This is a genomic window from Paenibacillus sediminis, from assembly GCF_017873765.1.
Taxonomy (GTDB): domain Bacteria; phylum Bacillota; class Bacilli; order Paenibacillales; family Paenibacillaceae; genus Paenibacillus_AG; species Paenibacillus_AG sediminis.
Genome location: NZ_JAGGKP010000010.1, coordinates 1 through 57361 on the forward strand (window position 1 = coordinate 1; position 57361 = coordinate 57361).

58 protein-coding genes, 1 tRNA gene and 1 pseudogene (1 of these 60 cut by a window edge) are annotated in these 57361 nt (G+C 42.4%); 38 read left to right on the forward strand and 22 right to left on the reverse strand.

Going from position 1 to position 57361, the window contains the following annotated elements; all coding sequences use genetic code 11:
* Positions 1-56: 56 nt before the first annotated feature.
* A tRNA-Leu gene (locus J2Z20_RS14570) sits at positions 57-144 on the forward strand.
* 129 nt (positions 145-273) lie between these two features.
* The gene (locus J2Z20_RS14575) at positions 274-1116 is read left to right on the forward strand and encodes a divergent polysaccharide deacetylase family protein (RefSeq protein WP_209851837.1); all 843 of its coding nucleotides are present in this window, start codon (positions 274-276) and stop codon (positions 1114-1116) included.
* On the opposite strand, the gene J2Z20_RS14580 is transcribed toward J2Z20_RS14575, so the two are convergent.
* Entirely contained in the window at positions 1103-1807 is a 705-nt protein-coding gene (locus J2Z20_RS14580) for an N-acetylmuramoyl-L-alanine amidase (protein WP_209851840.1), read from the reverse strand. The genes J2Z20_RS14575 and J2Z20_RS14580 overlap by 14 nt on opposite strands.
* Positions 1808-1971: 164 nt before the next feature.
* Here J2Z20_RS14580 and J2Z20_RS14585 point away from each other — a divergent pair, with 164 nt between their 5' ends.
* The gene (locus J2Z20_RS14585) at positions 1972-2205 is read left to right on the forward strand and encodes a YqzE family protein (RefSeq protein WP_209851842.1); all 234 of its coding nucleotides are present in this window, start codon (positions 1972-1974) and stop codon (positions 2203-2205) included.
* Here J2Z20_RS14585 and J2Z20_RS14590 read toward each other — a convergent pair.
* From J2Z20_RS14590 to J2Z20_RS14600, 3 genes are all read right to left on the reverse strand, one after another.
* Complete coding sequence (locus tag J2Z20_RS14590) at positions 2202-3170, reverse strand: hypothetical protein (RefSeq protein WP_209851846.1); 969 nt, start codon at positions 3168-3170, stop codon at positions 2202-2204. The genes J2Z20_RS14585 and J2Z20_RS14590 overlap by 4 nt on opposite strands.
* A 163-nt stretch (positions 3171-3333) precedes the next feature.
* A complete protein-coding gene (locus tag J2Z20_RS14595) occupies positions 3334-4269 on the reverse strand; it encodes a YqhG family protein (RefSeq protein ID WP_209851849.1) in 936 nt (311 codons plus the stop codon).
* 4 nt (positions 4270-4273) lie between these two features.
* A complete protein-coding gene (locus J2Z20_RS14600) occupies positions 4274-6010 on the reverse strand; it encodes a DEAD/DEAH box helicase (RefSeq protein WP_209851851.1) in 1737 nt (578 codons plus the stop codon).
* A 381-nt stretch (positions 6011-6391) separates the two neighbouring features.
* On the opposite strand from J2Z20_RS14600, the gene J2Z20_RS14605 reads away from it, so the two are divergent.
* On the forward strand, positions 6392-8974 hold the full coding sequence (locus J2Z20_RS14605) for an adenosylcobalamin-dependent ribonucleoside-diphosphate reductase (protein WP_209851854.1): 2583 nt from the start codon (positions 6392-6394) through the stop codon (positions 8972-8974).
* Between the two features lie 234 nt (positions 8975-9208).
* Here the strand turns inward: J2Z20_RS14605 and J2Z20_RS14610 are convergent, their stop codons facing one another.
* Together J2Z20_RS14610 and J2Z20_RS14615 are read right to left on the reverse strand one after the other, a co-directional pair.
* Positions 9209-10282 (reverse strand): pyruvate kinase, encoded by a 1074-nt coding sequence (locus J2Z20_RS14610; protein WP_209851857.1) that lies wholly within the window; start codon positions 10280-10282, stop codon positions 9209-9211.
* An 86-nt stretch (positions 10283-10368) separates the two neighbouring features.
* Positions 10369-10593: a DUF6199 family natural product biosynthesis protein gene (locus J2Z20_RS14615; protein WP_209851860.1), complete on the reverse strand. Its 225-nt coding sequence runs from the start codon at positions 10591-10593 to the stop codon at positions 10369-10371.
* Positions 10594-10749: 156 nt separating this feature from the next.
* Between J2Z20_RS14615 and J2Z20_RS14620 the strand changes: the two genes are divergently transcribed.
* On the forward strand, positions 10750-11022 hold the full coding sequence (locus J2Z20_RS14620; protein WP_209851863.1) for a hypothetical protein: 273 nt from the start codon (positions 10750-10752) through the stop codon (positions 11020-11022).
* 113 nt (positions 11023-11135) lie between these two features.
* On the opposite strand, the gene J2Z20_RS14625 is transcribed toward J2Z20_RS14620, so the two are convergent.
* The 3 genes from J2Z20_RS14625 to J2Z20_RS14635 all read right to left on the reverse strand — a co-directional run bounded on the left by J2Z20_RS14625 (position 11136) and on the right by J2Z20_RS14635 (position 12690).
* On the reverse strand, positions 11136-11450 hold the full coding sequence (locus J2Z20_RS14625; RefSeq protein WP_209851867.1) for a carboxymuconolactone decarboxylase family protein: 315 nt from the start codon (positions 11448-11450) through the stop codon (positions 11136-11138).
* Positions 11450-11863 (reverse strand): tautomerase family protein, encoded by a 414-nt coding sequence (locus J2Z20_RS14630; protein ID WP_209851871.1) that lies wholly within the window; start codon positions 11861-11863, stop codon positions 11450-11452. The genes J2Z20_RS14625 and J2Z20_RS14630 overlap by 1 nt, the downstream gene beginning before the upstream one ends.
* An 86-nt stretch (positions 11864-11949) precedes the next feature.
* On the reverse strand, positions 11950-12690 hold the full coding sequence (locus tag J2Z20_RS14635) for an SDR family NAD(P)-dependent oxidoreductase (protein ID WP_209851874.1): 741 nt from the start codon (positions 12688-12690) through the stop codon (positions 11950-11952).
* Between the two features lie 124 nt (positions 12691-12814).
* On the opposite strand from J2Z20_RS14635, the gene J2Z20_RS14640 reads away from it, so the two are divergent.
* The 4 genes from J2Z20_RS14640 (at position 12815) to J2Z20_RS14655 (ending at position 17243) form a co-directional block, all read left to right on the forward strand.
* Positions 12815-13708 carry a LysR family transcriptional regulator gene (locus tag J2Z20_RS14640; protein WP_209851877.1) on the forward strand — a complete coding sequence of 298 codons (894 nt, stop codon included), beginning with the start codon at positions 12815-12817 and terminating at the stop codon, positions 13706-13708.
* A 312-nt stretch (positions 13709-14020) separates the two neighbouring features.
* A complete protein-coding gene (locus tag J2Z20_RS14645; RefSeq protein ID WP_209851880.1) occupies positions 14021-15301 on the forward strand; it encodes an ArsB/NhaD family transporter in 1281 nt (426 codons plus the stop codon).
* Positions 15302-15850: 549 nt separating this feature from the next.
* Complete coding sequence (locus J2Z20_RS14650; protein WP_209851883.1) at positions 15851-16396, forward strand: NADPH-dependent FMN reductase; 546 nt, start codon at positions 15851-15853, stop codon at positions 16394-16396.
* Positions 16397-16613: 217 nt separating this feature from the next.
* A complete protein-coding gene (locus J2Z20_RS14655) occupies positions 16614-17243 on the forward strand; it encodes a 50S ribosomal protein L25 (RefSeq protein ID WP_209851886.1) in 630 nt (209 codons plus the stop codon).
* A 691-nt stretch (positions 17244-17934) separates the two neighbouring features.
* Here J2Z20_RS14655 and J2Z20_RS14660 read toward each other — a convergent pair.
* Complete coding sequence (locus tag J2Z20_RS14660; RefSeq protein ID WP_245252410.1) at positions 17935-18696, reverse strand: COG4705 family protein; 762 nt, start codon at positions 18694-18696, stop codon at positions 17935-17937.
* Between the two features lie 670 nt (positions 18697-19366).
* Between J2Z20_RS14660 and J2Z20_RS18065 the strand changes: the two are divergent.
* Together J2Z20_RS18065 and J2Z20_RS18070 are read left to right on the forward strand one after the other, a co-directional pair.
* Positions 19367-19672 (forward strand): annotated as a pseudogene (locus tag J2Z20_RS18065) (NucA/NucB deoxyribonuclease domain-containing protein); the annotation flags it as partial.
* Positions 19661-19963 (forward strand): excalibur calcium-binding domain-containing protein, encoded by a 303-nt coding sequence (locus tag J2Z20_RS18070; protein ID WP_245252422.1) that lies wholly within the window; start codon positions 19661-19663, stop codon positions 19961-19963. The pseudogene J2Z20_RS18065 and the gene J2Z20_RS18070, both read left to right, overlap by 12 nt.
* A 147-nt stretch (positions 19964-20110) precedes the next feature.
* Here J2Z20_RS18070 and J2Z20_RS14670 read toward each other — a convergent pair whose 3' ends face one another.
* Genes J2Z20_RS14670 through J2Z20_RS14680 form a run of 3 tightly spaced genes read right to left on the reverse strand, consistent with a single transcriptional unit; the run spans position 20111 to position 22168 of the window.
* Positions 20111-20260, reverse strand: coding sequence for a hypothetical protein (locus tag J2Z20_RS14670; RefSeq protein WP_209851892.1), 150 nt, complete (start codon positions 20258-20260; stop codon positions 20111-20113).
* A 59-nt stretch (positions 20261-20319) separates the two neighbouring features.
* A complete protein-coding gene (locus J2Z20_RS14675; RefSeq protein ID WP_245252412.1) occupies positions 20320-21591 on the reverse strand; it encodes an MFS transporter in 1272 nt (423 codons plus the stop codon).
* 1 nt (position 21592) lies between these two features.
* Positions 21593-22168 (reverse strand): NADPH-dependent FMN reductase, encoded by a 576-nt coding sequence (locus tag J2Z20_RS14680; protein WP_209851895.1) that lies wholly within the window; start codon positions 22166-22168, stop codon positions 21593-21595.
* 250 nt (positions 22169-22418) lie between these two features.
* Between J2Z20_RS14680 and J2Z20_RS14685 the strand changes: the two genes are divergently transcribed.
* The 9 genes from J2Z20_RS14685 to J2Z20_RS14725 all read left to right on the forward strand — a co-directional run bounded on the left by J2Z20_RS14685 (position 22419) and on the right by J2Z20_RS14725 (position 30370).
* Positions 22419-24062 carry a GAF domain-containing sensor histidine kinase gene (locus J2Z20_RS14685; protein ID WP_209851898.1) on the forward strand — a complete coding sequence of 548 codons (1644 nt, stop codon included), beginning with the start codon at positions 22419-22421 and terminating at the stop codon, positions 24060-24062.
* 26 nt (positions 24063-24088) lie between these two features.
* Entirely contained in the window at positions 24089-24745 is a 657-nt protein-coding gene (locus J2Z20_RS14690; RefSeq protein ID WP_209851901.1) for a response regulator, read from the forward strand.
* 142 nt (positions 24746-24887) lie between these two features.
* Complete coding sequence (locus J2Z20_RS14695) at positions 24888-25316, forward strand: MarR family winged helix-turn-helix transcriptional regulator (protein WP_209851904.1); 429 nt, start codon at positions 24888-24890, stop codon at positions 25314-25316.
* A gap of 214 nt (positions 25317-25530) precedes the next feature.
* Positions 25531-25995 (forward strand): VOC family protein, encoded by a 465-nt coding sequence (locus J2Z20_RS14700; protein ID WP_209851907.1) that lies wholly within the window; start codon positions 25531-25533, stop codon positions 25993-25995.
* 69 nt (positions 25996-26064) lie between these two features.
* Positions 26065-27465, forward strand: coding sequence for an MFS transporter (locus J2Z20_RS14705; RefSeq protein WP_209851910.1), 1401 nt, complete (start codon positions 26065-26067; stop codon positions 27463-27465).
* Positions 27432-28205, forward strand: coding sequence for an SDR family NAD(P)-dependent oxidoreductase (locus tag J2Z20_RS14710; RefSeq protein ID WP_209851914.1), 774 nt, complete (start codon positions 27432-27434; stop codon positions 28203-28205). Before J2Z20_RS14705 ends, J2Z20_RS14710 begins: the two co-directional genes overlap by 34 nt.
* Before the next feature lie 33 nt (positions 28206-28238).
* Positions 28239-28865: an NAD(P)H:quinone oxidoreductase gene (gene wrbA, locus J2Z20_RS14715; protein ID WP_209851917.1), complete on the forward strand. Its 627-nt coding sequence runs from the start codon at positions 28239-28241 to the stop codon at positions 28863-28865.
* Positions 28866-28957: 92 nt separating this feature from the next.
* On the forward strand, positions 28958-29143 hold the full coding sequence (locus J2Z20_RS14720) for a hypothetical protein (protein ID WP_209851920.1): 186 nt from the start codon (positions 28958-28960) through the stop codon (positions 29141-29143).
* Positions 29144-29311: 168 nt separating this feature from the next.
* Complete coding sequence (locus J2Z20_RS14725; protein WP_209851923.1) at positions 29312-30370, forward strand: ATP-binding protein; 1059 nt, start codon at positions 29312-29314, stop codon at positions 30368-30370.
* Positions 30371-30429: 59 nt separating this feature from the next.
* Here the strand turns inward: J2Z20_RS14725 and J2Z20_RS14730 are convergent, their stop codons facing one another.
* Positions 30430-31407, reverse strand: a complete 978-nt coding sequence (locus J2Z20_RS14730) for an aldo/keto reductase (protein WP_209851926.1) — start codon at positions 31405-31407, stop codon at positions 30430-30432.
* Positions 31408-31666: 259 nt separating this feature from the next.
* On the opposite strand from J2Z20_RS14730, the gene J2Z20_RS18165 reads away from it, so the two are divergent.
* The 7 genes from J2Z20_RS18165 (at position 31667) to J2Z20_RS14760 (ending at position 39854) form a co-directional block, all read left to right on the forward strand.
* On the forward strand, positions 31667-31801 hold the full coding sequence (locus J2Z20_RS18165) for a hypothetical protein (protein WP_280921770.1): 135 nt from the start codon (positions 31667-31669) through the stop codon (positions 31799-31801).
* A gap of 338 nt (positions 31802-32139) precedes the next feature.
* The gene (locus J2Z20_RS14735; protein ID WP_209852031.1) at positions 32140-32460 is read left to right on the forward strand and encodes an ArsR/SmtB family transcription factor; all 321 of its coding nucleotides are present in this window, start codon (positions 32140-32142) and stop codon (positions 32458-32460) included.
* A 186-nt stretch (positions 32461-32646) separates the two neighbouring features.
* A complete protein-coding gene (locus tag J2Z20_RS14740; protein WP_209851929.1) occupies positions 32647-33666 on the forward strand; it encodes an LLM class flavin-dependent oxidoreductase in 1020 nt (339 codons plus the stop codon).
* Positions 33667-33930: 264 nt separating this feature from the next.
* Positions 33931-34827, forward strand: a complete 897-nt coding sequence (locus J2Z20_RS14745; protein ID WP_209851932.1) for an FxLYD domain-containing protein — start codon at positions 33931-33933, stop codon at positions 34825-34827.
* Entirely contained in the window at positions 34824-35777 is a 954-nt protein-coding gene (locus J2Z20_RS14750) for a hypothetical protein (protein ID WP_209851935.1), read from the forward strand. The genes J2Z20_RS14745 and J2Z20_RS14750 overlap by 4 nt, the downstream gene beginning before the upstream one ends.
* A gap of 25 nt (positions 35778-35802) precedes the next feature.
* Positions 35803-36543 (forward strand): hypothetical protein, encoded by a 741-nt coding sequence (locus J2Z20_RS14755; protein ID WP_209851938.1) that lies wholly within the window; start codon positions 35803-35805, stop codon positions 36541-36543.
* Between the two features lie 302 nt (positions 36544-36845).
* Positions 36846-39854 carry an efflux RND transporter permease subunit gene (locus J2Z20_RS14760; protein WP_209851941.1) on the forward strand — a complete coding sequence of 1003 codons (3009 nt, stop codon included), beginning with the start codon at positions 36846-36848 and terminating at the stop codon, positions 39852-39854.
* A 933-nt stretch (positions 39855-40787) separates the two neighbouring features.
* On the opposite strand, the gene J2Z20_RS14765 is transcribed toward J2Z20_RS14760, so the two are convergent.
* The gene (locus J2Z20_RS14765; protein ID WP_209851943.1) at positions 40788-41447 is read right to left on the reverse strand and encodes an ankyrin repeat domain-containing protein; all 660 of its coding nucleotides are present in this window, start codon (positions 41445-41447) and stop codon (positions 40788-40790) included.
* 154 nt (positions 41448-41601) lie between these two features.
* On the reverse strand, positions 41602-42048 hold the full coding sequence (locus J2Z20_RS14770) for a copper amine oxidase N-terminal domain-containing protein (protein WP_209851946.1): 447 nt from the start codon (positions 42046-42048) through the stop codon (positions 41602-41604).
* Between the two features lie 412 nt (positions 42049-42460).
* Here J2Z20_RS14770 and J2Z20_RS14775 point away from each other — a divergent pair, with 412 nt between their 5' ends.
* From J2Z20_RS14775 to J2Z20_RS14785, 3 genes are all read left to right on the forward strand, one after another.
* Entirely contained in the window at positions 42461-42829 is a 369-nt protein-coding gene (locus J2Z20_RS14775) for an MFS transporter (protein WP_209851950.1), read from the forward strand.
* 51 nt (positions 42830-42880) lie between these two features.
* Positions 42881-43216: a hypothetical protein gene (locus J2Z20_RS14780; RefSeq protein ID WP_209851953.1), complete on the forward strand. Its 336-nt coding sequence runs from the start codon at positions 42881-42883 to the stop codon at positions 43214-43216.
* A gap of 183 nt (positions 43217-43399) precedes the next feature.
* Positions 43400-44014, forward strand: coding sequence for a CPBP family intramembrane glutamic endopeptidase (locus J2Z20_RS14785; RefSeq protein WP_209851956.1), 615 nt, complete (start codon positions 43400-43402; stop codon positions 44012-44014).
* A gap of 69 nt (positions 44015-44083) precedes the next feature.
* Here the strand turns inward: J2Z20_RS14785 and J2Z20_RS18275 are convergent, their stop codons facing one another.
* Together J2Z20_RS18275 and J2Z20_RS18280 are read right to left on the reverse strand one after the other, a co-directional pair.
* Entirely contained in the window at positions 44084-44461 is a 378-nt protein-coding gene (locus J2Z20_RS18275) for a GDP-mannose 4,6-dehydratase (protein ID WP_342454322.1), read from the reverse strand.
* Positions 44446-45045: an NAD-dependent epimerase/dehydratase family protein gene (locus J2Z20_RS18280; protein ID WP_342454320.1), complete on the reverse strand. Its 600-nt coding sequence runs from the start codon at positions 45043-45045 to the stop codon at positions 44446-44448. The genes J2Z20_RS18275 and J2Z20_RS18280 overlap by 16 nt, the downstream gene beginning before the upstream one ends.
* A gap of 473 nt (positions 45046-45518) precedes the next feature.
* On the opposite strand from J2Z20_RS18280, the gene J2Z20_RS14795 reads away from it, so the two are divergent.
* Both J2Z20_RS14795 and J2Z20_RS14800 read left to right on the forward strand, forming a co-directional pair.
* Complete coding sequence (locus J2Z20_RS14795; protein ID WP_209851961.1) at positions 45519-46892, forward strand: UDP-glucose dehydrogenase family protein; 1374 nt, start codon at positions 45519-45521, stop codon at positions 46890-46892.
* Positions 46893-46999: 107 nt separating this feature from the next.
* Positions 47000-47614, forward strand: coding sequence for an NUDIX hydrolase (locus J2Z20_RS14800; RefSeq protein WP_209851964.1), 615 nt, complete (start codon positions 47000-47002; stop codon positions 47612-47614).
* 56 nt (positions 47615-47670) lie between these two features.
* Here the strand turns inward: J2Z20_RS14800 and J2Z20_RS14805 are convergent, their stop codons facing one another.
* Complete coding sequence (locus J2Z20_RS14805; RefSeq protein ID WP_209851967.1) at positions 47671-49155, reverse strand: aldehyde dehydrogenase family protein; 1485 nt, start codon at positions 49153-49155, stop codon at positions 47671-47673.
* 145 nt (positions 49156-49300) lie between these two features.
* On the opposite strand from J2Z20_RS14805, the gene J2Z20_RS14810 reads away from it, so the two are divergent.
* The 3 genes from J2Z20_RS14810 to J2Z20_RS14820 all read left to right on the forward strand — a co-directional run bounded on the left by J2Z20_RS14810 (position 49301) and on the right by J2Z20_RS14820 (position 51492).
* Positions 49301-49684 (forward strand): winged helix-turn-helix transcriptional regulator, encoded by a 384-nt coding sequence (locus J2Z20_RS14810; protein ID WP_415640012.1) that lies wholly within the window; start codon positions 49301-49303, stop codon positions 49682-49684.
* A gap of 37 nt (positions 49685-49721) precedes the next feature.
* The gene (locus J2Z20_RS14815) at positions 49722-50006 is read left to right on the forward strand and encodes a Gfo/Idh/MocA family oxidoreductase (RefSeq protein WP_209851970.1); all 285 of its coding nucleotides are present in this window, start codon (positions 49722-49724) and stop codon (positions 50004-50006) included.
* 415 nt (positions 50007-50421) lie between these two features.
* A complete protein-coding gene (locus tag J2Z20_RS14820; RefSeq protein WP_209851974.1) occupies positions 50422-51492 on the forward strand; it encodes a branched-chain amino acid aminotransferase in 1071 nt (356 codons plus the stop codon).
* 51 nt (positions 51493-51543) lie between these two features.
* Here J2Z20_RS14820 and J2Z20_RS14825 read toward each other — a convergent pair whose 3' ends face one another.
* Together J2Z20_RS14825 and J2Z20_RS14830 are read right to left on the reverse strand one after the other, a co-directional pair.
* A complete protein-coding gene (locus tag J2Z20_RS14825) occupies positions 51544-52629 on the reverse strand; it encodes a Gfo/Idh/MocA family protein (protein ID WP_209851977.1) in 1086 nt (361 codons plus the stop codon).
* 137 nt (positions 52630-52766) lie between these two features.
* Positions 52767-53759, reverse strand: coding sequence for a Gfo/Idh/MocA family protein (locus J2Z20_RS14830; protein ID WP_209851980.1), 993 nt, complete (start codon positions 53757-53759; stop codon positions 52767-52769).
* 144 nt (positions 53760-53903) lie between these two features.
* On the opposite strand from J2Z20_RS14830, the gene J2Z20_RS14835 reads away from it, so the two are divergent.
* From J2Z20_RS14835 to J2Z20_RS14845, 3 genes are all read left to right on the forward strand, one after another.
* Complete coding sequence (locus tag J2Z20_RS14835; protein WP_209851983.1) at positions 53904-54704, forward strand: carbohydrate ABC transporter permease; 801 nt, start codon at positions 53904-53906, stop codon at positions 54702-54704.
* A 259-nt stretch (positions 54705-54963) separates the two neighbouring features.
* Complete coding sequence (locus tag J2Z20_RS14840; RefSeq protein WP_209851986.1) at positions 54964-56001, forward strand: AI-2E family transporter; 1038 nt, start codon at positions 54964-54966, stop codon at positions 55999-56001.
* 116 nt (positions 56002-56117) lie between these two features.
* Positions 56118-57017, forward strand: coding sequence for a Sir2 family NAD-dependent protein deacetylase (locus tag J2Z20_RS14845; protein WP_209851990.1), 900 nt, complete (start codon positions 56118-56120; stop codon positions 57015-57017).
* Between the two features lie 34 nt (positions 57018-57051).
* Here J2Z20_RS14845 and J2Z20_RS14850 read toward each other — a convergent pair whose 3' ends face one another.
* Positions 57052-57361 carry the 3' end of a hypothetical protein gene (locus tag J2Z20_RS14850; protein ID WP_209851993.1) on the reverse strand. The gene runs 515 nt beyond the window's last position, so only the last 310 of its 825 coding nucleotides appear in the window; its start codon lies off the right edge, out of view; the stop codon is at positions 57052-57054.

The window sequence follows — 57361 nt, forward strand, 5'->3', positions numbered from 1 at the left end:
TGCGCGATGTAACGAATAAAACGCGGAGCAAAATCGCGAAAACCCGCGTCATACTTGCGGTCGTGGCGGAATTGGCAGACGCGCACGGTTCAGGTCCGTGTGGGCTAAACCCCCGTGGAGGTTCGAGTCCTCTCGACCGCACCAACGATATACATACAGGCGTTCTATCTGCAAATGATGCAGTAGGACGCCTTTTTTGTGTTCAATACATATTTGGCTCTCGAATCTCAAACAATGTAACAATAAGAGGGATTAAAAAGGAGAGTGCCCCATATGCGTCATACCGGTAACAAATACAAGTTCCCAAAAATAGCAGTACTCATATGTATAGTTGTGTTGATGCTAGCTCTGACGTTAGAAAAGAACAACGCATACAGTGCTGGTGATAATGACCCGTCAAATCACAAAACGAATAAAAGGGTCGCCATCATTATCGATGATTTTGGCAATGGTCAGATGGGGACAGAAGAGATGTTGTCTATGCCGGTAAAGCTGACCATTGCGGTAATGCCGTTTCTGCCCACTACGCAAAGAGACGCCAAGATCGCTCATGAACGAGGACATGACGTGATTGTGCATCTTCCGATGGAACCTAAAGCTGGTAGACCCGAATGGCTCGGTCCTGGTGCAATTACTACAAAATTGTCTGACGCTGAAATTCGTCAAAGAGTTGAGGCGGCGATTGACAATGTTCCGTTTGCGGTCGGAATGAATAACCATATGGGCTCTAAAGTGACAGGAGATGAGCATATCATGTCGATTGTACTGGATGTCTGTAAGGAAAGAGGATTATTTTTTGTAGACAGCCATACGAATTACAGATCAATAGTTGGGAAAGTAGCTGCTCAAAAAGGGATGCCCGTACTTGAAAACAACATATTCCTTGATGATGTTGCGTCGACTATCCATGTCAGCAAACAGCTGCAAAAAATTGGTTTATGGCTCAGGGATCACGATCAATGCGTATCCATTGGTCATGTAGGTCTAAAAGGAAAGTACACTGCAGCTGCGCTAAAACAATCGATACCTAAAATGCAGGAAAATGCTAAGTTCGTAGGCGTTACGGATCTTGTGCAATCGATATGGCAGAAACGTGTTTTTCCTACGTTACCATAAGATATTGAATGATTCCTGCGACAATGGCACTTGCAATGTCTTGTTGAGCACGCGGATTGCAGAGCATGCTTCGATCTTCGCTATTGCTGAGAAATCCTGTTTCTACGATAACAGCTGGAGTATCGACATGGTTCAGAATATAAAATGGTTTGCCTAGTCTGATCGTATTGTTCGTATGGAACAAAGGGTTTAAAGCATTCTGAATACAGCCTGCTAACAGTGCGCTTCTGCCTTCCTCTTGATGGAGGACAATAGAACCTCGTCTGCTCGAATTACGGCCCCAGTTCGCATGAATACTGATTACGACAGCCGTTGGAACCTGTTCGGTAAGCCCTTTGCGCTGGGCGAGGTCACGTCTGTGCCGAGAGCGAATGCTAAGCCACCGATTCTCATCGCTGAGCGCATAATCTCCAGTACGGTTGAGCGCTGATTCATAGCCTTGGCTGCGGAGTATCATGTATACCTTTTGCGAGATCATGAGGTTGATGTTCTTCTCGACAATGTCTTGGAAAGAAGCGCCGCCATCAATTCCTCCATGTCCTGCATCGATGAGAATGATCGGATACGGAAAGGCATATTCCATAGGAGACTTCACTTCTGCCCGATCTTTGCCGCTGTCTGCACTCACACTTGCTTCGTTCAACATAATGGATATAAGGACTAATAATCCGAAAAGAAGGAATCTCTTCATCGTTGTCACCTGCTCTTGTTTTCTGTTGCTTTTATCGTGTTCAAAAAAAGGGAAAAACATGCACTGTTTATAGATTATAACCAAGTGAATGAGCTGGTGATCGTTTAATTTTCGTTCAGATTGCGCATGCTAATGCTATTGAAGAAGTAAGGAGGAGAATAATCATGGCAAGTAAAATAAAAGGTGATGAACTTCTGAAGTACATTACAGAGCAAGTCGTTACCTATATTGATACGCCAAAAGATATTCGCAGGGAAAAAAGATTGCAGACGAGAGAATCTTGGCAATACAGATGGTTTGGAATGATTCCGTTTAGCATTCATTTGTGGGTGGATCGTACTCGCTTACGAAGAGAGCAGAAGAAACATTTGCCACACAAAGTGAAAGAATTTGTCTAATACTTGTAAAATTGGCCGCCTGATAAAAGGGTATTAATCAGTATGAAGCGTGATTGTTCTGTACCGACAGAGACATAGACTGGGCTTCGCGCATTGCCGTTCGCTGCAGTCCACTTCTGATACCCGGATACCGATAAAGGAATTTGATACGTTCGTTTGTCGCCCTTAGTCGTAAAGACGAGCTGCTTATTCTTGATAAGAATTGATTGAAAAGACAGACTGTCCTTAATTTCTAATGGCTTAGCAGCAAGCCACATCATATTGTCATAGGGATCAAAAGCGGACGCTGTAAATACGGCCGAAGATGGCTTATAAGTTACATCCTTGCTTGAGATCGCTGATTCATGAATGGCATAAGGTTGACCATTGGTTTGCTGCTGCCACGTTTCATCTGTCTCCGGAAGCACTTCTCCTGTCAACGCATCCACGTAAATTGCAGCAGCTTGATTGTTATCCTTCTGATGAATTCTCCATTCCGCTAAGAGCGGACCTCCATATAAAAATTGATATTCTAACTGCGCATCGTCAGTCAAATGTAAATTAGTTAACGCCTGACGAAGCATCTGATCACTAAACAGTGAACTGCCTTTCCCCCCGTATTCGACTAATTGATATCCACCGTCTTCTGAAGCTGAGATGACAGCATATCCTGCCTCCTCTCCATTCTGTGCAAAAGAAACCAGCCAGCTATGCGTACCAGGGCCGAGCGGCTTGATGTTCATGTCTGCTTTTTTCCACGAAGCAAACGGAGCTTGGGCGGATAATTGTTGTCTAATTTTCTCCGCAAAAGCTCTTACTTCCGCAGGCTCTGCGGAAGAGGGCAATAATGAAGCGTTAGATGATATGAATAAGGAGGATAACCTTACATCTGCGGATGCGAGATGGTTAGTGATAATGGGGTACAGCGCTATGCTAAGAAGAGCCGACATGGAAATTATACTTTTCATGACGATTGTGTATCTCATGTGGATCACCTGCTTTCATTAAAATACCATTTCATAGCTATATTGTTATTGTAGTGGACAAGCCTGTAAAAAGACTGTTACAACGTGTCGTGTTCATAGTAGATGTTCTCTTCTGTTTTTGCAGTCTTTTAGCGAGAACGGTCAAGTTGTCGCCCCGACCTTGTCAACGCAAATGAAAGATACCGCAGTTTATGACGGAAATGAGCAGACGAGGCTCATACTGCCAAGTAATTTCACTTCGTCTCGCTTCATATTGCTCACGAATAGCCTGCTTCTTCTCCTCATCTGGATCGCTGAGCAGATCTTTATAGTAAGCTTCCAAGATAGACAATTCCTCTTCCAGACGGCTTGTTGCTTGATTAGCCCACGTATAATCTTCTTGGGCTATTTTTTGTGTTAAAAAGTTTTCCAGCATGTCACGAGCCTGTTCCATCGTCACTTCGGTTGGCTGAATGTGTACATTCTCAGGAAGACGCGGAGTAAGTAAGATTTCATTTAAACGACTGCCAAAATGCTCTACAATCCGTCCGCTGACTAATGAAATACCGAGGAAATGCAGCTCTTCCTTCTTCACATCGCACGCATATTCCACTTTGAAGCATACACCGAGCCATGGCTCATATGCAGCGGAGAACAGTGTTGTTCTCTGTAAATTTCCTGCCTCCTGAAATAGATACACGTATGAGCCGCCGCTTCGGACAGCCGCAAAGATTTGATGGAGCCGCCTGCTGCCATAACTCACTTCTTCTTCGATAATTCTCGGTCCGCCAAGCTTCGGGAGCGGCTGAACCGCACCGAAATATCGACCTAGCAAAGGATCTTGCTGAAGTTGATCGGCCTCTTGTTTCGAAGGGGCACTGTCCTCCTTATAGCGCTTATACCTTTCTGGATCGAAAATAAAAGTGAATGACATCGTCTCTGGTTCTACGCCGACACGGTCAACAAAGTTCCAATAGTACGGCCGGTTCGTTAGCTCCCGGTCAGCACGAGGAGACAGCTTAACGGTCACATGCATGGGAGACTTCTCTATAATTTGTGATTCGGTCGCTTCTAGATAAGTCATGACAACGTTCTGAATTTGCTGCGGGGTCATGGTCATCGCGCTATTGATCTCCTTCACTAGGCGGTATTCCTTGTTCTACTTCCGTTTTAATCGAATTGAGCGATTTTCCGAGCGAGTGGACACGGCTGCGTATTTCATCGTCGCTGTGCGATTCAAGCACTATTTTGTATAGACTTTGTTCTAACGAGTTGTTTTTCTCAAAACGTTCCAAAATGACATCAAGCTGCCCGATGACCATTTCGAACATATTTATTTTCTCGTGAAGGAGATTAAGTATATGTTCTTCGATCGTACCGGTTGTGGACAGATTATAAATTTTGACATCGTTCTGCTGCCCTAAGCGGTGAATACGGCCGATTCTTTGTTCGACGCGCATAGGATTCCAAGGTAAATCGAAATTGATCATATGGTGACAAAATTGCAGATTAATGCCCTCACCGCCAGCTTCAGTAGCGATCATTACCTGAGCTCGCCCGCGGAATAGATCCATCATCCAGTCTTTCTTCCCTCGGTTCATTCCGCCTCGATAGGGGACAGCTACTAAATTGTGGTTACGGAAATACTGAAGCAGATACTCTTGTGTTGCGCGATACTCGGTGAACAGAATAACTTTCTCGTTCATTTCACGAATGAGCTCCATCGCTTTTTCTGCTTTCGTATTCGCTTTAATTTCTTTAATCGTGTAGACAAGCTCCCATATTCGATCTCTCAGAGGAGAATCAAGCGGGAGTTTCTTTGACAGATTGACGAGTGTTACGAAGACAGCGTCGCGACTGCTGCATACTTCCCGCTGTAGGGTTAGAAGTGAGAACATACTGCCTAGATCACCGCCTGCCGCGCGATACTGATCTTTCACGAACGCAGTCACGCCGTCATACAGCGCTTTCTCTTCGGGAGACAGCATTAGAGGGACGTTACGAACGACACGCTTTGTAAAGTTGATGTCTCCTTCGCCGCGCCGGTTGCGGATCATAATTTTGGACAGTTCTTCCTTGAGCTGATCTTCATTCTTCGCTAGACGTTTATCTACGACGAAGTTGGCGGAGAAATCACTCTGAGCGCCAAGCTGTCCAGGTTTTAACAATGTAATCAGATTGAACAGCTCGCTAAGATCGTTCTGAATTGGCGTTGCCGTAAGAAGGAGACAATATTTTTTACGCAGCTTTACGATGAATTGGTAGTTCGTTGTCTTTTTGTTCTTCAGCTTGTGCGCTTCATCAATAATAAGCATGTCGTATTCGTTATTCAGGAGTATATCTTTATGCGGGTCACGTTTGGCGGTATCCATAGAGGCGACAACGACATCGTTTTGCCAAGAGTATTCTTTCTTCTGAGCGACGGCTTGTATGCCGAATTTCTGATTGAGCTCCCGCACCCATTGCAGAACAAGTGATGCGGGAACAAGAATTAACACTTTACGGACAAGACCGCGAACCATATATTCTTTTAAAATAAGTCCAGCTTCAATTGTTTTGCCAAGTCCTACTTCATCAGCAAGAATGGCGCGGCCGCGCATATCGAACAGCACCTTGCGGGCAGTCTCGATTTGATGGGGCAGAGGACTCAGTCCTTGTAAATGTTTGAGACACTGCATTTCTTCGAAACTCGAAACTAAGCTTGCTTTTTCCGCTTCCGCTGCAAGTTGAAAGAGACGAAAGTCATCCCAAGGTCCGCCTTTATTAAGCCTGTTGTTCAGACCATCAAACCAACTGCGGTCAAATTGTACGGTGATTGGGGGCTGTGCTGTGTAAGCAGCTTTTTGGGACATTTTATTCATGGTCTACCTCCAGATTTCAGCGTACCTGAGTCTTTGATATGACAGTAGTATGCACGAAAATAAGCCAGTTCATAACAGAATGGCGAAAGGCTTAAGATAGACGGGAGATTGATGTGTTTTCCAATCATTTTCAAAGAGAAAATTAAAAAAGAGAGATTCATAGAGTAATTTGAAGATCGTGTTCATTTGCATGGCTTACATGCCTTAAATTTCAATTCTCAAACGTTAGAAACAACAAGATGTGGTATAGTATAATGAGTTTTGCACACAACATATTGTAATGTTTACATATGTTATTGGAACATATATGAGCTTAATGTTTTAACAGATATAACAGAGAAAGAAGTTTTAGTAGAAAGTTAATTATGGGAGGTATTTTCGTTGAAACAGCGGTTAGAAGGGTTAAGCGAGAAAATTTTCTTAGATCGGTATGCATGGAAGGATGCCGACAGCAACAATGCCAAAGTCGGAGATGTCGTCTTGGTGCTTACCAAGGATGACCCGAAATTCCCAACGAAGGAAGTCGGAGAAGTCGTTAAGCGTGAAGGGCGCCAAATTACCGTCAAGACTCGCAGCGGTGAACTTGTTGAGACGGATGTAGAGAAAGTGACGCTCAACATCGAGAAGACGCCGGAAGAAATGTGGGATCGGCTAGCTAAAGCGATGGCTTCTGTAGAAGAAACGCCGGAGCTGCAGCAGGAATGGACGGAGAAATTCCGTTACATTCTAGACGATTGGAAGCTTGTTCCGGGTGGACGGATTGCTGCAGGTGCAGGTGCGAGTGATGAACTGACGCTGTTCAACTGTTATGTTATCCCGTCACCTAAGGACAGCCGCGGCGGTATTATGGCTACGCTCACGGAAATGACTGAAATTATGTCACGAGGCGGCGGTGTGGGGATTAACTTATCTTCTCTTCGACCACGCCGTTCGATCGTTAGAGGGGTTAACGGTTCTTCAAGCGGCGCCGTATCGTGGGGCGGATTGTTCAGCTACACAACTGGCTTAATCGAACAAGGCGGCAGCCGGCGCGGCGCACTCATGCTGATGATGAACGACTGGCATCCGGATATTCTTGATTTTATTACTGTGAAGCAAACGCCCGGTCAAGTAACCAATGCTAACTTGTCGGTGTGCGTGAGCAATGACTTTATGAAGGCTGTGAAAGAGGATTTGGATTGGGAGTTGGTGTTCCCTGACACGACGGATCCTGAATATAACGAAGTATGGGATGGTGACCTTACTAAGTGGAAAAATGCCGGACATAAAGTGGTTCAATATCGTACCGTAAAAGCTCGTGAAATTTGGCATACGATTATTGAATCCGCTTGGAAATCGGCAGAGCCTGGCGTTGTATTCATGGAATATTACAATCAAATGTCCAACAGTTGGTACTTTAACCCAATCATCAGCACGAATCCTTGCGGTGAACAAGGTCTGCCTGCTTGGGGTGTATGTAACTTATCCGCGATCAACTTATCCAAATTCTATGATGAAGAGAAGAACGATGTTGATTGGGACGAGCTTGCGACGACAACTCATTATTCAGTTCGTTTTCTAGATAATGTTATTAATAGAACACCATATCATTTTGAAGAAAATAGAAAGAACCAGATGAAAGAACGCCGCATTGGTCTCGGAACAATGGGTCTTGCGGAGCTGATGATTAAACTGAAAATTCGTTACGGCAGCCCGGAATCGCTTGAATTCCTTGACAAGCTGTACGGATTCATTGCAAAGGAAGCATATCTTGCTTCTACGGACATTGCTGCAGAGAAAGGTTCGTTCCCGGCATTTGAAGCAGATAAATATTTGCAAAGCGGATTTATGAAAAACATGGTGAACGTATACCCTGAAGTAGGTGAAGCAATTCGTACTAAAGGGATGCGCAACGTTACGGTTATTACGCAAGCTCCAACAGGAAGCACAGGTACCATGGTAGGCACTTCCACAGGAATCGAGCCTTACTTTGCCTTTAAATATTACCGTCAAAGCCGTCTTGGGTTCGATGAACAATTCGTTCCAATCGCTCAAGAATGGCTGGACACGCATCCAGATGAGCAGCTCCCAGATTACTTCGTAACGGCTATGGACCTAAAGGCAGAAGACCACATTCGTGTTCAAGCAGCAATTCAGCGCTGGGTAGACAGCTCGATTTCGAAGACAGCGAACTGTCCTGCTGATTTCACCATTGAAGATACGAAGAAATTGTACGAACTTGCCTTCGATCTTGGGTGTAAAGGGGTTACCATCTACCGTGATGGCAGCCGTGATGTACAAGTATTGTCTACGGAGAAGAAAGAGGATAAGAAGGATGGGGCTGAAGCGAAGCAAGCAGAACCCGTAACCAATTCCCAAGAATCCGTAGCTGTAACAGCTGAACCATCCCAGAAGAAAGTTGTAGACAAACAATACAAGAGCCGTCCGCAAGTATTGCGGGGCGCAACGTATAAAATTAACACACCATTCGGAATGGCCTATATTACAATTAACGACCTGAACGGAACACCAGCAGAAATCTTCTTGAATGTAGGTAAAGCAGGCTCTGATGTATTCGCCATGGCAGAGGCGCTCGGCCGCGTATGCTCCTTGTTCCTTCGCTATGGAGACCATGGCAACAAGGCAGAGCTGCTCATCAAGCATTTGAAAGGAATCGGCGGTTCCGGCGCGATCGGCTTCGGTGTGAACCGTGTTGAATCCATCGCAGACGCAGTCGCGAAAGCACTAGAGACTCACTTGCAGACAGGTGTGAGCTATCGTGACCATGATCATAACGATGGCTATGACCAAGAACCAGCACCAGTAGCTGCTGCTATCTTAGAACCGGAACAGGGTGAACAAGCACACGCTCATACTCACCAATGCTCATCCCGCGACTTCTGCCCATCCTGCGGCACCGCGGCGCTCATTAACATCGAAGGATGTAAGACTTGCAGCAATTGTGGGTATAGTAAGTGTTCGTAAAAAAGAGGGGGATCCCCTCTTTTTTTTTGTGTGTGTGATGGATGGAGACTGAAAAACTACGAATATTAGGCGGAAAAGGGCTTTAAAATAAGTGACAGAACCTTATCCTTTAATTTTGGAAGTTTACGTAACTTACCATTAAATAAAAAAGATCCGGTTTATCCCTAGTAGGGTAAAGTCCGGGTCTTTTTTTGACGAAATTTGCTTAACGTTTTTTTGTGCCACATTTATTATTTATTTAAAATTAATAGTGGTATTTATCAATTCTAGCATATCGGCAAAGTCGAAAGGTGATTTTAGCTTTGCTCGTTCGGCAAATTGAGATACAAGCTTTAACGTTTCAATGCTTTGTACTGGAAAGTGGCCTGCTGCGCTTTCAGCGGACAACATGACAGCATTCGTCCCATCCATTACAGCTTGAAATACATCCGTTACTTCTGCCCTTGTTGGTAACGGAGCATCCACCATTGATTGCAGCATTTGTGTAGCGGTAATGACATAGGTATCCATCCTGTTACACTCGCTTATCATCGCTTTTTGTAACAGTGGAATCCATTGGAGAGGAAGCTCGACACCAAGGTCTCCCCTAGCAATCATCACTGCATCTGCTTCTTTACAAATTTCTTGAAAATTGCGGACTGCCTGGGTGGTTTCAATTTTTGCGATTAACTGAGGAGTATATCCTTTTTTAGACTCGATAAAACTTCGAACTTCTTTAATATGCGATGCCCTTCGGATAAATGAGCAAGCAATGAAATCTATTTCCTCTTGTATAAGGAATTCAATATCCTGTTTATCTTTTTCAGTAATAGCGGGTAAACTTGTTATAACACCAGGAAGATTGACTCCTTTATGCGAAGATATTTCTCCACCTGTTTGAACAGTAGTGATAACTCTCCTCAGATCCACATTAGTAACCAGCAATTCAACTATACCATCATTAATCAGTATTCGATTGTCTGGCTTCACATCATTAACTAAACCTTCATAATCAACACTTGCCTGTTTACTATCCCCAACCACTTCATCAATGAGAAGAGTAAAGGTCTGCCCAGTTTCAAGGTTGACTTTTTCACCTTTAACTTTCCCTAATCGAATTTTGGGACCTTGGAGGTCACCTAATAATTTGATTTGTTTCCCCGTCTCATCACAGAGTGATTTTATTAATTGAATAACACGACGATGGCTCTCGTGAGTCCCATGGGAAAAATTCAGTCGGGCGATGGTCATACCGTGATGAATCAGTTCAGTAAGAACTTCTTTATTAGAACTTGCTGGTCCAATGGTGCAAATACGATCAATCGACATAATCATTACCTCCATTTATTGGAATTATTATGTCCGATAAAGGGGTTTTTATTATCAATTGATCGATATCCCTAAATTCAAGCAAGTCAAAGAAACAAGGTGAGAATTCCAAATACTAAGAAAAATGAGCCCACAACTATACAAATAAATCCACTGAATTTTCTGACCTCAATGTATGCATAGCTTGGCTCGGAGTCACCTTTTACTTTCCAACCTTCATTCATATTCCATCCGAACGTAGGCTTAAGACGACTCAGTAAACCAACTGCGACAAATATAATACCTATAAAAATGAGCATTAAACGTGCCATTAAAAATCAACTCCTTTATAAATAAACGTATAAAATGGAAGAAATGTTCTTAATTAAATTGATGAATTAAACATACGATACTCTTTTTTGCATCGGCAAGGAGGTGAATTCTTTTTCTTTGCAGAATGTTAAAGATATAAAAAAAGGAGTTCGAATATGAAAAAAATAAGAGTCAAACATGGAATATGGTTGCTTATTATTGTTAGCTCTATTGTGGGGGTATTTCTTACCAAAGGAAGTATTTATACAAAGTTAAACAGAAATATGGAGGGAGGAATAACTTTACCTAGTTTCTCTCTACCCATAATAGCTATAGTGGCTATTTTTTTGGTCGAGCAAATGAGAAGAAGATACCCAGATAATTATGTAAATATTATTTTAGGCTTCATTTGGATTCTTCTTATTGGGTTAATTGTTGGTAATACTTAACAATACATAATGAATAATCTGGACAGACAAAAACGGAGCCGCGCGGGTTTGCGAGTTCCGTTTATTAATTCATTATAGAATGTCACATTTTATTATTGTTGTGCGCTGTCTCCTCATTCTTTATTTATTATTATATTTAACGCAGAGGCAGCTTTAGGCCATCCAACGTAAAAAGCCATTTGTGTTATCAAAGCAATAATTTCCTTTTCGTTAATTCCATTCTTTTCAGCTAATTGTAGATGAAATGGCAGTTGTTCAGTATTGCCAATACTAATTAGAGCAGAAAGTGTAATTAAACTTCTTTCTTTTGATGTTAAAGTAGCATCTCTCCATACTTTTTCAAATAATACGTTCTCACTGTAATCAACAAATTCGGGAGCAATATCTCTCATTTTCTTCGTTATATTGGATTTGATGCGATCATTCACTATTCTATTTCCTCCTTCATTTGAACCAATTGTGCTATTCCTTGGCCAAATGACCAGTTCTCAGCAGAAGTCTCGTTCAATGTAATAAAAATATCAGTTGTAGAGATGTTTAAATGATTAGAAATAGCTTTCGATATGGATTGATACAAATTCCTTTTCTGATTTGTAGTTCTTCCTGGCCCACATGTAATGGAAATATATATCATTTTTTCTGTTCTCTTTTCCTCTCCTTCTAACAGATAAAACGGATCGCAAAAAAATTGATTAGCTGGGTAGGGAAAAAACATTTGAAAGTAATCATTTTCCGGAACTTTAAAATGTTCAACTAATGAACGATGAATACTATTGCTTACCTTTTTTAATTCTTCTTTATTAGATAGACCTTCAGGATAATAAACATGAACAAAAGGCATCTACTCTCATTCCCTTTCTCATATATTCCTTTAGCGGTGAAATAATTTCAGGGTGTTTCTGCTAACGTTCTTGTATTGAATCTTAATTATAAAGTTTGTCCACTATCCACTGTAATGATTTGACCTGTCATTGCTTCTTGTTCCAAGGCTGCACAAATCAATTGAGCAATATCTTCAGGTGTTGAAATACGCTGCAGCAGAAGATTAGGAGCCAATTTCTTCATTTGTTCTTCCCTTCCAGCCCACCATCTTGTCGCGACGGCTCCCGGTACAACGCAGTTGACTCTAATATCTGGAGCTAAGGCACGTGCTAACGATTTCGTAAGAGCGTGAACTGCTGCCTTGGATACGGCGTATGGAAGAGAGGAGCCTAATCCTGTTTGTCCCGCTATACTGCCGAGATTGACGACCGCTCCTTGTTTATTCTTTTTCATGTAAGGGGCAGCCGCTCGGGCGCAGTAATACATTCCTTTGACATTAACATCATAAAGTTCGTCCCATACTTCTTCCGTTGCCGCTTCCAGATCCTCAAATGGGATATGTCGTGTAATGCTGGCATTATTCACAAGCAAATCAATAGTTCCGAATTGTTGCACCAATGTATCAACCATTTCCCTGACATCCTTGTCCTTAGAAACATCGGCTTGTATGGCTATTGCGCGCCCACCTTTTTTATTGATGATTTGCGCTGTTTCTTCCGCATCGGCTTTAGAGCGAGAATAATTCACAGCGACGGATACTCCCCGCTCAGCAAGCGCGAGGCAAGTAGCCCTGCCGATCCCTGTACCGCCGCCTGTAACAAGAGCCACTTTGTCTTTTAAATCCATATTTCGTCCTCTCCTTTTGTTCTCTATGATGTAAATGATTGTATATTGTCATTTCAAATTTGTATAATTGAATTAATTGATAGATATGTTCATAAAAATTGAACTTGGGGATAGGGGTTCTTCGATGGATCTTAAAACATTAAAAACGTTTCAAATGATCGTGAAGTACGGTAGTTTTATCCGTGCGGCTGATGAAATGAATTATGTGCAATCTACAGTAACGATGCAAATTCAAAAGCTTGAATCCGAATTGGGCGTTCAGCTTATCGAACGTGGAAAAAAAATCCGGCTAACAGAAGCTGGAAGACTGTTCTACGAACAGAGTCTGCACATTGTAAAGAATATGGATCAATTACAGACGAGCTTATCGGATTTGCAATTAGGCGAAAGCGGGAATATCCGTTTAGGGGTGACGGAGCCTACTGCCAGTTATCGATTACCTGATATCTTAGAGAGGTTTTTATCACAATTTCCGAAAATTCGTATCTCTGTGGACATTGCAAACACGCCAACATTGAGCGAGCGGCTTCTCAAAGGGGAAATTGATTTGGCTCTTTGTTCGGCACCGGATCTAGGTTCCGATCTTTATTTTGAACCCTTATTTAAAGAAGAGTTTGTGGTATTGATGCCAGAGAACCATCCGCTTGCCCAAAAAGCGGTAATTGCGCCGGATGATATTCGGGGACATCGTCTGCTCATTACGTCAGCAACCTGTCCGTACCGCAGAAAACTTGAGATCGTATTGCAGGAATCGGGGAACATTCCAATAGACACTATGGAGATTGGCAGTATGACAGCTCTGAAATATTATGTCGAAAGAGGACTAGGGATTGCCCTCGTGCCAGAGATTGTTTTGAGACCATTACCTACTGGAACTACGGTACGGACGATGAGCGGCAGTCTTATACACATGACTTCAGGCATTCTCTCCAAGCCATCGGAATATCCTTTGAAACAGGCAAGCTCAAAGCTTTACCAATTTCTCAAGCAAGAACTTCTTGAACAATTACCAGAATGACCTAATACTTAAATGTTGCCATCCATTTCCGTTTACTTCGTAATGAGAAACAGGAATTAAATGCGAAAGTTGATTCGGAGGGCTTAAAGGAAGAAAATGCGGCGCATGACTTTTTAAAAGAAAAGGGCGTGTTGAATTAATAGATATAGCCGTCGAACTTAACTTTACTTTTTAATAAAATACACTTATAATTACCCTATAAATGTATATCAAATGTTTTGGAGGAGTCTGTCATTGACAGGCTCCTTTTTGTCTTTTTATGGCCTTACGGGGCTTCATTTATCAACAAGAAATTTACTATAGGAGGTTATTATGGAACAACAGGCTGTACTAGCAGTAGCTATTTTTCTGGTCATCTATGCATTAATTATTTCAGAGAAGATTCACCGGACCATCATTGCAATGATTGGCGGAGTGTTGATGGTAGTTCTTGGGATCGTGGATCAAGAGACAGCACTTCATCACATTGACTTTAATACTATAGGACTCCTTATAGGAATGATGATTATTGTTTCCATTACTGCGGAAACGGGGCTCTTCAAATTTATTGCAGTATGGGCCGCAAAAAAAGCGAAAGGTAATCCCGTTCGCATCATGATTGCACTGGCTCTGATTACAGCAATGGGTTCTGCATTCTTGGACAATGTAACTACAGTTCTGCTGATGGTTCCTGTCACATTCAGTATTACACGTCAGTTGCGGGTATCCCCAGTGCCATATCTTATTACTCAGATAATTTCATCTAACGTAGGAGGTACAGCTACTCTTATTGGTGATCCGCCGAATATTATGATTGGCAGCGCTGTAAAAGAACTTACATTTTCAGCGTTTATTTTTAATCTGGCCCCAATTGCGATCTTGATCATGATTAGTTACGTTCCGCTGTTTATCCTTCTATTCCGTAAGCAGATTAAGACGACTCCTGAACTGACCAAGAGTATTATGAATATGGATGAAAGTGAGCTCATCACCGACCGTAAACTGTTGATGAAGAGTCTTTCAGTTCTCGGATTTACCATTATCGGTTTTTTTGTGCATCAGATACTGTATCTCGAATCGGCGACAGTTGCGTTGGCAGGTGCATTCCTGCTTCTTCTGTTAACCGGGGAGCATAAAATGGAAGATGCCTTTAGTAAAGTAGAATGGACAACAATATTTTTCTTTATCGGATTATTTGTTTTGGTATCAGGTCTTGTCGAAACGGGTACGATTTCCAAGTTAGCGGCACAGGCAATTGAACTAACTGGAGGCAATCTTATTGCATCATCAATGCTGATATTGTGGCTAAGTAGCATTGCTTCAGCATTCCTAGATAACATTCCATTTGTAGCAACGATGATTCCTTTAATTCAGGAGATGGGAAATATGGGTGTGACTAATCTGGAACCACTGTGGTGGAGTCTAGCACTTGGTGCTTGTCTAGGAGGGAACGGCTCACTGATCGGCGCAAGTGCAAACCTCATTGTAGCAGGCATGTCGGCTAAGGAAGGGTATCCAATCAAGTTCGTTCAGTTTTTGAAAATTGGTTTTCCTCTCATGATTGTCTCTATCATCTTGGCAAGCGTATACGTTTATCTCAGGTATCTTCTCTAAAATTACCAAAGAAAGGAGTGTACACTCGGATGCTGAACTATCGTTATAATCAGGGTGTCTTAGAGATTGAAGAGGTTATGAATATCGTGTCATCGTACGCCGTGATTATTACGTTGATTTTGTGCTTCAACTTATGAAATACAAGTTGATCAAGAGCGTGGAATGGATCGATATCGATTAAGTTTCTTTCTATTCAATGAGATGCACAGGAATGGCATGGTCAATCTTACTTATTTATGATAAAAATTTCTTGGTGATAAAATAAAAACAAAAACTCATTAGATATGAATAAACAAGAAGCTAATCCTAAATATTTAAGGATTAGCTTCTTGTTCTAGAATCATCTAACAGTGTGTTTGTTATGTTGCCATTATATTTTTTTGTGTGTTATTGATGTCTATTTTTGTTAGTTATACTTTTATTTGAGGATACCTCTTACGTATTGTAAGTAACTTGACAAAATGAATTTAATTTAATAATATTATCTCATGGTAATTATTTGAAGTTGATATGAGGGCAGAGCAACTAATTAATGAGGAGGCAAGGACAATGTCAAACGGTAAATTAAAAATTGGTATCATCTTAGGAAGCACACGTCAAGGACGTGTAAGTCCACAAGTTGGGGAATGGGTAAAAGGTATTGCTGACAAACGTGGAGATGCAGATTATGAGATCGTAGATATTGCAGATTTCAAATTGCCACTTTTGGGAGAAGCTGATCCTGGAGAAGGGGCAAAAGATTGGTCAGCAAAACTTGCTAATTTAGATGGATTCGTATTCATCGTTCAAGAATATAACCACAGCATAACAGCAGCATTAAAAAATGCACTTGATTATGCGCGCGACGAATGGAACAATAAAGCAGCCGGTATCGTAAGCTATGGTTCAACAGGCGGAGCTCGTGCAGCTGAGCATTTGCGTGGAATCTTGGGAGAATTACAAATTGCGGATGTTCGTGTACATCCAACATTGTCATTATTTACAGATTTCGAAAACGGAACTGTTTTCAAACCAGCAGAATTACATAATACAAATGTCAATGCAATGCTTGATCAAGTGATTGCTTGGAGCGGTGCATTAAAAACTTTACGTTAATATAGATCTTAATCAAAAACATGCGAAATCTTCTTCCTTAGGGAAGGAGACTCGCATGTTTTTTTTGTTTGCTCACACTTAATTTCCCTCCTTATTCGCCTTAGAATTAGACATTTCTTCCCGGCTTCTGTTCAGAAAGACGTCTAAGGTTTTTTATAGCACATTTTGGGTATCCTAGGAAATACAGCAAGGGATAAACACATGGGGGGATTTCATTGTGAACAGAATCCAATTAGAAGCGCACCGGCGCACGATATTGACCAAAGGCGAACTGAGCCGCTTGCGCAGAGAAGGTCATGTGCCGGGCGTATTGTATGGTAAAGGAAGAGAAGCACAAGAGATCTACATTACCGCAGACTCTTTCAGACAGATAAAGGGTCATGGCAGCATTCTTGTTGATGTGAATTTGGAAGGCGAACGTGTATCAGCTATGATCAACGAAATTGCCTATGAAACGATGAAGCATCGACCGCTGCACATTGATCTGCATGCCGTCAATTTGAATGAGCCGATTAACGCTGAAGTGCCTGTTATCTTAGAGGGTCTGCAAGCGGTGGAAAGTAAAGGTGCGATGGTTCAGCAGCAAACGCGTGAAGTCACAGTACGCAGCCTTCCGACCGACGTTCCGGAATCGATCACACACAACATCGCAAATCTCGATGTGGGCGACGCCGTACATGCTCGTGATTTGACACTTCCGGCCGGCGTGACACTGCATACTGATCCAGAAGAAGTAATCTGTACCATCGCCGAAGCACGAAGTGTTGCTCCAGATACGGAGACCGAATCGAAAGACATAGAACTTGGTGTTAAAGAAGAAGGCGAAGGAGAACAAGAGAAAGAATAAATGTGATCGGTCCCACTTAAAAGAATGAATATAAAAAAGACTCTTCCGGTTTTGTCTTGTCTGGAAGAGTCTTTTTTATATCGGAAATGATTGAAGGAAATCAATGAAGGAAATTATATAGAACAATTCAAAAATATGGTATAAACTTTATATAACGGACGTTATTCTCGAAGACGCCAATCATTGAAGATTAGAAAGTTAAAGGGGGGGGCTTCATAAGTGATAAACAACATCCTTGCAAGGGAATATTCTCCGTATTCATTATTAGACATAGAGATCAGGTTTATCCATTATCTGCAGAGTCGAAAATTTGAACGCAATCCCCGCATCAATTTCGAGGACACCAATAACTGTTCACTAATATACTTCAGTGATCATGAGAGTGTATACATCGTGCGGAGTATGAATCAAGATCCGCCTGAGTTTAAAGCGGAAGTTGTTGAAGCAACTAACTACAAGAGCCTCTTTGACTATTTAGAAGAGTTTCATGGTAATTCCTTTGCAAACAAAATAAAAGAGTCCTTTATGAGTCAGGGGTACCCTCGGTATTAAATGATATCTGTCAATAGTTTCTGTAGGTAAAGCGAGCTCTAAAAAAGGAGAACACAAATTGTCATGACTAATTTGTGTTCTCCTTATATTTTTTCTTCACTAATGAACCTAGTCGTTAAGATTCTGTTTGTTAACCTTTTTAATTAATTGTTGCGGTTGTATAATCATTTTTCATAGTAGCGTAAATGATAAGAACTAACAGAATTGAAGTTAGAACCATGGATGAACCAGTAGTGCCTAAGGCTAACCCACCTTTTGCATGTGGCTTTGTAAGAAGGTCTCCAAATGTCGCTCCAAAAGGGCGAGTTAAGACAAATGCTACCCAGAATAACAGTACTCGAGAAACTTTTGTAAAATAAAAGGCGATGATTATGATCCCTAATAAACTTCCTATTAAAATTGCTCCTCCTCTATATCCTAGACCAGAAGTATCCGATAAGAAATCGCCTAAAGCGGTACCCAAAGTATTCGAGAATAAGATGGCAACCCAATAAAGTATCTCGACTTTACGGGTTCTAATATCATTAATGTTTAATGATCGCTCACTAAAATACCAATATGCGAATATCATTAATAATATGGTAACTAATATCATAGATCCCTTTGTATAACCTAGTCCTAGAGTGCGATCCATATAATCGGACATTGCTGTGCCAGCAATGCTAGTTGAAAGAATAACACTCCAGTAAAGTACGGGGATATATCTTTTTGAGATAAGTTGAGCCATAAGCGTAATTAAAAACAGTCCAAATAATATCATGGAGCTGAATGCATATCCAACTCCCATAGTCATTGACAACAAGTCACCTGCTGTTTCACCTAATGTAGTGGCAGAAATCTTCATTATCCAAAAGATAATCGTGATCTTTGCTATCTTATTAATTGGTGATTCTTCTCTCATTTCTGACTTTTCTCTCCTTCTCCAAAGTATGTGAACAACAATTCATAATTTATAATCTATTAATGAGAATTTAGTGAGAATAAGATTAAAATCTGTTTAAGATCACGATTGCAAACGGTAGAAACGATAGATACCATCAACCTCAACATAAATCGTTCTATATTTATATTGACAATGACAAATGATGTTCTCTACAATAAAAAATTGACTCCGTCTTACATAAATAAAATACATCATGGGGAGATACATAAGCATGTGGACATTCATTTCAGTCATTGGATTTTTAGCCATTTTTATTTTTCTCATTATTGCATTGATTTCTTTATTTAAGAAAAATGGTAGAGCGAAGAGAAATTTTCTATTCTCGGGTATTGCGTTTGTTATTTTTCTCATCGGGGCAGTAAATACTCCATCGACGGAAACGACAAATCATCAGACCCCTGCAACTAAAACTGCGAAGACTAATTCCCAAGTAACAACAATTCCAGCGTCAAATGCAGTTAAGAAAGAGGAACAGAAGCCAGCTGCTCAGACAAAATCAGAAATTAACAAGACGGAGCAAAATGAAACAGCAGCTGTATCTGGAACCAAAGCAACTTCACCTGCTCCAACATCAACAAAAACGGAACAGAGTAAGGAACAAAACAGCGATAAATCGTACGAATTAAAAATCGTCTTTCCAGCCGACAAATACCCTGAAACGGCTACTCACATTAAGAATGCAATTGCAAAAGGTGAATCGGCGGTCTGTACAATTGATCGGAAAGATGCAGACGAGCACCGAGAGGAATCGTTAAAAGGCATACCAACGAAGTCAGGATACGATCGTGACGAATGGCCGATGGCCATGTGTGCTGAAGGTGGAAGCGGGGCAAATATTGCATACATATCCCCTTCCGATAATCGGGGTGCTGGTTCTTGGGTGAGCAATAAGCTGGAAAATTATTCGGACGGCACGAGAGTCTTGTTCGTTATATCAGGATCGGCTAACTCGAACATATCTGAGGCCAAAAAAGTCACATCAAGTTCATCTGCGCCCAAATCAACTTCCGTACATCATTCTAGTTCTGGGGCAAGCTCCTTAAAATCGTCAAGCTCAAATAGCACGACAAGCTCATCGTCGTCTTCAAGTTCCCATTCATCTTCGTCCGTCTACTATAAAAATTGTACGGCTGTAAGAGAGGCAGGGAAGGCTCCTCTTTATAAAGGTGATCCTGGATACAGCAGTAAGCTGGATCGTGATGGTGACGGCGTAGCATGTGAATAATAATGATATAAGGCAGTCGAGAAAGTCTCGACTGCCATTATTTATTGAATGATTTATAACCGTTTACCATATTTTCTAAGATAGTCTTCTACGTCATTACAAAAATGGCTTCTCGTTATCCGTTCCGAACTTTAATGAAGAAGGCCTTTATTCATCGGATTCATTGTATACGCTTCTCGAAAAGCTTCGAACAATGTCATAATAAATGCGGTGTTTGAGTACTTCCGGATCGTTAGGACTTAATCGCTCAGCCTCTGACATGACTTCCGTACCACGTTTCCACTCGCCAACTTTCATAAGGAGTACCCCATAAGAAGCCAAAGCTCTTGCGTTATTAGGATTTTCATTGTATTGTCCTATATCTTTCGAGAGGCTGAAGGGTTACCCTTTGCAGCATAAGATTCTCTGTGGAACGAAGCGTGGACGGCATTTAGCATAGTCGCAATAACAGGTGCTAGAGTTGCTATCGATAATACAGTGATGACCCCGTAGTTGTCGTACAACGTTCCTAACATGTAAGGGCCGATAAGACGTCCGAACGATCCGATCGATCCTACAATGCCTAGATAGAATGCAGAATTCAGTCCGGATTTTTCCGTAATAAAAGCAGGAACCGTTGGTGCGAGCAGCATTTCCCCGAATGTCGTAATCACCATACCCGCTATCATTATGGTGTAATTCTGTGATAGAAGGATGAGTGCAAAACCTAGTGCATAACAGATGGAGCTGGCGACGAGATCCGCAGGCAGGCTTTTTGTCACAGTTCGTTTTAGAATCCCGAGCACAGGCTGGCCGATAAAGATAATAATTCCGTTCACAGTCCATAAGAAACTGTAGGCTGACATTCCCAATCCGTGTTCATCAAGATACGGAGCGATGCCTGAGTTCCATACCGATGTGGAGAACCAGACGAGCATAGACCCGGCTGCCATAAATAAGTATAGCTTTACATTTGATATAAGCTTCCACGTACTTTGTTGATACACCGGCTTCTCTTTACTGACCTGTGGCAAGGGTCCTTGTTCTTCTTGAGGATCTTTCTTCACATGAAAGTAGAAGAAACAAGCAAAGACAAATGTCGTAAGCCCATTAATTAAGAAATTAATTGAGAAATCAAATAAGCTCGCGAGCAGTCCTGCAATCGAAGTCCCAATAGCCATTCCGATATTATTGCCAACGTAAATCAGGTTGAATAGTTCACGTCGCTGCTCTTTCCAGCGAAATCCCGTATATGCTTGAATGGCTGGCATGGACAGGGCGTTGAAGAAACCGATAAGCATCATCGTAAAAATATATAGAAACCACTCCGAAATTCCGATTAGCGAAATTTGCGCAATTGCGCCTAAAATTAACGAGCCTACAATCAGTCGTTTTACACCGATGCGATAATAGAGCGATCCGCCTACGGATTGACCGATAATTGATGCAACGGACTGACATAGAAGCACGAGCCCTGCGTCACCGAAAGAGCGGCCAAACTCGTGATGGACGTATAGTGTTGTGAGCGGCCACATGAATGAGTTTCCTAATGAATTTATGAAACTGGCGTAGACAAAGTACCACGATTCCCGCGGATATTTATTCATTGTTTGAGATAATTTCATATTCATCGCTTTTGTGATTTGCATGTTATAATGACACCTCAGCTTCCAAGTTGGAGCGGGCGCGGACAATTTGAGCAAGTCTCAAAAATGAGTCAACCACTCTGCGTATGCGGGCTTCTATCTCGTTCCCATCCTCGTAATCGGCATTCTCCAGCTCAAATCGCTGCCGCTGGGAACCGCCGATGGATAGCCATTCCGGGCAATTGATTCCGTGGAGGTTACGAACAGTAGCTTGCATTTGCTGCAGTGAACTGACTCCAACCGCGCCTCCAGCTGAACTGACGCAAAGTACAGGTTTGCCGCTGAAGTGTGTTTGACCAAGGTGATCAAGCGCATTTTTGAGTACCCCAGACATACCGCCGTGGTATTCTGGTGATGCCAGAACGATGGCGTCTGCCTTTTTCATTGCGCTTTGCAGCTCTGCAAGACCTTTATGGTCATAGAACGATTCGTCCGGAGAATAGAAAGGCAGCGGAGTTCGGTATAAATCAAATAACTTGACCTGATATTCTCTTCTAACTATATATTCCTTAATATATTCTGCTAATTTCGTGCTTGTGGATGCTCTGCGGTTACTTCCTGTAATGATAACGATGTTCATTCGATTCAATCCCTTCCAATGGCTGTTCTTTATATGTGTTTATCTTAACGCATACACGATTATCTAGCGTCAGAGAGAAGGATGATTTTGAGAGCGCACAATATTCGGCTTAAGAATGAGTTATCTACGACTTTGGTATGAGATCCGGTGAAAACAATAACAACGATGTATATAAGAAAATGTTGATTTTTTTTCCAATCAGACCTAATCTCTTTATGAGAGTGATAGACCAAGAGGAGATGAAATAAGCATGGAACCGCGTGTTCAAGAGCTTATTACACTAAAAACAATTGCTGAGACATTAAATCAATCTAATAGGCTCACTCCAATGCTGGGTACGGTTCTGGAAAAATTACTTGAACTTACCGAACTTGAGGCGGGTTGGATCTTCTTGATCGATGATGATCAAGATTATGAATGTGTAGCAGACTATGGTCTTCCCCCCGCTTTGATGAGCGATAATAAGCGTCCGATGCGCTGCGGCACGTGCTGGTGTATGGACAGATATAGAAAAGGAAAATTGAAAAATGCAGTCAATATTTTAAACTGCAAGCGGCTTGAGGATGCGGTGGAGAATCACTTAGGCGATACCCATGGCATAACGCATCATGCGACGGTTCCACTTCGTTCCGGCAATCGGCGAATTGGAATTCTCAATGTCGCAGCTCCCGGCAAGGAGCATTTTGAAGAGGAGGAACTTGCTCTGCTTCAGGCAGTAGCATTCCAAATTGGCAGTGCTATGGAACGGATGCGGTTATACGCTGATGAGCAGCGCAGGGCGGACTTATTCGCTCGGCTTGGCGAGTTCAGCCGAATGCTGGGAACGAGTACGGAGAGTGAGAGTGATCAGCTGCAATTAGCGCAGCGAGTGATGGAGTTAATAGGTGCTCATTTTGACTGGCCATATGCTGCAATTATCGAATCTGCACACAGTGACTTCATTATTCGTTCTGTATTCTCGGGAACTAGTACCAGAAAAACATGCTCCCGCTTGACAGGTCCTGCTGCCGAATGGCTGGAAAAGTCCGTTAGAGAGAGGCGTTTAGTGGCCGCTAGCGAGATAGAAGCCTCTGGGTTGACTAGTGATCAGCAAGAGAAGGTTGGGGCGATGCCGAAATTGCGGTCCGCGTATGCTGTGCCAGTGCCTATGAGCGGAGCGACAACTTACGTAATCGTTATTGGGGGGATTAAAGCGGGAGATCTTAAGCGTATGGACGGTGATGTGCTTGAAGCGCTTGCGGAGCATGTTGCCATTACGTTTGAGAGCGCCCGAATTGAGGAATATCATCGTGAGCTTGCACGCTGGGATGAGCGTAACAAGCTCGCGCGGGATTTGCATGACTCGGTCTCCCAAATGTTGTTCTCGCTTTCGATGACGGCTAAAGGCACTGAAACTTTGCTAACTGGGAATGATGTGGAATCAGCCATTACAGCTGTACGCGATATGAAGTCTCTATCGCAGAGCGCCTTGAAGGAAATGCGCGCACTCATTATGCAGCTTAGACCTGTAGGCCTCGAAGCGGGTCTCGTTACTTCGCTCAAAACATATGGAGAGAAATTTGGACTGCGCGTCATTCCGATGTCCAAAGGCATACGAGACATTCCTCGTTCTGTTGAGGAGGGACTCTGGCGGATTGGACAAGAGGCGCTGAACAACGTTTGTAAGCATTCGGGAGTTACCGAAGCTATAGTTGAGCTTGAACTAAGCGAAACAGAGGCGGTGCTGCGTGTTATTGATCACGGCAGAGGTGTCGTGGAGCCATCTCCTGAACGTATTCGGGCATCATTTGGGATGAGCACGATGCGCGAGCGGGCAGAAGCACTGGGAGGCAAATTCACGATTACAAGTGAGTACAATCATGGAACGGTCGTAGAGGTCGTTATTCCTCTATAGGCGAACTACTTTGAGGTGAATGAGTGATGAAAATTAGATTATTGCTCGCTGACGATCATGCTATTGTAAGAAGAGGGCTTCAAGTTTTTCTTGCGACACAATCGGACATAGAACTTGTCGGCGAGGCGGTAACTGGGCAGGAAGCAGTTGATAAGGCAGCCGCATTGTTACCCGACGTTGTGCTAATGGACCTTAACATGCCAATTCTTAATGGTATAGAAGCAACGAAGTGTATTAAGCTGTCTCATCCCGAAGTGAAGGTTATTGTTCTCACTTCGTTCTCTGATCAGGATCATGTATTGCCTGCCATTCGTGCTGGAGCCAAAGGCTATCTGTTGAAAGACATCGAACCCGAAGAGCTCGTTCATTCGATCCGCCGGGTATATCAAGGACAAGTTGAACTGCATCCTGAAGCTGCAAGCCAGCTTATGGACATGGTTGCGCATCCAGAGGAAACGACCGCTCCAAGTGAAGGCGCTGCTGTCGGGTTCGAGGAATTGACCAAGCGTGAACTAGATGTGTTACGGCTAATCTCTGCTGGCAACAGCAATAAAGAAATCGGAGATATCCTTTATATTTCTGAGAAGACAGTTAAAACACATGTCAGTCATATTTTGGACAAGCTTGGTTTGTCCGACCGTACGCAGGCTGCCATTTATGCTATTAAGCATGGACTTAAATGAGTTATTTTTCGAGCCAAGAGCGTCTTCGTCTTTTCTTGCTGATGCTTTTGGCAATCGTAACCTTATATCACATTTGACATAAAGCAGGTTTGTGATATCCTATACTTAGGTTTCTAAATATATAAAACCGAGGTGCACAACATTGACAATACCTTATGATCGCTGGCTTGGACCTATTATCAAAAGGGCAGCCCGTAATATGATAAATATTCATGACCAAAAACTGTCTCGTTATGGATTGACGACATCACAGGTAAGCGTCTTGTCGCAATTATGGCATAGGGACGGGCAGACACTAAAAGAACTTGCAGAAACGTTAGGAATAAAGGCGCCTTCTCTAACCAGTATTGTCGACGGTATGGTGTCTAAGGGATGGGTTGTTCGAAAATCGGTTGATGAGGACGCTCGTGTCAAAAGATTATTTTTAACGGAACAAGGCAAACAGCTTCAAGAGGTCTGCACAGAAGTTGTGCTTGAAATGGAAGAGCTGATGAGAAAAGGGTTCTCGGAAGAGGAATTGACGATTTTTATTACATGGTTGAAACGGTTAATGGACAATGTTGAGGCTTAACAGGATGTTTGCGCAGGTGGTGGGAATAGTCCTGTAAAATTTTAGATTGACATCGAAATAAAACTTAGGTATAAAAATATTAGATAGCTAATTATATGGATGTAGCTTGATGGAAGAAAACTTGTAAGGTGGCGAGTAGATGATAGAGCATTTTTTTGAGTAAATACTTAGGTATCTAAATTTAAGTTATCTAAAAATAAGGAGCTGAAGGTATATGATTAAAGGGTTATATGAAGCGCATCTCCCTGTTACCGATCTGGAACGTGCAATTGAATTTTACCGTAGTCTGGGGCTTGAAAAAGCATTCGTTTATCCCGATGTCGTGTTTATGTGGATTGAGAAGAGAAGAAGCTGGCTAGGATTATGGCTTGTAGAAGCGATCTCTGAGGAGCGCAATCCTTCGTTTTTCCCAGGGCACGGACGTCACTTGGCATTTCAAATTGATTTTGAAGATTTATTGCAAGCAATGGAATGGCTTAGAGAAAAAGGTATACAACCAATTCCTTTTGAACATTTTAAACCAACTGAGCCAGTGGCTAGGCCTCATCAACTGAATGCATCAATCTATTTTGAAGATCCGGATGGAAATCAGCTGGAACTCATTTGTAATCTACCCACTAACTACTTATCTGAACCGGAGGAAGTTGTTTATTTTAGCGAATTGAAAGTGAAAGAATAAAATTTTTTTGATTAGTACTTAGATATCTAAAATTAAGTTATCTAATATAAAGTAGTGGGGTGATTAAAAATGCAGACAGATAGAGGAATTGAAAAATATAATCCTCTGCGCTGGTGGGCTCTAACAGCTGCTGCCTTGGGTATTTTCATGGTTGCGCTGGATTCAAGTATTGTGAATGTCGCATTGCCAACCTTAGGTGAGAGTTTTAAATCAACCGCACATATTCAATGGGTAGCTCTGAGCTACACGTTAACACTAGTGGCGGTCATCGTTGCAGCGGGACGTATGTCAGATATGTTTGGGAGAAAAATCGCTTTCTTAACGGGAATCGGCATTTTCTTGCTTGGAAGTATACTTTGCGGCACGGCATCATCACTCGCACTTATGATCGTATACAGAGTTGTTCAAGGTATTGGAGGTGCTTTTATCGCTGCCCCGATCGCTGCCGTTGCTACAGTTATGTTTCCAATCTATGAACGAGGGAAAGCAATGGGGATTGTCGGTATTATAGGGCCGCTCGGGGGATTAATCGGACCTAGTGTTGGTGGATTCCTTATTGATGCATGGGGCTGGAGATCGGTATTTTACATAAACATTCCGGTCGGGATTCTTTCGTTCTTGCTGCTGAAAAAATTGTTGCCAGTCGATTCCGAGTACAAAAAGACAAGGTTTGATACTTGGGGTTCTCTTAGCCTAGCATTTGCTTCACTTTTTCTCTTATTAGGACTCTCTTCAACAATACATGGATACAGCACAGTGCAAGAGTTCATATTATCTGCAATTTTATTTACCGCTTTCCTCCTGATCGAGAGGAAGGTTCAATCACCTATGATCCCTGTTCCTCTCATGAAGCAGACAACGTTTACGATGCCGCTTCTTGGGATCCTCTCAACTTCAATAGTGGGTGCGGGTCTTGGGTTTCTAAATCCGTTTTTCCTTCAATACAAAATAGGAATGTCACCATCACAAATTGGATTGGTCATTCTGTTCTACTCACTTGGTATGGCCATTGCCGCTCAGTTAAGCGGTCTAATCACAGATAAATTAGGCACTAAACTCTCCTCGGGGATTGGGGCTTTCATCGGGATAGTAGGACTGTTCTTATACACACCGCTCAACTCCCATTGGACGATAGGGACTGTGATGTGGCATTTATTTTTCATTGGATTTGGTTCTGGGATGTTTACGACACCTACAAATGTAGCGATCATGAGTGCAACCCCGCATGAGTTTGTTGGAATGAGCAGTGCGATATCTAATATGGCAAGAAATCTAGGTTTTGCTTTAGGGCCTACTATAGCTACGGTATTTTGGACCCCAGGGATGGCCTCTTCTATTGGTGCAATGCGAACCGTTGTCTATGCTCTAATTGTTGTTCAATTCGTTGCTTGGATTTCTTCTGTGGGATACCTAAATAAAGATGGGAGGACAAGAAAATGGATTTGGGACTTACGGAAAAGATCGTCTTAGTTACTGGAGGGTCAAATGGAATCGGAGAAGCCATCGCGACTCAATTCGGTAAAGAAAAGGCTTATGTTGTTATCACGTATAGAACTGATGTTCAGGGAGCTCATAATACCGTTAAAAAGATTGAGGATAATGGAGGTCAGGCTGCCGCCGTTCAAATGGACTTCTCTAATCGGGCCTCAATTCAGGAAACGGTAAATAAAGTATCCAGGCGCTATGGTCATATTTCAGTGTTAGTGAATAACGCAGTAAGTTGGCCGAGCAGACAAGGAATGAATAATTTGATTGACTACCCGGATGATGATTGGATGAGTATGTTCGACATTAACCTGAAAGGCACCTATCTTATTACTAAAGAAGTCCTGCCGCTAATGCAGAAGCAACCTTGGGGAAGAATCGTGCATATTTCTTCTGATATTGCTCTTGATGGAATGGCAGGTGCTTCAGCCTATGCAGCAATGAAGGCTTCTTTACACGGCTTAAGTCGAACCTTATCGCTGGAATTTGCCCGCAACAATATTTATTCAAACGTTGTAGTCCCAGGCTTCACATTAACAGAGAGAGCATTAAGACATTTTCCCAAAGAGTTTATTAAGGGATTAATTGAAAACCATCCGGCAGGAAGATTAGGTGCTCCAGAAGATATTGGAAACGCGGTTGTTTATTTAGGATCGGCAGCGAATCGTTTCATAAACGGTGAAGTTATACGAGTGACAGGCGGCCACATTGGGCAATTGGCGTGAAAATTAAAAAAAACAAAGTGAGGGTATAAGAATATGAATAATGTAAAACTCGCAGTGATTTATTACAGTTCAACCGGTACGAATTATAAAATGGCTGAGTGGGCCGCTGAAGGTGCAATACAAGCTGGTGCAGACGTTAAAATATTGAAGGTTCCTGAACTCGCTCCAGAAGCTGCAATTCAGTCTAATCCTGCATGGAAGGCTCACTTGGAAGCAACGAAAGACGTTCCAACTGCTTCACTAGAGGACCTCGAATGGGCGGATGCCATTATCTTTAGCAGTCCAACTCGTTTTGGCAACCTGCCTGGTCAGATGAAACAGTTCTTAGATACTACAGGCAGACTATGGTTTCAAGGGAAATTGGCGAATAAGGTGGTCAGCGCGATGACTAGCGCAAGCAACCTGCATGGCGGTCATGAAGCGACGATACTCTCGCTATATACAACGATGTATCACTGGGGTGCAATTGTCGTATCACCAGGGTACACAGATCAGTCGCTATTCGCAGCGGGAGGCAATCCATACGGAACAAGCGTCACTGTAGACCGTGAGGGGAATATGAAAGAGGATGTGAGGGGCGCGGTTATTCATCAAGCAAATCGTACGGTCGCCGTTGCTGGCTGGGTGAAAAACGGCAAGCAAGTACAACCTGAGTATTGAAAAATGACTAAGGTAAATAAAAGGTTGCCGATAAAATTCGGCAGCCTTTTATCATTGCATAGTCTTGGAGCCTGATACTAGGGAGATGACGAATGAATTACACTAATCCAGTAGAAAGCTCCGAAGGCCACAGCCATACAGAACAACACGAAGAAAGTAATTTTCCAGGCGCTTCTTGGCACATGTCCGGAGACGGTTCCAGTCTGACCGTTGACCATATAACGGAACAGCTTAAGTACCGAATCCGCTCTTTCCACGATCGTACCCGAATCGTCTAACCATTCAATCACTTCGATAAATTGACCTTAAATGAAAGAGAACAATCGAAATAGAATAATTTTACATGTAGGATTCGCGGAGATTATTTCAAATTGAACGAAGAAGGAAAAAGGGAAATTTTGTTGAAAAAATAAATTTGGAAAAATATTCTTCTTGGGGGTCGGTCTATGAATGTATTTCCGGAAGAACAATCTGATTTCTACAAGTTGTTTTCTGAGAATTCAAACAATTTGCTTATTTATTTAGATAGCGATGAAAATATATTAGCGATCAATAAAGCAGCAAGAGATAAGGTATATTACATTGATGAGCAAGATGCTATTGGTAGAAAATTTTCGGATGTCTTCGCTATTGACAGGTCAACTTCCGTTGTCATCGAATCTTTGAACTCAGGTCAAGAGGTTCATGGCTTGGAGCGTTTGGTCAATATAAAAGGGAATCTTGTATATTTAATTATAGATACGAAGATAATTTTCACCGGAAATGGTCTTATACAAGGTCTCGTTTGCATTTTACGTGATATTACAGATCGAAAGATTGAAGAGCAGAAGCTGGTAACTCTTGAAAAACAAGCGGTATCGGGACTATTGGCAGCCGGAATCGCTCACGAAATTAGGAATCCACTGACTGCAGCGATCGGTTTTATTCAGTTACTTCAGCAAAACTCGATCGATGAGCAGAAGCAGAAGCAATATCTTGAGTATGTGTTAAATGAATTGAAAAGCATTAGCAAGCTAGTCAGCGATTTTATGAGATTATCTACACCTACAGAGACGAACAAGCAGAAAATTTCGATTACGCAATTGTTGAATGAAACTATCGATTTTATGCAAGGACAAGCCATTTTATCAAATGTGGTGATTGAACGGTGTATCTTCTGCGAAAATATAATGGCTACAGTAGACAGTGACCAATTAAAGCAAGTTTTTATTAACTTTATCCGTAACGCGATTGAAGCATCAAATAAAGATAATGCCACGATACTTATTTCTTTAGACCAGTTAGATAAAGCAGTTACCATCACGATCGAAGATAACGGAATTGGAATTTCAGCGGAGAATATCGGGAAAATATATGATCCTTTCTTTACGACCAAAAAAGAAGGGACAGGAATAGGTTTGACAGGTGTCAGCCAAATCATTAGAAATCATAATGGAACGATCAATGTTGATAGTATAGAAGGAGAAGGGACAAAGTTCGTTATCACTTTATCCTCTGAAGAGTAAAGAATAAAAGGCTCCCGAAACAGTTTGTTTCAGCAGCCTTTTAACAATCTAACTTTTACTCACCAAGCATAAGCTTCAGGTGCTGGTTTACCGGGTCCTGGGAATATTTCATCTAATCTCTTCAGCGTATCTTCGCCCAGCTGGACCTCAGGAACTCTTAGCGAATCCCGCAGCTGATCGAGTGTTCGCGGTCCAATAATTGGAGCGCTGACAGCAGGATGCGATAGAACCCATGCCAAAGCAATGACGTCTTCTTTCTCACCGATTTCTCGGCATAGAGCAGAGAACTGCTCAAGTTGACTCCGGTGCTTCTCAATTCGCTCAGATGAGCGTGCGCTTCGAGCGCCAGAACCAGCTAAAGCGTTTCGACCAAGAAGTCCTCCGGCCAGCGGGCTCCACGGAATAACACCTAGACCAAGAGCCTGAGCAGCGGGCAGCACCTCTAACTCTGGCAGTCTTGCAAGTAAGTTATACAAATGCTGCTCGGAAATGAGACCTAGAAAATGTCTAGCTTTCGCTTCTCCTTGGGCGACGGCGATGTGCCACCCTGCAAAATTGCTGGACCCTATGTATCCAACTGAGCCTTTATTCACAAAGGATTCAAACACTCCCCATAGTTCATCCCATGACACGTTACGGTCGATGTGGTGCATCTGATACAGCTCAATATGGTCTGTTTGAAGACGCTGAAGTGAAGCCTCGAGGTGACGGCGAATTTTGTAAGCCGATAAACCGCGCTCTGCGTTAGGTCCATCATTAGAATCGTTCATGTCACCATACACTTTCGTAGCGAGGACTACCTTTTCTCTACGGCCTCCGCCTTGCTTGAACCAACGACCTATAATTTCTTCTGTCCAACCGCGTCTTGTCTCTCCGCCATATACGTTAGCGGTGTCAAAAAAATTGACCCCCGCATCTAAAGCAGCATCCATAATTTTAAATGCTTCTTTTTCTTCCGTTTCAGGCCCGAAATTCATCGTTCCTAGACATAACTGGCTTACCTTTAATCCCGATTTCCCTAAATAAGTGTACTTCATGTTTCATCCTCCCGTTCCGTGAAAAATGTTTTGACTTAGAAAATGAGTCATAATGAATGCTTCAATTTTATAATATTTTCCTAATTAGCAAAATATAGCATTTTGTTCATCTCAACTCAAAGGCGATGTATTAAGTGAATAAAAAATAAGCCACTATCGGGGAAAAGGAAAGATCTAGGGTTTAAAAACAGATTTTTGGAAACACTAAAGCCATCGATGAACGAACTTGCTGTGTACAAAAAGGATGGTGGCGTGCATGATGGCTGATGAGACAGAACTAAATGAAACGATGGATGACACCGCTGCACAAGACAAAAATAATGAATGGTTCGAGCAGGTAAAAAATATTTTAGCGCCTAAAGACCCGGAGCCGATGAGAGATTATAAAAGCTAGATGACAAAAAGCACCCTGCAATTTGGGGTGCTTTTTGATCACTTTATAGCAGTTGACTAACCGGCATGTTGATATTTTCCATAGTATTAGCCACATGTTTTCTTATTAGTGCATGCAGCATGAAGAGCGAGTCATCCGTTCAATTAAGTCAAATACAAATCATTCCTTTTACATTAAGCTCTAAAAAGAATAATATAGAGATATCGAAATTTCTCGATATCTAAAAATACTGCCTGCGAAAAATGACACTGCAATTTAAATATCGCTAAATTGGGAATACTCGATATGTTAACTATAAATAGATAGGGGAAGGTATATTGAATCAGCAATTACAAGGGATGACTGATGAGCAAGCGGTCGAGATCTTTAAGGCACTTTCGAATCAAACGAGAGTAAATATTCTCCAAATGTTAAAAAATCCAAATGTTCATTTCGGAACACAAGCACATATCGTCAAGGAAGAAGGGTTTGAAGGTGGAATTTGTGTGAGTGATATTCGGAGCAAAACGGGAATTTCCCAGTCGACAACTTCTCAATATTTAGCGATTTTGCAGCAAAGCGGCTTATTAGAAACGAAAAGAATAGGTCAATGGACATACTATCGCCGCAATGAAGAAACGATTAGACAATTTGAGCAATACATTCGTGAAAGGCTATAAACAGGTAAGAAGGACTTAGGTCATCCCGTTCGGGTCGCAAGAGGAAGCAGCATCCATGCCGGTTTCTTTTGCGGGCCACTTTGCTGCAAGCAACATGATGGAGGCGCTGGAAGGTATCGAGATTCTTATGAAATTTTTGCTGACGCCGCAAAATAATTTACAACTATAAAGAAAGAAGATGAACATATGTCTGACAATAAAAAAGGAAAACTACTTAGTGATATTCCGTTCTCGGTACTCGATCTTTCTCCGATTGTCGAAGGCGGCAATCCGTCCGAGTCTTTTAAAAACACGCTAGAGCTCGCAAGACTTGCTGAAAAGTTAGGCTACAATCGGTACTGGATTGCAGAGCACCATAATATGCCTTTCATTGCGAGTTCTGCGACATCTGTCGTCATAGGTCATGTGGCAGCAGGCACTTCTAAAATCCGGGTCGGTTCAGGAGGCATCATGTTGCCTAACCATTCTCCGCTCGTGATTGCTGAGCAATTCGGGACTTTGGAGTCGCTGTTCCCAGGGCGTATCGATCTTGGTCTTGGCCGTGCGCCCGGGACTGATCAGCGTACTGCACACGCTCTGAGACGTGATTACAGTAATGGAGATGATTTCCCTGAACAATTGGCTGAACTAAGAGCTTACTTTAATCCTGAATTAGCGCCAAGAAGAAACCATGTTAGAGCCATTCCGGGTGAAGGATTGAACATTCCAATCTGGCTGCTCGGCTCGAGCGGTTTCAGCGCAGAGCTGTCAGCCCGGCTTGGTCTGCCATTTGCTTTTGCGAGCCATTTCTCGCCTGGTTACACGATACCTGCTTTGGGATTATACCGCAGTTCCTTTGAGCCTTCAGATACGCTTGATAAGCCGTATGCTATGGTCGGGGTTAACGTAATTGCTGCGGATACTGACGAGGAAGCAACGCGTCTCTATACAACGCTGCAGCAACAATTTCTGAACTTGATCCGCGGTAACGAAGTGCCCCTTCAGCCGCCAGTGGACAACATTGATCAATTGATCACGAGATATGAAAAAGAAGCTCTGCAGCAGCAGCTCGGCTCTTCCATTGTTGGCAGTCCTGCGACCGTTAAAGCTAAACTTCAGAAATTTTTAGATGAAACGCAGGCGGATGAGATTATGGTTATCTCTCAAATTTTTGATCATAAGGCACGTCTTCATTCTTATGAAATTGTGTCTGAAATTACGAAATAACAATAAAACAAGAACTCATTCTATGTACAGAGGTGTAGTGCTAGGGCGAATTGATGCCCTGGCAACTACACCTCTATTTTGGTTTCGAAATGACAGTACGAAGAAATTTTTCCATTATTTAAGGATTGTGGTTCATATTTTGTTCACCTATCATGTACAGAGACCGTCTTTTAATGATTTTACATAGCGGAAGATACGATCCACGATTATTTAAAGGCTCCTTGGAAGTCTTTAGTCATCAGCCAGAAAGGAGAGAAATATCGTATGGATTTTATCCGAAAAATGAAAGTTGTTGCACTTCTAGTTATTGCAGTTATATCGGTCGCTTCAATATCGTATGCAGAGTCTGCAAAGTCTAATAAAGTAAAAGTCGATTTGCCTAACAAGCCTGAAATATGGGAAATACACAAACACTTGAAGAAAGAGGACTTCGATCCAAGTACATCCCCGAGTGGAAAGATGGACGATTCCGGACAAGATACAGCCGTTAGAACGTTAAAAGGATTTGTTGGACCCAATTATGCCACGCAGGTAAATGGTAAATCTGTTATTGTGCTGAGCAATTCGCTTAATGTTTCAAAATCGGGAAATTGGGCGGTAAAAGGGTTAGTTCGAAATGAAACAACGAGCAACATAGGCGCGGTTACAATAGAAGCCAAGCTCATATCCAGCAAAGGAACTTTGCTTGGAACCGTGTCAACGAAATCGATCGTCACCAAAATTCGTCCGGGAGAACCAGCACCCTTTGAGATGACTTCATCGATTCCAGTTTCTAAAGTAGCGTCCGTGCAGTGGATTACTAAACCGACTGCTGCTCAGGACAATATATCCAGGGAAGCCAATATTATGGTGGACTATGAACTTGCATATGGACAACAAGATTATAGAGGGTTTAAACGGAATGATCCGCCTTATCCATATGTATTAGCAACATCCTTTGATAATTTGAGCGGACCTATAAAAACAGCTCAGCTTGTTGCAGCATGGCTGGATGAGACAGGAAAGGTTGTATGGATCGGGACAGCATCATTAGATTCTGCTTTTAAGAATGGAGTAGGGGTTGACGGCTCAGCCACTTTTAACAACATCGTTGTGAACAACAGTAAAATTGCCCCGATGCTTAGTCAAATTCCATATACATTGTGGGTGATTGCAAAATGAAAAACAAAACTACTTGGTTAACTAGCATATTTGTTGTAATCTTTGTGATGACTTCATTGATAAACTATACCCCTGCCTATGCAGGAGCCAAATTCGGTGACGTTCCTACAGATGATGTGTTATCGGCTGCAACTGCCAACTATAAAGGGACGGGAACCACTCGAAATAGTTTCGCTGCGATCATCATGGCGGTAACCTGGCCTGAAGTAACAGGAAATCATCTTAACTATACTCCATCTCCAATGGCTATTGGCCGTGCAGATGTGAGTAGTTCTAATGGCAAGAAGCTATGGGCAGATGGGGTAGTTAGCGGGGCATATAAATATGTACGTGCACATTGGAGTGCAGGAGTGGGAATATGGCAGTTAGATTCAGTTGGACTTGGCGCAGATATGAGCTTTCATAATGCAGTACTCACCAATACATCAGCTGCTGTAGTAGCATCTGAAATGGCTAGATTATATAAGAGTGCTTCAGGAACAGCTGCAGACAAAAGAAAGGCTGCATGGAAGCCGTGGTACGCATGCGGATATCATCAAGAAGTGTGCGAGAAAGTGTATCAATCTATCTATTATAGTCCTACAGATACACTCAACATTACACGCGATCATACCGTTTCTAGGGGAGGCGGACTGGTTAGCAAGCATTGCTATAATGTCTCTAATCCTAGGGTTACTTGGCCATGTTACAAATATAATCCTGCACTCGCCCAAGGATATAAAGGGTCTTGGTACTACAATCCATTGAACGGATCATCTACACTTGAACCGGTTCCGTTGCCATTTCTTACTTATTGGAAAACTGACAGTTATGGCAACAAAATAGAATATCGGCATTGGTTAAAAGCAGACACCGGATATGATACAAGTAAATGGGCATCCCGTCTGTTTGGAACAAATGCGAGAAGTTCAGTAAAATGGATGTCAAATTCGCCGCTTGGTGCAAAGTGAGCTGCGTAGAATGAAGGTGGATCATTTGAATAAAATTATGTTTGTGTTCCTTATGGCTTTTATATTTTTAAGTGGTTGTACTTCGCAAGTTAATGATAGTGAACATCCAAAACCGAATACAGCATCTGCTAAGGTAATTGATTTAAATTTTTCCCCGGCTCTTATCAATGAATTGAAAAGTGGACAACCCCAAAAGGATTGGATTAAGGTTAAAAGTATTGCATTCGGCAAGTTGCAAGTTCATCTATATGTGGATGCGAATAACCGAAAACCATATCATACTGGAAGTGTATATGCGTTTATTCAGAATCAAGGCTTGCTGTATGAGCTTGGAGATGTCAGCAGTTCCTATGGCCTCGATGATGTAGAAGCAGAGCAGATTAATAAAAAGTTTGGTGAGCAGGGACTTATGATTATGGGCAGCATAGGAACTCCTTATACCGAAATGAATCTAATTGGCTACGACCCAGCTAAAGGCCGGCTGCTTTCTATATTAGCTTTAGGTAAACCAACATTCGTTGATTTAGATGGTGACGGCAAAGATGAATTGGTAACTGCCTTTCAGGGTGTCCATTTGAATGAGCCTAATATTAATATCTTCCGTGAACGTAATGGGATTATTGAAAGATGTGATGTCGCCGAAGCAACGGGTAATGAGTATGCGAAATTATTAAGCGAAGGTGGAACTGCTATGCTTGAAACCGGAAAGCTTAATGAGGAGCCCCATTATTATCATTATAAAGACGGTAAACTGATTGAACTTTAAGTTTCAAGCCGAGTGGTGAGAAATAACAACTTATATATTTCTTGAAGAACCCTTACCCAAGGGTTCTTTTTTTGTATCCGACCAAATAATGGTAAATGACTCCGCCTTAAGTCTAGGTCGAAAACCAGCCTGTGGACTGTTTTGACTTAAGTAGGAACCGTCTAAACTAAGTCAAGGAGCGAATACATATGACAAAAGTCATATGAACAAAGTGACGATTTGCAGTACAGCGTATGGAAGGCACCCGTTATAATTTGAAAGTAAATATGAAAGTAAATGGATGGAAGGGGAACTTGAAAGAAATGACATGGTTAACAAAGTGGTCGTTTACAAACAAAGCCGCGGTCGGATTGTTGATCGTACTCGCGCTTATCGTCGGTGTACTTAGCTACACGACGCTGCCGATGGAGTTAATGCCGGAGGCAGATAATCCTCAGGTCACCGTTACGGTGCTTGGACCTGGCCAAGATGCGCATTCCATGGAAACGAATGTGACGAAGCCAATCGAGAATGCTACATCGCTCATTAAAGGTAAAAAAGAAATGTTCTCCACTTCAGGAGATGGTTATGCGAAGGTCGATCTTTATTTTGATTCGAAAACAAATATGAAGGAAGCGACGCAAGACGTTCAAAAAGAGTTAGATTCGCTGCAGTTCCCTCAAGGAGTCATGAAGCCATTTGTACTTCAATTGAACACTTCCATGATTCCGGTATCTGAGGTTACCATTGCATTTAAAGATGGATTGACCGAGAACAATATTAAAGAAGCAGAGAATAAGATCATCCCTGAGCTCCAAAAAATTAAGGGTGTGGCGAATGTCGGATTATACGGCAAACCAGCTCCACAGATTAGCGTCAAAGTAGATCCTCAGAAAATGGCTCAAAAAAGAGTTTCTCATCAGCAGATTATGGGAATTCTTCAAGGCCGCAACATTTCGGCTTCGATCGGAGAACAGACGATCGATGGTCAGACGGGGAACGTGAATGTTACTTCTACAATTGATAGTGTTGATACACTCAAAAAGCTGCCAGTAGCGGCAGGAGTTACTTTGCAAGACATTGCAACCGTTGAGCTTAAGGAAGAACATCAAAGTATTAGCCGCTCTAACGGAAAAGACGTATTGTTTGCAGTGGTAACGAAAGAAGCCAATGCGAATGCTGTAGCTGTTGGTAATAAAGTACAGGAACAAGTAGATGCGATTAATAAAACGGTCAAAAATGCAGCAGTTTCCGTTCTATTCAGTACTTCAGACATGGTTGTTACTTCCGTGAACAGTATGATGCGCGAAGTATTGATGGGAGCATTATTCGCAACACTCGTTATCCTATTGTTCTTACGTAATTTCAAAGCAACGCTCATTACGATCGTATCTATTCCTTTGTCGCTGGCGATTACGTTGTATTTACTCAAAATGTCCGGCGTAACTTTGAACATTATTACACTCGGGGGGGTAGCCGTTGCCGTTGGCCGTCTCGTTGATGACAGTATTGTTGTTATCGAGAATATATACCGCAGACTGCAAAAGGAACCATTCTCTCGTGAAATGATTATTAGCGCAACGAAAGAAGTAGCACGGGCGATTACTTCGTCTACGATTACAACGGTTGCCGTTTTCTTACCGATGGGGCTGCTGCGCGGCGGATTGCAAGCATTCTTACTGCCTTTTGCCTTAACTGTAACGTATTCACTCCTTACATCGCTTGTTGTTGCTTTAACAGTGGTTCCTTTACTAAGCTCTTGGCTGCTCCGGAACTCTCGTATGAAGGAACATAGGCCTGCAAAACGGTTCGCAAGCTTCTTGCGTTGGAATCTTCGCTATAAATGGGTAACATTATCTCTTGCTTTAATCGTGTTCGTGGGTTCAATTGCTGCCTATTTCGCCATGCCTAAAGGTGCTCTTGATTCATCTGATGCTGGCTATGTAGCAGTTCAATTGAAATATCCGAATGACGTTCCCGTTCAAGAGGTTCTTGATAAAGGGAAACAGCTTGAACAAGATTTGATGAAACAAGAACAAGTGAAGACCGTCCTGCTTCAATCTGGTAATAGTACCGATGGTGCGAAATGGGGAAATGTATCGTCACTTACTGAAGTGAATTATACCGTTGCAATGAAGGATGGCGCTAATGCGCAGGCCTTTATCGATCATGTCCGTGCACAAAAGGATAACTATGCTGGCGCGACTTTGACAGCGAATGAAACCAGCTTTATGGGCGGAAGCTCAACGATCGAATATATCGACGTTATTGGTGATGACCTGACGGCCATTACGAAGATTGCCGAAGAAGTGACAGCTAAAGTGAAGACTGTTGATGGAATTGAAAAAGTAAACAGCAGCATGGATGATACAAAACCTGTATTTTCATTCAAGGTAGATCCGGCGGAGGCGAATGCTCAAGAAATCGCCATGCAGATTGGCGCTATGCTTAACCCAATGCCGCTTGGACAAATTGATGTCAATGGGAATCCAACTTCAGTTGTCATGGATCCAGTTCTTGAACCGAAAACAGAGAAGGATTTAACAGGCATGACATTGATGACTGCCACAGGACCTGTACCATTGTCGAAATTAGCTACATTTGAAGTTCGCAATGAACCGACGATGTTATACCATAAAGAAGGTAAAACATATGTCCGTATTTCGGCCGAAGTAGATCCGAAGAAAGTTTCGGTCATCGGCGCAGACATCAAAAAAGTTACCGATCAAATGAAACTACCTGAAGGTGTTAGCTTATTCGTAGGCGGTGCTTCTGTTGACCAAGCGGGCGACTTTAGCGACATCGGTATGACAGGACTTATTTCTATCGGTCTGGTGTACCTGATCATGGTGCTTACTTTCAAAACGCTTCGTGCTCCGCTGGCCATCATGTTCTCCTTGCCGCTGGCAGCGATTGGTGCGATCATAGCACTCATTATTTCCGGCGTGAATCCAGATTTCACCGCTTTGTTCGGTGCCTTGATGCTCATTGGTATCGTCGTAACGAATGCGATCGTGCTTATTGACCGCATCAAACAGAACGAGGAACGTATGACGATTCGAGAAGCGATTATTGAAGCGGCTTCGACACGGATGCGTCCAATCCTCATGACGGCGATTGCTACAATCTGTGCGATGCTTCCACTCGTATTCGGGCATCCTGAGCAAGGCAGCATCGTATCGCAAAGTCTTGCAATCGTAGTTATTGGCGGCTTAACTGCTGCGACGTTGTTGACTCTTGTCGTAGTACCAGCCATTTATGAGCTGTTCTACTTCCGTAAGTCAGCTAAACAGCGTAAACAAGCGGTTCAAGCTGAAGTCAATGCCGCTTAAATTTAAGATATAAAGAATGAGCTGTCCCTAGGTCATCATAAGTGACTAAGGGACGGCTCTTTTTTGTTACTAGCAGGAATTATGGAAGAACGATATAAATAATGATGAAAAGGGAGAGTGATATTCTGGTGAACAGTAAAGAAAGGTTTTCAAATCGAGTCAATACGTATGTGAAATAGTCCTATACCCGGGCATCCTAATTACAAACTGTGAGAGATCTAGAGTACGATTACTTGAGAGGGACAAGATCGTTCTATTATTTCGAGAACTAGAATATAAATTAACAGTCCTATTGGGTGGTTGATGATTATTTAGGAAATGGGGTTTATATTCTATGGCTAAATCTAAACGCGGACGCTCGCTCTGGAATCTTCCTTCACGCGCAAGGGGAACTTGTCCCATTTGCGGCAGCACAAGAATCAAATTGCTCTATCCTCGGGTTAAGTCTGATGGAAAATCGGTAAAGGTGTGCAAGCGATGCGCTAACGCACCACAAACCAAGGTAGACGCAATTACGAGTTAGATAGAATGATATGCGAGAGCCCGCCCCTGACGAAGGAGGCGGGTATTTTTCTAGTATATTCATTTATTTTCGGAACAGCTTAACAAGCTTATCGAACCAATTTGGTTGATGTGCTTCTAGTTTCGGTTCTTTTGGTTTTGAAGTGGCATAAGATACCCGAGTTGATAATACTGCCATGCGAGCACTGCTCTCGAAAGATCCGTTTGTACTGGAAGCCTACCACTGAAAAGCATGGAGACAAGGCTCTACCAGTCAATATATTAAATGACAATAATAAGATTGTCGGGCGCAATCAAACGGTATTTACACTTCATTTATCTTCGTGAATTTACATTCAAGAATAATAAAAGGAGCCGTGCTGAGAAGAACACGACTCCTTAATCACTCCTATTAAAGCAGTAGGTGCCTATTTAATTTGAGGCCCCGTATTTCCTCAATAGCTTGACAAGTTTCTTGTTGTTATTTTCTGTAGCAAATTGCAATACCGTCATCTGATTATTCGGAGCAACTTTTCCTGTTTGGTTCGGGTTCGCGCCCGCTTTCAAAAGCATCTCAGACATCTCGTAATTATTCGCACGTACGGAATAATAAAGGGAATAGTCGTTTTTAGGGCTCGCTCCTGCTTTAAGGAGTGCTTCAACAATCTCGATGTCGGGGTAATTCATAATTGGTGTTCCATCTTCGGCATAACCGACAACAATACGCATGCTTGCTTTCTCTAGAGGAGTCCAAGTATCGCCACATGGACATATGTAACTCGCGTTGGGATCACCTTTGTATTTCAATACTAATTGTGTCAATTCTAGCCGAGTCTTCACATCCAAATCCCTACTTTCAGCTATGGCGATAAGGGCTGGTCTTGTATGCACATCGCCTAGCTGATTAACATTGGCGCCCGCTTTCAGTAGTTTTTCGACCACTTTTACTTTACTCTTCACAATTGGATAATTAATGGTCAAATCTATATTACCATTGTCTAATGCTTTGAAATCCGGCTTGTAGGAGAGCAATAGAGCAGTATATTCCAGCTCTTGTTCCTCCGTTAATAGGATATTTTTCTCATTATACAATAAGTTAAATGCATTCCAGACACGATCAATTTGGTTTATATCGGCCCCATTCTCTAAGAGGAGCTTTTTAAAAGCACGAAATCCGGATTAGTATCCATTCCTTCCTCGAGAAGGCGCTTGACTTCAAAATAGTCATTCGATAATACAGCTTCATCTAAAGTGGCAATTTATTACGGTCAGTCGTTCCTACATATACAATTCTATGGAACGAGCTCCACTCCACCTGTGCTCCCAAAGCCTCACTGACGAATCGCAGAGGGACAAGTGTTCTCCCGTTAATGACAAGTGACGGCATCGCAAGAGTTGTACTCTGTCCATTAATAATAGCTGTTTTCTCCCCTATGGTATGTTCAATAACCGTATTACCTTTGACCGCGCGAATGGTATTACCATTCAACTCTAGCTTGGCCCCTAAGCTTTCAAAAATTCCGCGAAGCGGCACAAACGTATAGCCGTCCTTCTGTACCGGTGGTTGATCATAAGGCTGAAATTTACCATCGATATAAACTTCAATTGGTCCCGTTCTGGCCGCTGACGCCGATAACGGGATCATAGTGAGCAATATCAATAAAGCTGTTACTGCGGCAATTGCTTTTTTCATTGTTTACTAGCCCCCCCATATGTACTGGTATATAATCCCTATATCAGATTTTTATTTCAACTTCTTTAGTCGTGCAGCTTTAGTCATGAGGGTCGAAACAATGAGTGTCTTTATGTAATATTTTGGATTATAATGAGACACGAAGCAGTTAACCACGATAGTAGACCGTTATCATATAGAGGGCGGCCTTTTTCTTAACTTCAAGCGATGGTCGTTTTTGATGAGGCGGATACTTCTGCTTTTCCTTTTTTTATGTCAACAATTAAAAGGACGGAATGCGATTGAGAAAATTACATGCCTCTCAGGTTTATTTAATCATGAACGCTCTGATTTCATTTGCTAATGCAACAATGTTTACGACTTATGCTCTATACTACGTATCTGGTCTGCATCTAAGCCCTTTGGAGGCACGGTGTTAGAATTAACGGTTCTCTTGTTTGAAATGCCGACAGGGATCATAGCGGATACTTACAGCCGTAGATTATCAGTCATTATAGGGATCCTTGTCATAGGCTTTGCTTATGTTCTTGAAGGTTCCATCCCTTACTTATCCCATTCTATGTCCATTCTCGCGATATCATTAGTTGTTGGAGTTTTAGCAGCAGAGGCTGTTCGTGGAATAGGTGAGACGTTCAATAGTGGTTCGACCCAAGCTTGGCTTACCGATGAGATCGGTGATGACAAGATTGGCGATGTATTCCTGAGATCGAACCAATTGAATCAAATTGTAGGAATTATTGGCGTTATCGCTAGTGTTGGGCTTTACGAGCGTTGCACTTAATTTGCCTTATTTATAGAAGGATTTATCTATTTATTGTTGGGTGGACTATTGTTGTGGAAGATTCCAGAGAATCATTTCGAACGGTCTAACAAAGAGCATAGTGAGACTCCTTGGAAAGAGTTGACCAATACACTGCGGACTGGATATACAGTGCTTCGAGGTCGAAGAATTCTAGTTATGCTTGTTGTTTCGAGTCTACTCATTGGTGCAGGTTCAGAAGGCTACGACCGCCTATGGGAAGATAACTTTATAATTAGTTTAAAATTTCCGGAAATCGGTCATCTTACCCCCGCCATTTGGTTCGGTATTATAAGCTTATCTGGTAATATTCTTTGTTACTTCATAGCTAGGTGGGCTCGTACACGATTAGACACGAGTGATAGTTAGGAGGGCTAGTAGTCGGCGCGGTCGGCAGCAGATACACGATAAGATTAGCATTAATTCTATCTTGGTTGTTGCAATTGCCCATTTTGGCCGTTCTCTTCAAGGCTGCAAACATGTCAAAGCAGAACAAGAGAAAATGTATTCTAAAAATGGCTAAATGAATACGCGAATTTAGGAGGCCTAGATATGCTCAGAAAAACAATCGCTTTTGTCATACTGTTTGTCGTTCTAAGTCTATTACTATTTTCCCCAAAGTTGATCGGAATAGATGACTGGCAAAGAAAAGTATTGGAGTGGAATTATTTTGGAGCAATATGGAATTATATTTTGTTTTTTATTGCAGTATACGTCATTCGAAAGAAAGACTTATCCTATTACGGACTTAAGCTAGGACTTTGGCGTAAGAACTTACATTGGTTTTTGTTGTGCCTATTTATTTTAATCGGGTTCACAAAGTTGCTAGATTTTATGGGCAGTCATCATTTAGCGTTGTCACTGCCTAGTGCAAGCACAATCATTTTTCAACTCGTGTTCATTGCGTACGGTGAGGATTTTGTGTGGAGAGGCCTTGTGCAAAAAGAGTTCGGTATGATTCTCGGTGCATTCGGATTTGGATTGATGCATGCTTCTCCCATGTTATGGGGTCAGTATTCGATCGCATACGCGGCTCAGTATTTTGCTTTTACATTCTTAATGGGATTGCTGTTAGGATGGGTCAGAAAAAAGACAGAATCGGTTTATGCAAGCGGGACACTGCACGGAATATACAATTTAATAAACAATATTTTAGTAGCAACGTGATAAATACATAAGAATGAGGTGATGACGTATTAGACCTCCCTTAAGCTTATAGCCTGGGAGGTCCAATTTTTAATTTACGTTTTTGTACCAAGAAATCGTTGTTAACAAGCCTTGTTCGATATCGACCTGGGGTTTGTAGCCAAGCATCAATCCAGCCTTGCTTATATCAGGCAGTCGATCCTTCATATCTTCATATCCGGGACCGTATGCCTTGACATAAGACACATTAACGATCGGAGAAGAAGAGTTTGAGAGCCGCTTAATTTTGTAAGCCAGCTCATTAATATTAATACGGTGGGTTGTTCCGATATTAAATACTTGTTTGTCGTACGCCGGATTCATACATGGAAGCAATCCCTTAACAACATCATCGATATAGGTGAAGCACCGCGTCTGCTCGCCGGTTCCATATACCGTAATCTCTTTATTATTTAATGCAGCAACGATAAATTTGGGTACGACACCTCCATACTGAGTCGAAGTTGACGTGGTCCGTAAGTATTAAATAGACGTACAATCGTAACGGGCAGACCTTTGTCGGAATATGCGAAGCACATATGCTCATCCAGCGCTTTAGCCGTGGCATAGCACCACCGATTAATTTGCGGCGGTCCAAGGACGCGGTCAGATTGTTCACTGAATGGGAGTTCATCATTTTTACCATAAATTTCTGACGTCGAAGTGAACACGACTTTAATTTGCTTCTTCCAAGCGAGTTCGAGTACGTTTCTGGTGCCATCAATATTTCCTTCGATCACTTTGAGTGGATTTTCAACCGTATTTTTCACGCCGAGTACAGCAGCAAGGTGATATACCACTTGAGTATTTTCTAACAATTTCTCTAGAAGCGGGCGATCCAGAATGGATCCCTCCACAAATTGAAAGCGTCGATTGCTTAAGGCACCAGCAAGAAAATGCTTGTTTCCGTTTGACAGGTCGTCAATGACACACACTTCGTGTCCTTCCCCCAGTAATGCTTGGGCCAAATGGGAACCAATGAAGCCGGCACCACCGGTGACAACAATTCTCATAATGCTCCTCCTCCTAATTGATACACTTTGGCCTTACCGTTGCCAGAGATGATATGACGTGTGTCAAAGATGAGGGAAGCATGATTTAATATCTGCTGGGCCGGTAAACTACTATGATTCGTTAATATGACAAGGCAGTCGGTCTCCGCAATGTAGTATCTGTTAATGGAACGCTGCTCATTTGTTCATCATTTATTTTTACGTTAGGGATAAAAGGATCGTGATATGAGACGTTTGCGCCTCTTTTCTTGAACTCGTAAAGGTATGAACTTATTTACTCTATGCAGTACGATGTGATCGTTGGAGGGCATTTTTAGTTTCTATTGAAAAGTGGGTTTAGGAAAAATGGATGATATGAAATAGTTCATCCGCACAAGCCGATTTCAATTCATCCAATATGATAAATAAACGTCTTGATGAAAACGCACATCATCGAGTGGACAAAGCAGAGATTTTGAGAAAGGAGGAGCATAATGAAGGTTGTATGTATTGGATCAGGTTATGTTGGGACTGTCACTGGGGCAGCCTTCGCCGCTTTGGGACATCGCACAACGGTTATTGATATCGATCTGGCCAAGGTAAAGCTTATTAATGGTGGGAAAAGTCCTTTTTTTGAACCTGGGCTAGATAAATTAATGCTGGAAATGGTCAATCGTCAATTGTTAAGCGCAACTACAACCTTTGATGAAGTCTATAATGCCAATATCGTCTTTATTGCGGTAGGAACTCCTTCACGGGAAGATGGTACGGCGGATTTAGAACATGTAAAAGCGGCTGCTAGAAACATTGGGGAGCATTTAAATCCAGACCAATTTACGGTCATCGTCAATAAATCTACCGTTCCGGTAGGAACTTCTGACTTGGTTGGCTCTATACTTGAGGAGACTTCAGGACTTCGTATCAATGAGCATTTCGCTGTTGTTAGTAACCCCGAATTTCTGAGGGAAGGGTTTGCGCTCGAAGATGTGTTTTTCCCAGACCGAATTGTAGTTGGGACGAATCATAGCGGGGCACGAACCGTGATGAGTGTACTTTACCATCACATTATTGAGCGAGTGAACTATGGTGAATTATTTCAATGGATTGATTTCAAGGTCAAACAGCAGCAGTCTCCTACAGCGGTATATTTTGAAACGGATACGAAAAGCGCTGAAATGATTAAGTATGTATCTAATGCATTTTTGGCCATAAAGATCAGTTATGTTAATGAAGTAGCAAGACTATGCGAAGCATTAGGGGCTAACGTTCTTGACGTGGCAAGGGGGATGGGGCTCGACTCTCGTATTGGTGAGAAGTTTCTTCAAGTTTCGAGCGGTTGGAGCGGAAGCTGTTTTCCTAAAGATACGACCGAGCTGTTAGAAACGGGCAGAAAATATAGAACTGATCTAACACTAGTAAGAGCTGCGATAGACTCGAATAATAACATGCTTGAAGCGTGTGTAGATAAAATTAAACGACGGCTTAAAACATTGAATGGAAAAAATATTGGGATTCTAGGTCTTACCTTTAAGCCGAATACAGATGATGCACGTCATACTCAGTCATCATATATTATTGAGAGATTGATTAAACTAGGAGCTAACGTGAAGGCACATGATCCGAAAGGAATGGATAAGTTTAGAACCATAAATGAACATCTGCAAGTACGTTACTGTGACAATCCGGAAGATGTGGCGGAGCGCGCTGATGCGATTGTTCTAATGACACACTGGGATGAATACGCGAAACTGAATTGGCAGCTCATAGGTCAGAAGATGAGGAATCCCTACCTATTGGATACTCGTAACTTCTTAGTAGGGAATCAAATGAACGAAATCGGGTTTACTTATGAAGGAAATGGTATATAAAATCGGACCATGCAGAGAATCGGGAGTGTATTTCCAGGTTCTCTTCTTACATCTAATTTGGAAATATATAGTATAATTCGGATACATATATCGAGGGAGCGATGAGGATGCAGCTTAAATGGCTTGAGTGGGCAAAACAAATCCAGGCGGTATGCCAAGCGGGTCTTGCTTATTCGAAGGATATATATGATTTAGAGAGGTTTGAGCAGCTTCGAAAATTAAGTATCGAAATTTTAAATGAGTATACAGAGGTTGAAGTGGAGAAAATCAAGTCTTTATTTGCGAACGAATCCGGTTATCCAACTCCTAAAGTGGATATCCGGGGAGTCGTATTTAAGGACGATAAAATCTTGCTTGTAAAAGAACGGGTTGATGGTGCTTGGGCCATGCCTGGAGGCTGGGCGGATATCGGTTTATCGCCCAAAGAGGTGGCTGTAAAAGAGGTGAAAGAAGAATCAGGACTCGATGTTAGGCCCGTGAGACTGCTAGGCATTATCGACAAGAAGTTTCATGATCATCCGCCGTCTGCGCTTCATGTATATAAAATTTTTATTTTGTGCGAGATCACTGGAGGTGAACCTGCGGCGGGGATCGAAACCATACAAGTTGATTTTTTTAAAAAAGACAACTTGCCAAATCTATCTGCAGATCGAAACACGGAGAAACAAATTAAAGCATTATTTGAAATAAGAAATAAAAATACAGAAGTGTTGCTTGATTGACATAACATAAAAACAAGGCGGTCAGCCCGCCTTGTTTTGTATTTTATACGAATAAATTAATTCAAATTCACCCACACGCTTTTAACTTCCGTATAGTTATTCAGTGCATATGAACCCATTTCGCGGCCCATACCGGATTGTTTGTAGCCTCCGAATGGTGATGCTGCGTCAAAGGCGTTGTAGCAGTTAACCCAGACTGTTCCGGCTTTGAGGCGGCTGGCAATTTCGTGCGCTGCTTTTACATTTTCCGTCCATAAGCCTGCTGCGAGTCCATAGTCACTGTTGTTCGCTCTTCTGACGACATCGTCAAAGTCTTCGAATGGCATTGCTGCGACGACAGGACCGAAAATTTCTTCTTTCGCGATCGTCATATCATCTCTTACATTGGCGAAGATCGTCGGAGAGACAAAGTAGCCTTGGTCAAACGGATTGCCGCCGCCTACTAACAGCTCAGCACCTTCGTCTTGCCCAATCTCTACATAACGCATAACACGTGACTGTTGTTCCTCAGATACGAGCGGTCCAATTTGGGTTTCGGAGCTTAGTCCCGGACCTTGTCTAATCTTCTGGGAATGAGACACGAGATCAGCAACGACGTTATCGTAAGATTTCTTCTGGATGAACAGCCGTGAACCAGCGCAGCACACTTGACCTTGGTTGAACATGATACCTGAGAGAGCCCCAGGGATTGCCCGCGTCATATCAGCATCCGGTAAAATGATATTAGGCGATTTGCCGCCGAGCTCGAGTGTAACACGTTTCAAACTGTCGGCCGCCTGTCTCATAATGATTTTGCCTACTTCAGTGGAGCCTGTAAATGCAATTTTGTTCACGAGTGGATGGTTTACAAGCGCTTGGCCTGCTGTCTCTCCAAATCCTGGAACGACATTAATAACACCTTCTGGAAAACCAGCTTCTTGTATCAATTCCGCTAAATAGAGGGCTGACAGCGGAGTTTGTTCAGCCGGTTTCAATACCACGGTACAGCCTATAGCTAGAGCAGCTCCAAGCTTCCACATCGCCATAAGAAGCGGGAAGTTCCAAGGAATGATTTGACCAACGACACCAACGGGCTCGTGGCGGGTATAGTTAAAGAAAGGGCCGCTTACAGGAATTGTCTGTCCAACGATTTTCGTTGCCCATCCTGCGTAGTAGCGCATGTGTTCAATCGCGAGCGGAATGTCAGCGTTGGTCGTTTCATTGATCGGCTTACCATTGTCTAACGTTTCAAGCTGTGCGAGGGCTTCGCTATGTTCCTCCATAAGATCAGCGAGCTTATACATTAGGCGGCTGCGCTGTGCCGCACTCATTCGGCTCCAAGGTCCTTCGTCAAACGCAGCTCGTGCAGCGCGTACCGCAAGATCGATGTCCTCGGCGTCGCCTTCGCTCACAACAGCTAGCGTCTCACCTGTGGCTGGGTTCGGAGTAGTAAATGTTTTTCCGGACGCCGACTCAACAAATTCACCATTGATAAACATCTTTTTAGTTCCATTCAGAAACTTAGCTACTCTTTCATTGACATCCGCAGTAATTTGATTCATGCACACCCTCCTCATTTTATACTATTTTGGTAACGGTTATATTATATGTTAGTTTGTTATCTTGTTAAAGAACGCACTTTTTTGTTATTTAGTTACCAAGATGTTACTATTAAATTAAAATAAGGATATTGGATGGTGATTGTTCTTGTCCGATCGTGATAATAAAACGACGAGGCACCAATTCCGAGATCAGCAAATGAACTGTCATGAGGAGCTTACCATTTCAATCATCAGCGGCAAGTGGAAAATTGATATTATTTATTATTTAGAGATGGAGGGGACATTACGATTTAATGAATTTCGCAAGAAATTTCCGAAACTTTCACATAAAGTGCTGACGCAGCAATTGAGGGAACTCGAGACAGACGGAATCGTACATCGTAAGGTATATACGGAGATTCCTCCTCGAGTCGAATATTCCCTTACACCACGAGGCCAGTCTTTACTTCCGATCCTCCGTTTAATAAACGAATGGGGACATGATCACCTATCATATTATGTGGAGAAGGACAAACAAACAGAACAATAACTGTTCTAGAGGAGGGGACTATGGGGCAGAAGTTAAGGTGGGGAGTTATCAGTACAGCAGGAATCGCTGTGCGATCGGTTATTCCGGCGATTGTGCAATCCTCAAGAGACCAGATAATGAATTTATCGTATATTCCCATGGAAAACGTCGTCATGAGCATGTCACTAGTACGGACCCTTACGTAATTCAGGTTGATGATTTTGCGCGTGCAGTGTTTGAAGAACAGCATCCGAAGTTCACTCCAGAGGATTCAATATCCAATATGCGGCTAATTGATGCATGTCTGCGCTCTGCAAGGGAAAGAATGAGAGTTTCACTTTAATAACGGGAAATTCGTCTATTTCATACTCAAATGAGAGGGGTTCCGTATCACACGGTTATGGACCTCATGGGATGCGCGCTATAGGGAAATGGATGGAAGCAAGGTACAATCGTTCACAGCATCGCGGTTGATGCAGACTATGCTGCTTGGCACGAACGTTCCCAGATGCCTCTGCTCTCTTGGTCGTCTCAGGCGCTCTAGCAATATTAAAAACCGATTCTTCGAAAGAAGAGTCGGTATTTTTTTACTGCAATATTGTGAATACAGCTTGCCCTAATTCATATAATGCGCGTATACTATGTTTCAATAATACTTGTCCGGCTTCGTTCATAAATATCTTTTGGTAGAAGCCTGAATAAATTATACTTACCGAGATTTTGCATACAGCGAGAACATGATTGGAGGGCGTGTAGTCATGGAAGGTCAACTTAAAATTGAACGCAGAGAAGTATTGAAAGAAAAACCTGATTTTAGTCGTTTAGGGTTTGGGCAATATTTTACAGATCATATGCTCATCATTGATTACAAAGAAGGAAAGGGATGGCATGATGCAAGAATCGTCCCTTATGCTCCCATTACGCTCGATCCGGCAGCTATGGTATTTCATTATGGACAGACGGTGTTTGAAGGATTGAAAGCGTTCAAAACAACCGATAACCGTGTCTTGTTATTTAGACCGGAAAAGAATTTTGCGAGACTCAATCGTTCTAACGATCGATTAACGATTCCGCAAATTGATGAAGAGCAGGTTTTGGAAGCATTAAAAGCGCTCATTTCGCTTGAAAAAGATTGGATTCCTACAGAACCAGGCACGTCTCTCTATATTAGACCTTTTATTATTGCAACTGAGCCATGTCTAGGTGTGCGTGCATCGCATGAATATAAACTAATGGTCATTCTATCGCCTGTCGGTGCCTATTATGCGGAAGGACTTGAGCCTGTCCATATTAATGTGGAAAGTAAATATGTTCGTGCAGTACGCGGCGGTACAGGTGCTGCGAAGACGGCAGGGAACTATGCTTCTAGTATTAAAGCTCAGGTCGAAGCTAAAGAAAGCGGATATTCTCAAGTGCTTTGGCTTGATGGCATCGAACAACGGTATATTGAAGAAGTTGGCAGCATGAACGTCTTCTTCAAAATCGATGGACAGGTGCTGACGCCAGAACTGAATGGCAGCATTTTAGACGGAGTGACGAGAGACTCGATCATCACATTGCTTAAAGAGTGGGGAATTCCTGTCGTTGAACGAAAATTGTCGATTGAAGAGCTACATGAAGCTTATCAAAATGGCACTTTCGAGGAAGCATTTGGAACAGGAACGGCAGCGGTCATCTCTCCGATCGGTGAACTGAACTGGCTTAATCATAAAATGATCATTAACGATGGCAAAATTGGCGAACTGTCTCAGAAACTGTACGATACGATTACAGGCATTCAAACAGGCAAACTTGCCGATCCATTTCATTGGGTTGTTGAAGTGAATTAAAAGAATGAGGCCCTCCTTTAGCAGGTTGCTGAAGGAAGGCCTTTATTTTTATTAAAGTTGAGGGATATGAATGTCTACTTCACGCTTCAGCTCCGCTGAGCGAAGTACTCCGTCGATAATGGCTTGATTGTACAAAATATCTTCGCCAGGGATCGGAGCAGGTCCGCCTTGCTCGATGGCATGGACGAAATCTTGAACCTTCGCGTTAAATAGATTAATGCTGTGCTCGATGATCGGTATCGGACTTTCGGTATGATGCTTATTTACATCATGATACAGCTTAATGCTTCCCACTTTACCATCCCATACACCGCTCCAAGGTCCTGTCCCTGCAGGCGTCACTTTAAGTCCAGCGTCGGTTCCAAGGAACATTGTCGCTCCGAGCGTATCCATGTGCATCGCCCATGAAATTTTATAGTTAAGAACGATATCGCCTTCTAACCGCACCATAGCAACCCCGAAATCTTCAACATCGAACTTGTCAGCCTCGCTGTGATATTTCGGATTCGCTCCAAAATAATTGGAAGTAAATGCGGAAACCGTCAATGGTTTCGGATAACCGAGCGCGTTCAGCGCCATATCTAGCGAATAACAACCTATATCCGCCATAGCTCCTGCACCTGCAAGGTCTTTGCGGATAAACGTTCCGCCCGGCATGCCGCGGCGTCTGCCTCCGCCAGTCTCTACGTAGTACACTTTCCCGAGCTCTCCAGACTGAACAAAGCTGCGCACGATTTCCATGTTAGGGTCATAACGAGGCTGGAAACCAACGGTCAGCATTTTATCATTTTTCTTTGACGCTCGTACCATATCGATGGATTGTTCAAGAGTTACTGACATCGGTTTCTCGACGAGCACATGCTTGCCTACATTCAGTGCATCGACAGTCGTCTCGTGATGAGCGAAATTAGGTGTGCAGATACTCACTCCGTCCAAATCCAGCTCCAGCAAGCGGCGGTGATCTGTGAATGCAAGCGCGGTCCCAAGCTGTTCAGCTTGAATGAACTGCTCTGCTTTGCCTGATACGATATCCGCTACAGCCACAATATCTACATTGTCCATCGTTCGATAGCCTGCTACATGCGCACGGGCAATTCCGCCAGTACCGATAATCCCAATACGAATTGTTTTTGACATGTGTACAACCTCCTTCACATTTCATTCATATGCTGGTATGTACAGAAGATTGCTCTTTATATTGTTTTGGCGTTATACCGATCTTTGGAAGGGTCTATTTTTCATAATGGATAATTGCAGCGGGCCAATCGCTTTGTTCATGGTTGTAATTCGTTAAGCCCAACAGCCCGATTGTATTGAACCGATAAATAAGAAGCTTCCATTAATCTTGTTAAATCGGTAGCGAGCTGAATGTTATGATCTGCGCGGGTAGATTTCTGAATGTGGCCAACCCATTGGTTGAAGGCATTCGGCGCATTGCTAGGGATCTCTCTTTCAATCCATCCTTGGCTGTCCAATCGACTACTGCGAACAAGCAGTTTATGGTCTGGTGTTCCGTAGAGCAGAGTGCCTTCTTTGCCGTGCAATTCAATCGTAAATGGAGAGAAGCTGTTCACGAAGCCGGTCTCGACAATCCCAATCGCGCCATTTTTGAACTTCAGTACCGCTACGGCGTTATCTTCTACTTCTTTACCCGTTATATATCCGAAGTGAGCACTTACGCTTTCGGGTTCACCTAGAAACAGCCGATTTAAATACATAGGGTGACACCCGAGATCGATAAGTGCACCGCCTTTCGTTTGTTCTAAATTATAGAAGTGCTCTGGCAGCCATCCAGCGGTTGCCCCATTATGAGATAGACGCACCCTAGACAGAGTCAATTCTCCGAGCAGTTCCTCTTCTAGCACTTGCTGGATAGCAAGCGTGTAACCATCATTAAGTCTTGGCAATGAGACAGTAAGTGCGACATTCGCTTGGTTAACCGCTGCTAATATTTCGTTCACCTCTTGCAGCGTTGAAGCGAGAACTTTTTCCGTAAAAATATGTTTACCTGCCTGAGCAGCCTTGACCATAACATCCCGGTGCAAGCTGGTAGGGGTATCCACAATAACCGCATCAATTTCATCATTTGCAAGCAATTCATCCAGTGACTCATAATAACGGACACCTCTTGCCTTGGCTTCCTTGCGCCCACGTTCTGGAATTTCATCCCATACTGCTGTGATTTGCGTATCTGGATGCTGCGTGGCATATTCTGCATACTCTCCCGCATGAACATGCCAAAAACTTAACATGGCCACATTAATCATCTTATTCATCCTTTCGAACTACAATAATACGACACACCAACAGAGTAACACACTCAATTCTATGTATGCATATTTTCTTGACAATAGGACTGCATAATTACGACGTGATCAAGAGCATAATTATCAATTGTTAATTTATCCCAAATGATAGTCTATGCACTTTTAATATTGTATGGCATTATTACGATAATTCCGTTTTTGTGGGGATTAGCAACGTCATTCAAACCGCTTGATGAAATCGTATCGCGAGCGTCTTACTTTATCCCAGATCATTTTACACTTGATAATTACAAGTATGTATTAACGAGAGAGCCGCTGTTCCTGCGCTGGATGTTCAATAGTGTATTTGTAGCTGTTGCGGTAACGCTGCTCAATCTGTTGTTTAACTCAATGGCGGGTTATGCACTGGCTCGTATTGAATTTTTCGGCAACAAGTTCTGGTTCTATCTCATTCTGGTCGTGCTGATGATCCCAGGGCAAGTGACGTTAATTCCTAGCTATTTAATTATTAAATCGTTTGGATGGTTGAACGAATATCAAGGGTTAATTGTGCCTGGGATGGCGAATGCCACGTTTATATTTATGATGCGTCAATTTTTCTTAAGTTTCCCGCGCGAGCTTGAGGAAGCTGCAGAGATGGACGGATTAAGACGGTTCGGCATTTTCTTCCGCATCGTCATGCCGCTCGCGAAACCCGCTCTGGCGGCGCAAGTGATTTTTATATTTATGGGATCGTGGAACGATTTCTTAAAACCGCTCGTCATTTTGTCCGATAAATCGATGTTTACTCTGCCGATCGGGCTGAACTCGTTCAAAGGGCAATATATCAGCTACTGGAATTACATTATGGCTGCATCGATGGTATTTACACTGCCGGCGCTGCTTATCTACAGTTTCTTCAACAAATATTTCATTAAAGGCATTACGTTTACAGGAACGAAATAAATGATGAATATTTAAATAGATTAGGGGGCTCCTAATACATTTAGGGGCTTTTTTGTGTACGAAGAGAAAGGGGCTAGTCTTTCTTTCTGGATTCTTTAAACCGCCACATGAGGTCCCCCCATGCAGCGACCACAAGTCTAAAACAAACATTTGCAACTTAGGTATCCATTCACATAAGATAGAGACATAGAAATTGATTGTCAAAAATTTTCTATTACACGGCTTGTTAGAGAAAGAAAAAGGAGAATGAGCATCCATAATGAAATTTTTAAATGAATTTTTTGCAAATTCAGCAGTAAAAAGAATTATTGTTCTGCTGCTGATCGTATTATTTTTCTATGTATTCAAAAGCATGCTTAACGTTATTCTAATTACGTTTCTCCTCACCTATCTCGTGAATCGCCTGCTGTCCTCTGTGCAAAAGCGGATCAGTAAATTTATGAAAATAAACAGCAATGTACTGGTCGTTCTGCTGTATGTCATTGTTCTAGCATCGCTTGCCATGAGTACTTATTTGTATTTCCCTAGATTTCTCGAGCAGCTTAATGAGCTGTTTAGACAAGTGTCTTCCTTCTATAAAAATCCGCTCATGCCCACGAACAATAAATGGGTCGATATGGTCATGGAATACTTGCATAAGATGGACCTCGGAGGTTATTTAGACCAAGGTGTTAATCTGGCGATGAGGACGATTTCTGATATCGGCAAATGGAGTCTTAATCTGCTTATCGCGATTATTATGAGCTTATTCTTCTTACTTGAGAAGGAGCGGGTTAAACGGTTTACAGCAAAATTTAAAGATAGCAAAATGGGCTTCATTTATGATGAGCTTCAATACTTCAGCAAAAAATTCGTATATTCATTCGGAAAAGTGATCGAGGTGCAGTTCCTGATCTCACTAGTGAACACAATTCTGTCCACGATATTCTTGTGGATTATGGGATTTCCGAATTTGTTCGTACTTGCGATGATGATATTCCTGCTTGGACTCGTACCCGTGATGGGGGTTATTGTTTCACTGATTCCGCTGTGCGCTATCGCTTTTAAAATTGGCGGGCTTGTAAAAGTGATATATATTCTTATTATGATCTTGGTGCTGCATGCGATCGAGGCTTATTTCATGAATCCGAAGTTTATGTCATCTAAGACGCATCTGCCGATTTTTTATACTTTTGCGATTCTGATTGTGTTTGAGCACTTTTTCGGAGTATGGGGATTAATTCTTGGAGTGCCGATTTTCATGTTCCTTCTTGACCTGTTAGATGTATCAGTGACGAATCATAAAGAAGAAAAATGATGTGTGAACTGAACTTAAGATCTGGCTATTAGCCAGGTCTTTTTTTATGTTCAGCTATTTATGGTTAAGCTTCCTTAAGTTTAGAGAAAATAAATGATAGAGAAAGGAGGACGACGATGAAATTAGATGAGTATATTAACAGGCACCGCGACGTTCTAAATGAAGCAGTAGATCAATTTAAAAGGGCAGATCGCATATTGATTGGCGCTGGAGCAGGACTATCGGCAGCCGCAGGGATTGACTACTACGACACAGAGATGTTTAAGAAATTGTTTCCATCACTTGTAAGGAAAGGATTCACACATCAGTATCAGCTCGTCGGGTATCATGATTGGACTCCAGAGCAGGATTGGGCTTATTATGCGGTTCATATAAACCATTTTCGCTATCAAGTTCCGCCAAGCCCTATCTATAAAGCACTGTATCACATCTTAAAAAATAAAGATTATTTCGTAATGACGTCAAATGTGGATGGAATGTTCTATCGGACAGGCTTTGATACGCAGCGAATTTTCGCTCCTCAAGGCGCTTATGACCAAATGAAGTGCATTCATTCATGTACTGAGGAGACGTGGGATATTAGACCGACATTAGACATTTTGCTTCAGCATATTGATCATGATCGTTTGGAGGTCAAGGATCCAAGACTGCTCCCTAGATGTGCGTACTGCGGGGGACTGCTCGTTCCAAATATTCGCGGTGGGTATCGCCAAAGCAAACATTATGCTGAGATGGTTAACCGCTTGAATGAATGGCTTCATTCTTCATTAAATATGAACCTGCTCGTAATGGAGCTTGGGGCTGGACTGCATACACCGATCGTTATTCGTTGGCCGATGGAGAAGCTGACGCATCAGCATCCACGGGCTACGCTCTTTCGAGTGAATGATCACAAGGCTGAAGTTCCTGAGCGAATCCGTCATAAATCGATCACCATGGCTGCTAATGCGGGCAACGTCATTTATGCGATGAAGAAGCTGCTAAACTCCAAACAAAAACAGAGCAGCCTAAGATAGGCGGCTCTGCTTCCGATAAACTTAAGTATGGGGATTATTGTTCTGATTTGTCAGTGGAATCCTTCTTCTCCCAAGGACCGCGATCGAATTTTGGTCTATCCGGCATTTTATTCTCGACTGCTTTCTTTAGATGGCTTGTTAGCGAGGATTTGATTTCGTCAGCTTTCTCCTTCGTCAATTTACCTTTGCTGACGTCAGCATCGATCTCTTTCACGAATACGGCTGTTAGCTTATTCAAATATTCATCCTCACTCCATCCCTTCTTCTCCTCCACAATTTGGAGAAGTGTTTTGCCTTCTTTCAATTGATCCATTAATGAGTTGGCATCCGTACCGATCAGCGTT

Excerpts from the sequence above, each read along its gene's own strand:
- J2Z20_RS14575 (WP_209851837.1), top strand. The coding sequence starts at position 274 with ATGCGTCATACCGGTAACAAATACAAGTTCCCAAAAATAGCAGTACTC.
- J2Z20_RS14580 (WP_209851840.1), bottom strand. The coding sequence starts at position 1,807 with ATGAAGAGATTCCTTCTTTTCGGATTATTAGTCCTTATATCCATTATG.
- J2Z20_RS14585 (WP_209851842.1), top strand. The coding sequence starts at position 1,972 with ATGGCAAGTAAAATAAAAGGTGATGAACTTCTGAAGTACATTACAGAG.
- J2Z20_RS14590 (WP_209851846.1), bottom strand. The coding sequence starts at position 3,170 with ATGAGATACACAATCGTCATGAAAAGTATAATTTCCATGTCGGCTCTT.
- J2Z20_RS14595 (WP_209851849.1), bottom strand. The coding sequence starts at position 4,269 with ATGACCATGACCCCGCAGCAAATTCAGAACGTTGTCATGACTTATCTA.
- J2Z20_RS14600 (WP_209851851.1), bottom strand. The coding sequence starts at position 6,010 with ATGAATAAAATGTCCCAAAAAGCTGCTTACACAGCACAGCCCCCAATC.
- J2Z20_RS14610 (WP_209851857.1), bottom strand. The coding sequence starts at position 10,282 with ATGTCGATTGATCGTATTTGCACCATTGGACCAGCAAGTTCTAATAAA.
- J2Z20_RS14615 (WP_209851860.1), bottom strand. The coding sequence starts at position 10,593 with ATGGCACGTTTAATGCTCATTTTTATAGGTATTATATTTGTCGCAGTT.
- J2Z20_RS14620 (WP_209851863.1), top strand. The coding sequence starts at position 10,750 with ATGAAAAAAATAAGAGTCAAACATGGAATATGGTTGCTTATTATTGTT.
- J2Z20_RS14630 (WP_209851871.1), bottom strand. The coding sequence starts at position 11,863 with ATGCCTTTTGTTCATGTTTATTATCCTGAAGGTCTATCTAATAAAGAA.
- J2Z20_RS14635 (WP_209851874.1), bottom strand. The coding sequence starts at position 12,690 with ATGGATTTAAAAGACAAAGTGGCTCTTGTTACAGGCGGCGGTACAGGG.
- J2Z20_RS14640 (WP_209851877.1), top strand. The coding sequence starts at position 12,815 with ATGGATCTTAAAACATTAAAAACGTTTCAAATGATCGTGAAGTACGGT.
- J2Z20_RS14645 (WP_209851880.1), top strand. The coding sequence starts at position 14,021 with ATGGAACAACAGGCTGTACTAGCAGTAGCTATTTTTCTGGTCATCTAT.
- J2Z20_RS14650 (WP_209851883.1), top strand. The coding sequence starts at position 15,851 with ATGTCAAACGGTAAATTAAAAATTGGTATCATCTTAGGAAGCACACGT.
- J2Z20_RS14660 (WP_245252410.1), bottom strand. The coding sequence starts at position 18,696 with ATGAGAGAAGAATCACCAATTAATAAGATAGCAAAGATCACGATTATC.
- J2Z20_RS14670 (WP_209851892.1), bottom strand. The coding sequence starts at position 20,260 with ATGAAAGTTGGCGAGTGGAAACGTGGTACGGAAGTCATGTCAGAGGCT.
- J2Z20_RS14675 (WP_245252412.1), bottom strand. The coding sequence starts at position 21,591 with ATGCAAATCACAAAAGCGATGAATATGAAATTATCTCAAACAATGAAT.
- J2Z20_RS14680 (WP_209851895.1), bottom strand. The coding sequence starts at position 22,168 with ATGAACATCGTTATCATTACAGGAAGTAACCGCAGAGCATCCACAAGC.
- J2Z20_RS14685 (WP_209851898.1), top strand. The coding sequence starts at position 22,419 with ATGGAACCGCGTGTTCAAGAGCTTATTACACTAAAAACAATTGCTGAG.
- J2Z20_RS14690 (WP_209851901.1), top strand. The coding sequence starts at position 24,089 with ATGAAAATTAGATTATTGCTCGCTGACGATCATGCTATTGTAAGAAGA.
- J2Z20_RS14700 (WP_209851907.1), top strand. The coding sequence starts at position 25,531 with ATGATTAAAGGGTTATATGAAGCGCATCTCCCTGTTACCGATCTGGAA.
- J2Z20_RS14705 (WP_209851910.1), top strand. The coding sequence starts at position 26,065 with ATGCAGACAGATAGAGGAATTGAAAAATATAATCCTCTGCGCTGGTGG.
- J2Z20_RS14710 (WP_209851914.1), top strand. The coding sequence starts at position 27,432 with ATGGATTTGGGACTTACGGAAAAGATCGTCTTAGTTACTGGAGGGTCA.
- wrbA (WP_209851917.1), top strand. The coding sequence starts at position 28,239 with ATGAATAATGTAAAACTCGCAGTGATTTATTACAGTTCAACCGGTACG.
- J2Z20_RS14720 (WP_209851920.1), top strand. The coding sequence starts at position 28,958 with ATGAATTACACTAATCCAGTAGAAAGCTCCGAAGGCCACAGCCATACA.
- J2Z20_RS14725 (WP_209851923.1), top strand. The coding sequence starts at position 29,312 with ATGAATGTATTTCCGGAAGAACAATCTGATTTCTACAAGTTGTTTTCT.
- J2Z20_RS14730 (WP_209851926.1), bottom strand. The coding sequence starts at position 31,407 with ATGAAGTACACTTATTTAGGGAAATCGGGATTAAAGGTAAGCCAGTTA.
- J2Z20_RS18165 (WP_280921770.1), top strand. The coding sequence starts at position 31,667 with ATGGCTGATGAGACAGAACTAAATGAAACGATGGATGACACCGCTGCA.
- J2Z20_RS14735 (WP_209852031.1), top strand. The coding sequence starts at position 32,140 with ATGACTGATGAGCAAGCGGTCGAGATCTTTAAGGCACTTTCGAATCAA.
- J2Z20_RS14740 (WP_209851929.1), top strand. The coding sequence starts at position 32,647 with ATGTCTGACAATAAAAAAGGAAAACTACTTAGTGATATTCCGTTCTCG.
- J2Z20_RS14745 (WP_209851932.1), top strand. The coding sequence starts at position 33,931 with ATGGATTTTATCCGAAAAATGAAAGTTGTTGCACTTCTAGTTATTGCA.
- J2Z20_RS14750 (WP_209851935.1), top strand. The coding sequence starts at position 34,824 with ATGAAAAACAAAACTACTTGGTTAACTAGCATATTTGTTGTAATCTTT.
- J2Z20_RS14760 (WP_209851941.1), top strand. The coding sequence starts at position 36,846 with ATGACATGGTTAACAAAGTGGTCGTTTACAAACAAAGCCGCGGTCGGA.
- J2Z20_RS14770 (WP_209851946.1), bottom strand. The coding sequence starts at position 42,048 with ATGAAAAAAGCAATTGCCGCAGTAACAGCTTTATTGATATTGCTCACT.
- J2Z20_RS14785 (WP_209851956.1), top strand. The coding sequence starts at position 43,400 with ATGCTCAGAAAAACAATCGCTTTTGTCATACTGTTTGTCGTTCTAAGT.
- J2Z20_RS18280 (WP_342454320.1), bottom strand. The coding sequence starts at position 45,045 with ATGAGAATTGTTGTCACCGGTGGTGCCGGCTTCATTGGTTCCCATTTG.
- J2Z20_RS14795 (WP_209851961.1), top strand. The coding sequence starts at position 45,519 with ATGAAGGTTGTATGTATTGGATCAGGTTATGTTGGGACTGTCACTGGG.
- J2Z20_RS14800 (WP_209851964.1), top strand. The coding sequence starts at position 47,000 with ATGCAGCTTAAATGGCTTGAGTGGGCAAAACAAATCCAGGCGGTATGC.
- J2Z20_RS14805 (WP_209851967.1), bottom strand. The coding sequence starts at position 49,155 with ATGAATCAAATTACTGCGGATGTCAATGAAAGAGTAGCTAAGTTTCTG.
- J2Z20_RS14820 (WP_209851974.1), top strand. The coding sequence starts at position 50,422 with ATGGAAGGTCAACTTAAAATTGAACGCAGAGAAGTATTGAAAGAAAAA.
- J2Z20_RS14825 (WP_209851977.1), bottom strand. The coding sequence starts at position 52,629 with ATGTCAAAAACAATTCGTATTGGGATTATCGGTACTGGCGGAATTGCC.
- J2Z20_RS14830 (WP_209851980.1), bottom strand. The coding sequence starts at position 53,759 with ATGATTAATGTGGCCATGTTAAGTTTTTGGCATGTTCATGCGGGAGAG.
- J2Z20_RS14835 (WP_209851983.1), top strand. The coding sequence starts at position 53,904 with ATGATAGTCTATGCACTTTTAATATTGTATGGCATTATTACGATAATT.
- J2Z20_RS14840 (WP_209851986.1), top strand. The coding sequence starts at position 54,964 with ATGAAATTTTTAAATGAATTTTTTGCAAATTCAGCAGTAAAAAGAATT.
- J2Z20_RS14845 (WP_209851990.1), top strand. The coding sequence starts at position 56,118 with ATGAAATTAGATGAGTATATTAACAGGCACCGCGACGTTCTAAATGAA.